This window comes from Streptomyces sp. NPDC096323, from assembly GCF_040302845.1.
In the GTDB taxonomy this organism is placed as follows: Bacteria; Actinomycetota; Actinomycetes; order Streptomycetales; family Streptomycetaceae; genus Streptomyces.
Window position 1 is genome coordinate 229,167 of sequence record NZ_JBEOSI010000006.1, and the last position, 56,493, is coordinate 285,659.

Below are 56,493 nucleotides of genomic sequence, written 5' to 3' on the forward strand. Positions count from 1 at the left end.
GGTGGCGTCGCGGAGCGCGGCGTCGAGCGCGGGGGCGGCGACGTCGGCGTCGGTGGTGAGGACGACGAGCATCGTGGCCAGGCCGGGGGCGAGCATGCCCGCGCCCTTGGCCATGCCGCCGACGGTCCAGCCCTCGCCGCCGGCCACGGCCGTCTTGTGAACGGTGTCGGTGGTCTTGATGGCGATGGCGGCCTTCTCGCCGCCGTGCTCGCTCAGGGCCGCCGCGGCCTTCTCGATGCCGGGCAGCAGCTTGTCCATGGGAAGCAGCAGACCGATGAGTCCGGTCGAGGCGACGGCGATCTCGCCGGCGCCGTGGCCGTCGAGGACCTCGGCTGCCTTCTCGGCGGTGGCGTGGGTGTCCTGGAAGCCCTGTGGTCCCGTACAGGCGTTGGCACCACCGGAGTTGAGGACGACGGCGGTGACCTCGCCGCCCTTGAGGACCTGCTCGGACCAGAGGACGGGAGCGGCCTTGACACGGTTGGAGGTGAAGACGCCCGCGGCGGCGCGACGCGGACCGTTGTTGACCACGAGGGCCAGGTCCGGGTTGCCGTTCTCCTTGATTCCCGCGGCGATGCCCGCCGCGGAGAATCCCTGTGCTGCCGTGACGCTCACGGTGCCACTCCGATCGTGGAAAGTCCGGTGTCCTCGGGAAGTCCGAGGGCGATGTTCATGCTCTGCAGGGCCCCGCCCGCGGTGCCCTTGGTGAGGTTGTCGATGGCGCTGATCACGATGATCCGGCCGGCCGCCTCGTCGTACGCGACCTGGATCTGCACGGCGTTGGAGCCGTAGACAGCGGCGGTCGAGGGCCACTGCCCCTCAGGGAGCAGGTCGACGAACGGCTCGCCGGCGAAGGCCTTCTCGTACGCGGCACGCAGCGACTCGGCACTCACGCCCGGCTTCGCCTTCGCGCTGCACGTGGCGAGGATGCCGCGGGGCATCGGCGCGAGGGTCGGGGTGAAGGACACGGTGACCGGTTCGCCGGCGGCGGCGCCGAGGTTCTGGATCATCTCGGGCGTGTGCCGGTGGACACCGCCGACGCCGTACGGCGACATGTTGCCCATCACCTCGGAGCCGAGCAGATGCGGCTTGGCCGCCTTGCCCGCGCCCGAGGTCCCGGAGGCGGCGACGATCACGGCCTCGGGCTCGGCGAGCCGGGCCTCGTACGCCGGGAAGAGCGCGAGCGACACGGCGGTGGGGTAGCAGCCGGGCACCGCGATGCGCTTGCTCCCGGCGAGGGCTGCGCGCCCGCCGGGCAGTTCGGGCAGGCCGTAGGGCCAGGTCCCGGCGTGCGGCGAGCCGTAGAACCTCTCCCAGTCCGCGGCGTCCGCGAGCCGGAAGTCGGCCCCCATGTCCACCACGAGCACCTCGTCCCCAAGCTGCTCCGCGACGGCGGCGGACTGCCCGTGGGGCAGGGCGAGGAAGACCACGTCGTGCCCGGCGAGCACCTCGGGGGTCGTCGGCTGGAGCACCCGCCCGGCCAGCGGCCGCAGGTGCGGCTGCAGGCCGCCGAGCGCCTGACCCGCGTTGGAGTTCGCCGTGAGGGCCCCGATCTCGACCCCGGGGTGGACCAGCAGAAGGCGGAGCAGTTCCCCGCCGGCGTATCCGCTCGCCCCTGCCACCGCTGCACGTACCACCATCGAAATCCTCCTCGTCGATGGCATGACTATACGCATCGCTGCACTTTTATGCAAAGACTTGTGATCATCCGGTGGCCGCCTCCGGGGGCTCGGCTTTCCCCCCGTTGGCCGTTCCGCGGTCCTGGCCTGCCCCCATCACTCCCGAGGCGCGACGGCACACGGCCTTCTCTCTGGGCCGTTCGGAGGAGGAGCCGACGGGCGCGGGTGATCACGAAGCGTGGCCCCCGGGGCATGCGGACGGTGTCGGTCAGGGTGGGCGGCATGGCCGAGGTGAGCGGGGACGTACCGGCCGAGCCCGGTGAGGGCGCCGACACGGCGGCGGGCCCGGAGCGGCTCGTGGGGCTGTCGGACGCGGTTTATGCGATCGCGATGACTCTGCTCGTGCTGGATGTCACCATCCCTCCGTCGCTGGACGAAGCGGGCTTCGAGGCCGCCCTGGCCGGGGTGTGGCCGAGCCTGGGCGCGTACGCCCTCAGTTTTGCCGTACTCGCCGGCTTCTGGCGTGACCAGCGCTCGATCCTGCACCAGGTCCGGCGGTGCGACACCCTGATGGTCCGGGTCGCCCTGGCGGGGCTGGGTCTGGTGGCGCTGCTGCCCTTCCCGACGACGTTGCTCTCGGAGTACGGGGGAAGCTACCCGGCAGCCGTAGCCGTATACGCGGTGACCGTCGCCGGGATCGGGCTGCTGCACCTGACGCTGTTCCTCCTCGCGCGGCGCCGCCCGGGCCGGACGGCGGCGCGGCTGAGCGACCGCGCCACCTGGGACGGTGCCATCGATCTGGCCGCCGTCGTCCCGGTCGCCGCGGCGTCCGTGGCCTTGGCCTATGCGGTGTCGCCCCCGGCAGGACTGTGGACCTGGCTCGCGGTGCTCCCCCTGAAGTACTTCCTGCGTCTGTTCACCTCGGCCCGCTACCGCATCTGACCTGTGGGAGCGCCTCTCTCCCGGAACGCGGCGTGTGCGGCGCGCGCGGAGCGCCCGCCCGGTCCCGGCGCGGGGCCGCGACCGCTCGCGAACACCGGTGAATTCGCCGATGCCGCCCGTGCCGCGCGCCCCGACTCTGAGCTGAGCAGGCATCCGCATCCCCGCATCCCCACGCCCTTGTCAGGAGTGCCCCATGCGTCGTCGTTCACCCCGCCGGCTTCTCGGCGTTCTCGCCGCCGTCACGGTCGCGTTCACCTTGTTCGGCTCGACGTCCGCGGCCGGCGCCGCCGACCGTGCGCCCGCGGCGAAGTCCGCCACCGTCGCGGCCGTGACTCCGCTGTCGACCAGCACCCCGGTCGTCTTCGTCCACGGGTACACCGGCAACGCCTCCAACTGGGTCACCGCCATGAGCGTCTTCCAGCTCAACGGCTGGTCCAGCTCCAAGCTGTTCGCCTACGAGTACAACTCGTACGGGAACAACGTCACCAACGCCCAGGGCCTGGCCACCTTCGTCAACAACGTGAAGGCCCGCACCGGCGCGAGCAAGGTCGCGATCGTCAACCACTCCATGGGCGGCCTCGTCAGCCAGTACTACCTCAAGGTCCTGGGCGGCAACACCAGCGTCAGCCACCTCGCCTCCATCGCGGGGGCGAACCACGGAACCACGTTCGCCGGCGCCTGTCTCATCTACACGACCTGTCAGCAGATGTACCCGGGCTCCTCCTTCATCTCCCAGATCAGCGCGGGCGACGAGACGCCCGGCACCACCAAGTACGCCACCTGGTACTCGGCGTGCGACGGCATCATCCTGCCGTACACCAGCACCAGGCTGAGCGGCGCGACGAACAACAACGTGCTCTGCCAGACCCACATCGGGTACCTGGCGGACGCGGTCGTGCTCGGCCAGATCGCACGGTTCGTCGCCTCCTGACCCGCGGCACCGACCGGGCACGTCCCGTCCCCCGCCCCCGTCGGGCGCCGGGGGGGGCGGGACTCCGGTCGTGGAGGGCCGGGCTCAGTGGGCGGCGGCGCCGAACCACCGGGGCATCCGCCCGAGCAGCTCCTGCTGGTCCTCGCCCACCCACGCCACGTGGCCGTCGGGCCGCAGCAGTACCGCCGGCGCGTCCGGTCCGGCGTCCGGCCCGCTCACGTCGACGACGTGGTCGACCCGGTCCTGCCAGCCCGCCACCGAGAGCCGGCCCGTCCGGTCGAGGAGCAGACCACGCCCCTCGTGCATCAGCGAGTAGAGGCGCCGCCCGCCCCTCAGCTCCACGTCCGGCATCCGTCGGCCGAGCAGTTCAGGGCCCTCGCCGAAGTCGTAGCGGATGTCGAGCGCGGTGATCATTCCGGTCATGTACCGGTTCACCTCCTCGAAACCCATCAGCTTCGTGTACAGCGCCCGCAACGCGGTCGCACCCGGGTCGGTCCCCAGCAGCGTGATCTGCGCACGGGTGTTGTCGAGCACGGCGGCGCCGACCGGGTGCCGTTCGGTGTGGTAGCTGTCCAGGAGGCCCTCCGGCGCCCAGCCGCGGACCGCCGCGGCCAGTTTCCAGCCGAGGTTGAAGGCGTCCTGCACGCCGAGGTTGAGGCCCTGCCCGCCGGTCGGCGGATGGATGTGCGCCGCGTCGCCCGCAAGCAGCACCCGGCCGGCTCGGTACCGCTCGGCCTGCCGGGTGGCGTCGCCGAACCGGGACATCCAGCGCGGCGAGTGCACGCCGAAGTCGGTGCCCGCGACCGCGCGCAGCCGCTGCTTGAAGTCGTCCAGTACCGGCGGGGCCGTACGGTCCTCGGACACTCCGTCGGCGGGCACGACCACGCGGCAGACGCCGTCGTTCGCGGGGCTGATGCCGAAGCGCAGCTGGGTCCTGCGGACCTCCGCGACAATCGCGGCGGTCTTCTCCGGATCCTCGGCCACCTCCATTTCCCCCAGCAGCGTCTCGACCGTGGCGGGCTCGCCGGGGAAACCGACACCGAGCAGCTTGCGCACCGTGCTGCGGCCGCCGTCGCACCCGACGAGGTAGCGCGAGCGCAGCTGCGTGCCGTCCGTCAGCCCGACGGTCACACCGGGCCCGCCCGCGTCCTGGTCCTCGTCCTCCGACTGGCTCAGCGCGACCACTTCGCAGCCGCGCCGGATCTCGGCACCGAGCTCCAGGGCCCGCCGCTCGAGGATCCGCTCGGTGACCGGCTGCGGGGTGGCGACACCGAAGGGATGAGCCGTGTCCAGCCCGTCCGGCCACGCCGTGGCGATTCCACCGAACAGGCCGCCCACCTGGAATTTCTCGCTCACCGCCAGGAACCGGTCCAGCAGGCCGCGCTGGTCCATCACCTCGACGCTCCGCGCGTGGAGACCCTGCCCGCGGGACTCCCCGGTGGGTCCGGTCAGCTTCTCCAGTACGACCACATGCACGTCGTGCAGGCGCAGCTCGGCGGCCAGCATCAGACCGGTCGGACCGCCGCCGACCACGATTACGTCAATCATCGGAACACCCATTCAAGATCTGCAGACTCCGGCCGTGGCCGGTCATTCTGCGGCGTACAGGGGGCCTTGCCGCAAGGCCCCCTGTGCGCTATACCTTGGGAGTGGCAGGGAGCCGGTTCGCTCCTTGCCTTTCGTGTTTCCGTCCCGTTCCGGTGACGGCACCCTCCCTCAGCTCCATCCGGGTACCGCTGAACCGTGCCCGCATGCGGCGGTCGTGCGTGACCAGCACCAGCGCACCCGCGTAGCCGGTCAGCGCGGCCTCCAGTTCCTCGACCAGCGCGGGTGAGAGGTGGTTGGTCGGCTCGTCCAGCAGGAGCAGGTCCACCGGTTCGCTGACCAGCCGGGCGAGTTCGATGCGACGCCGCTGGCCGTACGAGAGATCTCCGACGCGCAGTCGCAGGGCGTCCGGTTCGAACAGGCCGAGCGACAGCAGCCGGTCGGCGTGCTCGTCCCGGTCGCCGGGACGGCCGTGGGCGAACGCCCCCAGCAGGGTCAGGGCCGGCGGCCACGGCGTCTCCTCCTGCCGCAGGTGTCCTACCCGTCCGGCGACCCTCACCGCGCCCGTGTCCGGCCGGTGTTCCCCGGCCAGGACCCGCAGCAGGGTGCTCTTCCCGGCGCCGTTGGGGCCGGTGACCAGGAGCCGTTCGGCCGGTCCGATGCGCAGCCGCGGCACGTTCAGCCGGCCCTCGACGACCACCTCGTCCAGAGCAGCGGCCGGCGCCTCGCCGGGGGTGGCCGCCGTGGTGATGCGGGCCTTGAAGGACAGCGGGTCGGGCGGCGGGGGCACCGGGTTCGCGGTGAGCCGTTCGGCCCGCTCCTTCGCGTTGCGGATACGGCTCATCGCACCGTGGGCGCGACCGCGTGCCCGGAACGCCCCGGAACCGAAGGCGGCCTTCGACATCTTGCGCGGGATTGCTTCCAGGCGGACGGCGTTGGACTCGGCCAGCCGACGGCTGCGGTCGAGCTCGGCCCGCCACTCCTCGTACCGCTCCTGTCGCCGCCTGCGCTCGGTGGCCTTGGCCGTGAGATATCCCCCGTAGCCGTTGCCGTGGCGGGAGAGGCGGCCGCCGTCGATCTCCAGGACCGTGTCGGTGATCCGCTCCAGGAACACCCGGTCGTGGGTGACCGCGACCACCGTTCCGCGGTGGGCCCGCAGATGGTCCTCGAGCCAGCCGACCGCCCGGTCGTCGAGATCGTTGGTCGGCTCGTCCAGGAGCAGCAGTTCCGGGCGGGACGCCAGCGTCGCGGCCAGCGCCAGCCGTGAGCGCTCGCCGCCGGAGAGGGTGCCCAGCGGCCGGTCGCGGGAGAGCCGCGGCAGGCCGAGTCCGTGCATCGCGGTGTCCACCCGGGTGCCGGCGCCGTAACCGTCGCGCGACTCGTACTGCTCGGTCAGGCGTGCGTACGCGGCCAGGGCCGCCTCCAGTTCCGGTCCAGGGCGTGCTGCCGCCAGCGCGAACTCGGTGCGGCGCAGGCGGGATTCGAGGGCGCGGAGCTCCCTCAGTGCGAGGTCGACGGCGTCCTGGACGGTGGCCCGCGGGGGCAGCCCGATGGTCTGGGCGAGATACCCCGTGCCACCGGGTGCGATGACGGACATCTCGCCGGCGTCGGGCCGTTCCTCGCCCGCGAGGAGGCGGAGCAGTGTGGACTTGCCCGCCCCGTTGTCGCCGACGACGCCGGCCTTCTCGCCGGGCGCGAGGCTGAACGAGATCTGTTGGAGCACGGTGCGGTCGCCGTAACGCTTGGTGACGCCGTGCAGGGAGAGTTGTGCGGAGTGTGCTGGGTGCATGAGGAAGCCCCTGTTCCCGGCCATGCCGGCAGAACGGATTCGAGGACGAATCGGCGCCACGGCAGCGGAGCTGAGCTCTACGCGGTCGTGGGCGGGGCGATCACAGTGTTCCCATGCGGACCAGGCTACGCGGGGCCCGGCCGGCCGTCACCCGCTTTTCCGGGCCGCCGGCTGCGGTGCCTTCGGTTGAACGACGTGTGGGTGGTCTCCGTACCCCGCGGATCCTCGCGGGAACGGAGACCACCCACCCGGTGGTTCTCGGGGGCGGACAGGCCCTAGGAAGCGTCCTTGCGCTCCGCGTTCCGCTCCTTGATGCGGACGGTTTCCTTGCGGACCTCCGCCTGCGTGGCCCGCTCCTTCTGCAGCCACTCGGGGTTGTCCTGCTTCAGCGCCTCGATCTGCTCCGTGGTGAGGGCGTCGGTGACTCCGCCGCGGGCGAGACCGGAGATGGAGACGCCCAGCTTGGAGGCGACCACCGGCCGCGGGTGCGGGCCGTTGTGCCGCAGGTCCTGCAGCCACTGGGGCGGATCGGCCTGGAGGGCCGCCAGCTCGGCGCGCGAGACGACACCCTCCTGGAACTCGGTGGGGGTGGCCTCGAGGTACACACCCAGTTTCTTCGCCGCGGTCGCGGGCTTCATGGTCTGGGTGGTCTGGTGCGACGTCATGGTGTCAAGAGTATCGAGCGTGTGCGCCCCCTCTGACCACGACCGGTAACCTGGCGGGGTGACAGGCTCGGAAGCATCCCCTTCATTCCGGCTCGCGTACGTCCCCGGAGTGACACCCACCAAGTGGGTGCGGATCTGGAACGAGCGCCTTCCCGGTGTCCCGCTGACTCTCGTCGCGGTGCCGTCCGCCGAGGCGACGGCGTTGCTGCGCGCCGGGGGCGCCGATGCCGGGTTCGTCCGGTTGCCCGTCGACGGGACGGACCTCAGCGCGATCCCGCTCTACACCGAGCAGACCGTCGTCGTGATCCCCAAGGACCATGTGGCCGCGGCGGTCGACGAGGTCTCCCTCGCGGAGCTGGCCGACGACATCGTGCTGCATCCGCTCGACGACACCCTCGGCTGGGACCGGCTCCCCGGCAGGCCCGCGATCGAGCGCCCGGCCACGACGGCGGACGCCGTCGAGCTGGTGGCCGCTGGGGTGGGGGTCCTCGTCGTCCCGCAGTCTCTCGCCCGCCTGCACCACCGCAAGGACCTCACCTACCGTCCGCTGTCGGACGCGCCCGAGTCGCGCATCGCCCTGTCGTGGCCGGAGGACCGGACCACCGACCTGGTGGAGGACTTCATCGGGATCGTCCGCGGGCGGACCGTGAACAGTTCCCGGGGCCGCGGCACGACGCCAGCGGAACAGCCGAAGGCGAAGGCGAAACGCCCCGGGAGCAGCGGTACGCGCGGCAAGCCGGCGGCGGGTGCGTCGGCCGGGAGGAACGCGCGGGGCGGCTCCGGCGGGGCGAAGGGCGGGGCGCGCGGCGCCAAGGGTGCTTCGGGCGCGAAGGGCGCTTCCGGCGCCAAGCGCGGCAAGCCCCGCCGCCGGCCGTAGCACCGCAGGGCGTCCGCCTCGGGACTGTCAGACCCCGGTGGCAGCATCGGGATCATGACGCGACCCGAACGCCCGATGCCGCCCCTGAACGCCGACGAGCCCACCAACCTGGCCGCCTGGCTCGAGTTCTACCGGGCGACCGTGGCCGGGAAATGTGAGGGCCTGACCGACGAGCAGGTGCGCCACACCTCCGTACCGCCGTCCTCGCTGACCTTGATGGGCCTCGTCCAGCACCTGACGGAGGTCGAGAGGAACTGGTTCCGCCGGGTGCTGACCGGCGAGGACGTTGGCTCCGTGTACGACGAACCGGCCGGCCCCGAAGATCACGACGGAGGGTTCCGGCTCTCCGGCGACGAGACCTTCGCCGGGGCCTGCGCGCGCTGGCAGGAGGAGATCGCCGTGTCCCGGGCCAACTGTGCCGCGCGGGAGCTGGAGGACACCGCGCCCTTCATGGGGGGCGAGGTGAATCTGCGGTGGATCTACACCCACATGATCGGTGAGTACGCGCGCCACAGCGGCCACGCCGACCTGCTGCGGGAGCGGATCGACGGCAGCACCGGGGTGTGACGGTGCGGGGGCACGACAGGCCCACGGTTCCGGAGGCGTGTCCACCACATGCCCCTGGCCGGTCACCCGTGAGCGGTGTTTGGACGCGCCCGCCCGTCGGCGCCGGGCAGGCGGATGTCAGGATGGTTCCATGACGAGCAAGGTTTACTTCGACATCACCATCAACGACGAGGCCGCCGGGCGGATCGTCTTCAACCTGTACGACGACGTGGTTCCCGAGACCGCGAGGAACTTCCGCGAGCTGGCCACCGGCGAGCACGGCTACGGCTACAAGGGTTCGTCCTTCCACCGCGTCATCCCCGAGTTCATGCTGCAGGGCGGCGACTTCACCCGCGGTGACGGCACCGGCGGCAAGAGCATCTACGGCGCGAAGTTCAACGACGAGAACTTCAAGCTGGCGCACACGAAGCCCGGCCTCCTCTCCATGGCGAACAGCGGCCCGAACTCCAACGGCTCGCAGTTCTTCATCACGACCATCGTGACGTCGTGGCTGGACGGCAAGCACGTGGTCTTCGGCGAGGTCGCCGACGAGCAGAGCATGGCCCTGGTCAAGAAGATCGAGAGCCTGGGCTCGCAGAGCGGCCGCACCAAGGCGAAGGTCACGATCTCCGAGTCCGGGACGCTCTGACCCCGGTCCCTCGCGGAACCACTCGCCGGAACGCGCCGGCCGACGCTCACCGTCGGCCGGCGCGTTCTGCCGTTCGGGAGCTGGTCCGTTACGTGCACGCGCACGGGTGTCAACCGGAGGTTGACACGGCGCCACTGTCAACCTACCGTTGACACATGACCAACCCCGTAGGCATGACCCAGCCCGTCCGTCTGGACGACCTCATCGCAGCCATCAAGAAGGTCCACCCCGACGCCCTCGACCAGCTCCAGGACGCCGTCATCGCGGCGGACCACCTCGGCGACGTCGCCGACCACCTGATCGGCCACTTCGTGGACCAGGCGCGGCGCTCCGGCGCCTCGTGGACGGAGATCGGCAAGAGCATGGGGGTCACCCGGCAAGCCGCCCAGAAGCGGTTCGTCGCCAAGGACCCCGGTGAGCTCTCCGCCCTCGATCCGAGCCAGGGCTTCAGCCGCTTCACCCCGCGTGCGAAGAACGTCGTGATGGCCGCGCAGAACGAGGCCCGCGCCGCGGGCAACGCCGAGATCGGCACCGAGCACCTCGTGCTGGGGCTGCTCATCGAGCCGGAGGCGCTCGCCGGCGCGTTCATCAAGGCGCAGGGCGTCGCCCTGGACTCTGTCCGCCAGGCCGCCGAGCAGGCGCTCCCGCCGGCCTCCGAGGAGCAGCTGCCCGAACTCATCCCGTACAACGCGGATGCCCGCAAGGCCCTGGAGCTCACGTTCCGGGAGGCCCTGCGCATGGGGCACAACTACATCGGCACCGAACACATCCTGCTGGCCCTGCTGGAGCACGAGGACGGCGAGGGGCTGCTGACCGGCCTCGGCCTCGACAAGGCGACGGCGGAGACGGCGATCGCCGAGGCGCTCACGCTGATCGTCGACGCGCAGAAGGACTGACCGACCGCCACTCGCCCGCCCGGCCCCGCCTGCTACGAGCGGGGCCCGTCGTTCCCGCCCGCGCGAGGGGGCCCGCTCACAGCGACGCGTACACCGCCTCGACCAGTGCCGTCTTGCGCGGGTCGTTCGCGATGTGCGGGCCCATCCGGTTCATGACGTAGCCCAGGGCGACCCCGTTCTCCGGGTCCGCGAGACCGCAGGAGCCGCCCGCGCCGTCGTGACCGAAGGCCCGCGGGTTGGGTCCGTAACTGGCGTCGGGGCCGCTCAGCCACAGGCCCAGCCCGATCTCCGTCTCATGGGTGAAGCCCGCGCCGAGGACCAGGTCGCGGCAGCTGCCCTGGCCCTCACGGACGCGTTCGGCGGCCTCCTCGGACAGAATCCGCCGTCCGCCAAAGGTGCCGCCTCCCGCGAGGATGCCGTACAGCGCGGCGACCGCACGGGCGGTGCCGTGGCAGTTGGCGGCGGGGATCTCCGCCTCCCGCCACTCGGCGGTGTTGGCGGCGGCCGCTCCCGTCGGCGGGTTGAGCAGCGAGGCGAGGGCGACCGGCTCCAGCTGTGCGAAGAGGGCCGCCTGCCGGGTCCGGTCCGCCTTCGGCACGACGAGTTCGGCGGCGCGCCCGGACTCCTTCTCCGGGAGGCCGACGGTGAAGTCGATGGCGAGCGGGCCGGTCACCTCCTGCCGCAGGAACTCCCCCGGCAGCAGTCCGCTGATCCGACGGATCACCTCGCCGACCAGGAAGCCGTAGGTCAGGGCGTGGTAACCGGAGCGGGTGCCGGGCTCCCACCACGGTGCGGTCGCCGCGAGCCGTGCGGTCGTCAGTTCCCAGTCGTAGAGCTCCGCCAGGGTGTGCGGCTCACGGAGGCCCGCGAGACCGGCGCGGTGGGAAAGCAGATGCCGTACGAGAACGGCCTCCTTGCCCGCCGCGGCGAATTCCGGCCAGTACGTGGCGACCGGGGCGTCGAGGTCGAGCAGACCGCGGTCGGCGAGGATGTGCGCGCAGAGCGCGACCGGTCCCTTGCCGGTGGACCAGACGTTGACCAGGGTGTCCTTTTCCCAGGGGCGGGTACGGGCGCCGTCCGCCCAGCCTCCCCAGAGGTCGGCGACGGGCCTGCCGTCGACCAGGACGGTGACGGCCGCGCCCAGCTCGTCGCGCTCGCGGAAATTCGCCTCGAACGCGCGGCGCACCGCGGAGAACCGTTCGTCGCAGTGGCCGTGGATCTGGGGCACGGGGCCTCCCTCGCCTGGGACATGCCTGGTCGGGCTCGGTCCCGGTCAACATACCGACTGGTCGGACCGACGGGAAGAGGTGGCACGCCCTCACCCTTTCGCAGGCGGGCGGTTCAGGTCAGCACGCCCCGGTTTCCAGGCGGAGGCTCCAGCGGCGCGGCAGCCCGGTGAGCGTGATGGTGGAGAGCGGGCGGACGTCGACGTTCCAGTACGCCGACGGCGGGGCCTTCAGCGCGTAGACGAGGGCCGCCCGGACGACGGCGGGCTCGGCGACGGCGACGATGGAGCCGTCGCAGGGGGGCCGGGTGTCCAGCCAGTTGCCGATCCGGGAGATGAACGCGAGCAGCGACTCGCCGCCGTGCGGGGCGGAGCGCGGGTCCGCCAGCCAGGCGTCCACGGCGGCCGGTTCGCGCGCGGTGACGTCGGAGAGCGTGCGGCCCCGCCAGCGCCCCATGTCGCAGTCGCGCAAGGCGGGCTGGACCATTGGCGCGAAGCCGAGCGCCTCCCCGGTGGCGCGGCTGCGGGCGGTCGGCGAGCAGTAGCGCAGTTCGGCCGCGCCCAGGGGCACGAGGGCCGGGGCGGCGAACCGCACCTCGTGCCAGCCGGCCTCGTCGAGCGGCCGGTCGTCGTCGAAGCGTTCGCCGAGCAGGGAGGAACTGCGCGCCGCGGCGACGAGCGAGATTCGGACACTCATGGCCGTGATCGTGGAGCCGATCGCCACGCGGGTCAAGAGCACCGCAGGAAGTGCCGCAGCGAGTGGTTCCGGTTCAGGCGAACCGGAGGCACATCCACTGGTCCGTGGGGTCGAGCGGCCGGAAGCCTGCCTTCGCGTACACGCCGTGAGCATCGGCTGTAACGCCCCCAGGCGCTTCGGTCATGGCCGGACCCGGTCCGCCGGGGTGTCGAGCACGCCTTCCCAGGCGGTGGACAGCCGGCGCACCCCTTCGGTGATCTCGGCCGGTCCAGCGGCGGCGACAAAGCTCAGCCTGACGTTCGGGGACGGGGGTTCGGCGCTGAAGTAGGGCCGTCCGGGCGCGATCGCGACACCGGCGCGCAGGGCCGCGGCGACCATGGCCGCCTCGTCCGCACCGGCGCCGGAGTCGGGCAGCCGCAGCCAGAGGTAGCCACCGCCCGCCGGAATGTGCGGCAGGGCGAGGCCGGGCAGCTCCCGGCGCAGCGCGGCGACCATGGCGGTGCGGCGGCTGCGCAGTTCCGCCGAGACGGAGCGCAGATGGCGCCCCCAGGCGGGAGAGCCCACGAGTTCCAGCGCGGCCTCCTGGAGCGGCCGGGGGACGAAGAAGCTGTCGACGACCTGGATGGCCCGCAGGCGTTCCAGGACCGGCCCCCGTGCCGCGAGGGCGCCCACCCGGAAGCTGGGCGAGGTCGCCTTGGTCAGCGAGCAGACATGGACGACGACCCCGTCGGGATCGTCGGCTGCCAGGGCCGCGGGGAGCGGGCCGGCGTCGTCGTGGACGAGGTTGCGGGCGAAGTCGTCTTCGACGACGAACGCTCCCGCCTCCCGGGCGATCCGGACGACTTCGGCACGTCGGCCGTCGGCGAGGACCGTGCCCGTCGGGTTCTGGAAGAGCGGCTGGCACACCAGGACCCGGGCGCCGGTGGCACGGAAGGCCGCGGCCAGCAGTTCGGGCCGCACGCCGTCGGTGTCCATGGGCACGGGCACGGGGCGCAGACCGGCCGCCCGCGCGGCCGCCAGCATTCCGGGGTAGGTGGGTGACTCGACGAGGACGGGCGCCCCGGGCTGGGCCAGTGCGCGCAGCGCGGTGGCCAGGGCGCTCTGGCCACCCGCGGTGATCAGCACATCGGCGGCGGTGAGGGCGGGGCCGATCTGCTGGGCGAACCAGGCGCGCAGTTCGGTGAGCCCGTCGGTGGGCGGCCGGCTCCAGGCGCCGGGCCGGCGGCCGGCCCGGGCAAGGGCTGCCGCCAGGGCCCGTTCCGGCTGCAGCGCGCTGTGCAGATAGCCGCCGTTGAACTCGACGACTCCGGTGGGCGGGGGCGTCAGGGTGACCAGCAGGCCGGACGCGTCGACCGTACGGGGCACTACTTCGGGGCCGCCGTCGCCGTTGAGCGACACCTCCTGCCAGGACGTGTCGGCGGGCGGCCGTGCCTGCGTACGGGGCTGCGCCCGGAACGCGCCGGATCCGGGGCGGGTGACGACGAGACCCTCCGCCGCGAGCTGTGCGACGGCCCGCGAGACGGTCACGGGACTGGCTCTGAACCGCTCGACGAGGGCGCGGCTGGACGGGAGCTTCTCACCTGGTGAGTAGCGGTTCACCTCAGCCCGGAGGACTTCTGCCAGCTCGGCGACACTGCTACGCTCTTGCATGACAGCAAAGGATAGCGCTACTGCCGGGCTCAGGATAGCGGTCAGCCCGACGAAGGACCTCTCCGCGGCAGCCTCGACGACGGACGGCCCTGCGGCGGCCCCGGCGCCCGTCCCCGTCCCGGCAGGGCGGAACGGCACGCTGCTCGCCCTGCTCGGCGTGACCGCCTTCTCTCTCACCTTCCCCTCCACCGCCTGGGGCCTGGAGAGCTTCGGCCCCTGGTCCCTGGTCGCCCTGCGCAGCCTGCTGGCCGCAGCCGTCGCCGGTGCCGTCTTCGTGGCGGCCCGGGTGCGGCTGCCCGAGCGGCAGCACTGGGCCGGTCTCGCCGTGGTGGCCGGCGGGGTGGTGGTGGGGTTCCCCCTGCTGACCACGCTGGCGCTGCAGACCTCGACGACCTCGCACGCGGCCGTGGTGGTGGGGCTGCTCCCGCTGACGACCGCGGTGTTCTCCTGCCTGCGCACGGGATCGCGGCCCCCTCGCACCTTCTGGGCCGCCGCACTCGCCGGGGCGGCGGTGGTGATCGCCTTCACCGTGCTCCAGAGCGGCGGCGGCCTCTCGACCGGCGACCTCTACCTCTTCTGCGCGCTCCTGGTCTGCGCGGCGGGATACACGGAGGGCGGCAGGCTGGCGAAGGTGATGCCGGGATGGCAGGTGATCGGGTGGGCGCTGCTCCTCACCGTGCCGCTCGCGGTGGCGGGTGCGGCGGTCGCATTGCCCTACGAACCGGCGCGGCTGACCGCGCACGGCGTCGTCGGACTGGTCTGGGTGTCGGTGGCGTCGACCTTCCTCGGCCTGTACGTCTGGTACCGCGGCATGGCGGACATCGGTGTCGCGCGGGCCAGCCAGCTGCAGCTCGCCCAGCCCCTGCTGACCCTCGTCTGGTCGTTCCTGCTCCTCGGCGAGGACATCACGCCCGCGGCCCCGGTAGCGGCGGTCGCCGTACTCGTCTGCATCGCCGCCACCCAGCGCGCCGGAGCCCGCCGGTCATAGACTTGTCGACATGGAACGCCACCCGTGAGGAGGTCACTCCCGATGGAGGCACACACGGGCGACCGGCTGCTGACGCACGGCAGGACCGTGGGACAGCACGACCGGGTCGCCGAGATCCTCGAAGTGCTCGGGGACGGGGGCGCTCCCCCGTACCGCGTCCGCTTCCAGGACGGACATGAACACGTGATCGCGCCCGGCCCCGACAGCGTCGTCCAGCACACGACCGCCCGGAGCCCGGACGCCGGAATCTAGTACCGTCCGCCGCCCCGCGGAGCGGCGGACGGGGCCGGCCGGTCAGCGCGGCGGGCGCGCCCGCGTCCGGTAGTGGTCGGCCACCACGCGGTCCATCGCACCGATCCGGTCCGTGACCACGTTCTTCCCCGAGAAGTAGACGTGGCCGCGGACCTGGTCGTGCCCGGCGGCGAAGTCGACGTGCCGGGACAGCTCCGCCGGATCCTGCCAGGCGGCGGGCTGGGCTGTGTCGCCCGCCTTGTACAGGGCCTCGCCGATGAACAGGTCCACGCCGGTGCCCCGGACCACATCGGCCCACCAGGGCACCAGCGACGCGTAGTCGGCGGGCGCGTAGCCCATGCTCCAGTACAGCTGCGGGGTGACGTGGTCGATCCACCCCTTCTTGATCCAGCCGCGGGTGTCGGCGTACAGATCGTCGTACGTCTGCACCCCGGCATCGGTCCGCGAGCCCAGCGGATCGGTGGAGGCGTTGCGCCACACGCCGAACGGGCTGACGCCGAACTGGACGGCGGGCTTGAGCGCCTTGATGCGCCCGGACATCTCCTGCACCAGTTTGTCGGTGTTGGAGCGCCGCCAGGCCGCCCGGTCGGGGAAGCCCGCGCCGTACTTCGCGTACGCGGCGCCGTCCGCGAAGGTCTGGCCCGCCACCGGGTACGGATAGAAGTAGTCGTCCCAGTGGACGGCGTCGATGTCGTAACGGCGGACGGCGTCGAGCATCGCGTCCTGGACGAAGGCGCGGACCTCGGGCAGTCCCGGGTTGTAGTAGAGCTTGCCGCCGTACGGCAGGACCCACTCGGGGTGCAGCCGTGCGGGGTGACCGGCGGACAGCCGGCCGGGGTCGGTGTGGTTGGCGACCCGGTACGGGTTGAACCAGGCGTGCAGCTCGAGGCCGCGACTGTGGGCCTCCTTGACGGCCGTGCCCAGCGGGTCCCAGCCGGGGTCCTTGCCCTGGACGCCGGTGAGGCAGGCGGCCCACGGCTCGTACGGTGACGGCCACAGCGCGTCCGCACTGGGGCGGACCTGGAGGATCACCGCGTTCAGCCGCCGGGCGACGGCCTCGTCGAGGTACGCGATCAGCCCGGCCCGCTGCGCCGCGGCCGTCAGACCCGGCTTCGACGGCCAGTCGACGTTCGCGATCGTGGCCACCCACATGCCCCGGAGCTCGCGCCGGAGCACATCCCGGGGGCCTCCTGGCAGGCCCGGACCGCCACCGCCCCGGGGAGCCGCGGTGGCATCACCTGCCACGGCGGCCGAAGCCACCACCCCGGCGACCGTACCGGCCGCACCCGTCACGAACTTCCGTCGGCCCATTTCTCGCATTTCGCCACACCTGCCGTTCCCTTACGTGTCCGCAGCCCCGGAATCCGGGCGTGGGACCGAGCATGCCCGCCTCGGCCCCCGATCCCCGGTAAGGGCGTGGCCGGCCCGCGACGACGCCCCCATTTGCCGGTCGCTCCGGGGCGCGGAGTAACGTCGTGGAGTCGTGGTGGAGCCCGGAATCAGACGGAAGCCGCCGAACGGAGAACAGCGAAAGGCACGAGGTGACGGACTCTATGGCCGACATTGCACGCGTCGGAGTGGTGGGCTGTGGCCAGATGGGCGCAGGCATCGCGGAGGTGTGCGCCCGCAGCGGCCTCGACGTCAAGGTGGCCGAGACCACCGGCGAGGCGCTGGAGATCGGCCGCACCCGGCTTCACAACTCCCTCTCGAAGGCCGCCGAACGCGGCAAGATCACCGAGGAGGAGCGCGACGAGACCCTCGGCCGCCTGAGCTTCACCACCGACCTCGGCGAGTTCGCCGACCGCGATCTCGTCATCGAGGCCGTCGTGGAGAACGAGCAGGTCAAGACGGAGATCTTCCAGGTGCTCGACCAGGTGGTGACCCGGCAGGACGCGATCCTCGCCTCCAACACCTCATCGATCCCGCTGGTGAAGCTGGCCGTCGCGACCTCCCGTCCGGACCAGGTCATCGGCATCCACTTCTTCAACCCGGCGCCGGTGCAGAAGCTCGTCGAGCTGATCCCGGCACTGACCACCTCGGACGACACGATCAAGCGTGCCGAGGCCATGGTGCAGGACATACTGGGCAAGCACCCGATCCGCGCCCAGGACCGTTCCGGTTTCGTCGTCAACGCGCTGCTGATCCCGTATCTGCTGTCCGCGATCCGGATGTTCGAGTCGGGCATCGCCAGCCGCGAGGACATCGACAACGGCATGGAGATGGGCTGCGCCCACCCCATGGGCCCGCTCAAGCTCGCCGATCTGATCGGCCTGGACACCGTGGCCTCGGTCGCCGACTCGATGTACGCCGAGTACAAGGAGCCCCTGTACGCCGCTCCCCCGCTGCTCCAGCGCATGGTGGACGCGGGGCGGCTGGGCCGCAAGACGGGGTCGGGGTTCTACCCGTACGCCTGAGCACCCGTACGCGGGCCCGGCGCTCACGCCGCCGGGCCCACCGGGCACGTTCCCCGAGGTCAGGACCGTGTGCGGCCCCGAAGAGCCTCGTCTGCCGCTGCCGACCCAACGCCGTGCCGGAGCGCTGTGGAGCGACGGCGCGGATGCGGGGGCCCGGAGCCCTGAGCTTTTCAGCGTTGTCGCAGCCTTCCCTGCTTGTACTGCGAAAACTCCTTCGGATCTCCCGCCGACAGGGCTGAAAGCCCCTGGTGACCCGGACCCCGGACCCCGGACCCCGGCATCACGAGACCGTGAGCGATCGTGTTGCGTGGTGCTCGACCGTACTGCCGAGTGACGCTTCAGAGCTCCGCGTCTCAGCTCGCATACGCGACACCCCAACATGCGAGCCCACGCGTCCCAGGGCCGCAGTCAGGGCTCAGGACATGTCCCTGCCGGCCCAGCGGTCGCGGAACCAGGTCAGGGTCTCGGCCAGCGCGTCGCGGTTCCCGTCCTTCTCCAGCACGGCCAACCGGAAGTTGGGACGCAGGTCCAGCTTCCCCTCCGGGATGTCGACGCCGTCCAAACCGTTGACGCGGCCGAGGAGCTCCGCACGCAGTGGGCGGTCGGTAAAGGGCTCGCGGGTGGCGAGGTGCTGGAACACCACCTCCACCGAACCGCCGCGTCCACCGCCGGGGTAGAGCACCAGCGGCCAGATCCCGGCGCCGGGGAGACCTGCCGCACCCAGCATCAGGAAGGCGCTGGTGGTGACCTGGCCGGCCCCATAGCCGACCCAGCCGCCCAGCTCCTCCCATCGGGAGAGGAGAGTACGCACCGCGCCCACCGTCTCGGGGGTGTCGTCCGCGGCAAGCTGGCGGAGGAACCGCTCGGCCCGAGTCTCCCCCTCCAGCTCCGCTCCGTCGCGCCCCGCCGCCACCGCGCCCTCCGAAGACTGCTCCTGGTCGGGATCGGCCAGCAGCAGTGCCAGGTCGGTGCTGGTCAAGCGCTGCGCGGGGTCTGCGGCCCCGGTCTGGGTGAAGTGGATGCCGTCGGCGTTCAGTCGCGCCCGTACGTCCTCGCCCTCCGGCTGCGGGCCGGCCCAGCGGAAGCCGTCGGCGATCCGGCCCTCCGCATTGAGGACGCGGTAGGCCTGCACGACGCCTGCGGTCTGGGCGAGGTGGTTGCCCACCGCCTGGGCGCCGGAGCCGATGTACGCGGCGAGGTCGCCGTACGAGGTCCAGGTGCCGTGCGGCAGGGCGGCGAGGACCTGGTGGACGAGCTGCCAGTCGCGGCTCCGCTCGGCTCGGCCCACCCCGCGCAGCGGGGACGGCCAGAGCGCGAGCGCCCGCTCGGCCAACTCGTCGGCGCGGGCGCCGATTTCGCGGGCGCCCCAGCGGTCGGTGGCGGCGATGCGGCGGTTCATCTCCAGGTGGCTGCTGTGCAGCAGGTCCTGCTTGCGGTCGAAGGGGTGGTTGGAGAGCTCGGAGTTCTGGGCGGTGAGGGTCAGGTTGCCCAGGGTGTGCTGCAGTCGGGCGTGCACGTCCTGTGGGGTCTCGCCGTCGGTGGCGTCCTCGGCGAGAACGTGGAGCCAGTCGTCGCCCGCCGACTGCGGCAGGACGTGCTCGATGGTGAGTTTCGCGGCGGCGAAGTCCACAGGCTCGGGGTGGTCGTAGCTCTCCTCCAGCCGCTGGAGGACGAGCTTGCGCTGCTCCGGCCGGCCGTACAGGTAGAAGGGCGCGGTCCTGAACTTCTCGCGCAGTTCGTCGTCGTCGGGCCAGTAGCGGTTGGTGGCGGAGAGGAGCTGGCGCAGGCCGTCGGCGACGGGGACGTCCAGCGGGAGCTGGGCGGGCACCGACTGGAAGATCCGGTTGAGGTTGTTCGGCGGTACGCGGCACACGGTGCGGCGTACCAGGAAGCTCTCGATGTAGGACAGGGCGCGGGCCGTCTCCGCCGAGTCGGTCTCTCCACGTTCGCGGCGGTCGAGCAGCAGCATCAGCGCCGGGTACGTGGCGGCGGCCTCCCAGGTGTCGAGTCGGCGAAGGTGGGCACGGACGGCCGGATCGCTCTCCTCGTCGGGGCGGACCACCTTGCGGAAGTGTATGGACCGCCGGTGCAGTTCCTTCACGTACGCCTCGATGTCCGCCTCTCTGACCTCGGTCTGCTCGAAGCGGTGCTGCTGAGCCGCGTACAGGTCCTGGCGGCGGACCCGGTCGTCGCCGTCAAGCACGAGCTGCAGCCACATGAGCTGTTCGAGCTCTTTGTTGCTCAGGCTGGCCTGGAGCGGCAGCCAGTACGTCTCGTATACCAGTTCGCCACGGGTCGGCAGCCGCATGAAGAGGTAGTTGCGCAGCAGGTCGGCCTGGCTGAGCTTGAGGCCGGTGTTGTTGAGGGACTCGAAGATGCGGTGGACGTTGTCACCGGCCTCGGCGGTCACCGCGACCAGGGTGAGCCGGGAGGTGATCGCCTGCTCGATCCGGAGGACGTCCTGCAGGTCGGTGGGGTCTTCCGCCTCGACGAGCTTGCGGCGGAAGAAGCGGTAGGCGACAGAAACGTTGTCCCCCGCCGCCTGCCCCTCGTGGGTGCCGCGGATGTGCGCGGCGTAGTGCGGCCGGTCGGCCTGGGTGGGCAGGAGGCGGAACCGGTCGTTCTCGTTCTTCCGCTTGTTGATCAGGTATTCCTCGTCGATCCGCTCGGCCTCATCCGGTTGGCTTTGGGCGAGGTGGTCCCGGATGGCGGCGAGTGCGAGGGAGATCGTGGTCAGCCGCTGCTGGCCGTCGACCACCAGCCAGCGAGGAAACGTCGCCTCGTTCTGCGGGGACGGGGCAAGCACCACGGAGCCGAGGAAGTGCGCGCTCGCTTTCTCCCCGGTCTCCAGCAGGTCCACCTGATCGAGGATGTCGCTCCACAGCTGAGCCAACTGCTTCTCCGTCCAGGAGTACGTCCGCTGGTAGAGCGGCACCTGGAACTGCTGAGCCCGCCCCTGCACGAGGTCGGCGAACAGCGTCTCTTTGGCCTGCACAGTGGTACCCGCTCCCCTTGGATTCCCTCGACCCCACACCCATACGCCCCGCACAGTGGTGCCTGGAAGACCGACAATAGGGCGTGCCACCAACGCTCTTCCGCAAAACGATCGAGATCGGGCGACGAGACGTGGGAGCGGCGACGAGCAGGCCGGCCGGCGCCGTGGTCCTCGCGGTCGTCTTCTTCTGCCTGTTGCCGATGGCGGACTCGGCGCCCTTGCTCATCGCCCTTCAGCTGCCGAACACCATGTGCATCGCAATGATCACGCGTGTCCCGATCTGATGGTGCAACAGGACGTTCCCGGCGGAACCGGTGCGGTGTCCGCGTCCGCGCCCTTCTCATCCACCTTCCCGTTTGCCCAGCTGCTGGCCAGATCCATCACCGGGGTGGTCGCCGCGCAGGCGGGTACGGCAGCGGGGTTGCGGTCCGGACGACCGGGCTCAGGTCGTCGTGAGGTCTGGTCAGAGATGTGCGGGCCCGTCGACGGTGTAGGTCTGGCCGCCTGCGTTCAAGTTGGCCCGTGCCTTGCGGTAGGCGCGGCGGCTGGGCGGATCGGTGCCTGCGTTCTGCTCGTCGCGGCGGGCGGTCAGCGCGGCGAGGGCCTCGCGGGCTTCCGCAGAGGTCCAGTCGGGCAGGTCGATCTCGCGGCGCTGCCGTGCCGCCGTTTGGATCGACAGGTAGACGTTGGCCGCAGCGACGGCCTGACTCGCCCGTTGGGATGCGTTCACGGTGGTGAGGACCGCGCCGAGGCCCGCCGACAGCAGCGCCAGGATGCCGGCGGCGGTTCCGCCGGTGGACTCCACGAGGGCGGTCGTCCCCGCCACGGCGGCCAGCAGAGTCGCGGGCAGGCCGAGCGCCCAGTGCGTCGCCCGCCAGCGCTTCCCCTCCTCGAACTGGCACTGGGCGCTCCACATCGCGCTCTCCTCCAGTCGGCGGAATTCGGCGTCGAAGGCTCGGAGGCGGCTCGCACCGCCGTCGGTGACGGGCTCGGACGCCCCGGCCCCAGGGGGGCCGGGGCTGGTGGCGGACGGGTTCGGTGCCGAATCTGTACCGGCTGCTGAGGTGTCCACCCGCCCACGGTAGCCCGGCCGGGCACGCCGACGAGGTGGAACGTCCGCTTCTACGTGGGGAGTTCCTGCTCGTACGCAGCCAGCGCGGCGTGCGCGGGATGGCGCGGCGGCAACCCGTCGACCAGCTCGTGCCAGCGGGCAGGACCGATCCGTTCGTTGGCCCGCAGCGAGGCGAGCAGTTCCTTGGGGAACACTCGGTCGAGGAAGAGCAACGGAACGGGCGGTCCGTCCAGGTCCACGTCGAACTGCCCCGCCGCGGCGGGCACGGCGATCCGTCCGTGGAGCACCGGACCGGCGTCTTCGAGCACCATCCAGTACCGCCCGCCCCCCGGCGCTCCGGTCGCCTCTCCCACCTGCCGGAGCAGCACGGGCTGACACGGCGGTCCTTCGGCGGCGTCCACGGCCCGGCCGCCGCCGTTGCCGGCCGCCTCCGCCGCGAAGACGTCGATCTCCATCTCGACGGTCACCCGTCCGCCGCGCGTGACGGTGACCTCCGCCTCGACCGGCCCCTGCCTCAACGCTGTGCCCACCCTCCCTTCGTCCTCCTCATCGGCGGCGCGGAGTACGAAGGTGGAGTCCAGCCGGGCCCTGAGCGCGAGGTCGTCGGCCTCGGCCCCGGGCTCCGGGGCACTCAGCCGGGCGGCGGCGAGCCACGCACTGTGGTGGAGGGCGGGCATCGCGCCGATCCGGAGGGCGAGCCCGGCCAGCGCGGCGCGCGCCGCCGGGGGCAGTCGTGCCGTATCCACCGTCAGCAACCCGGTGAGCAGGGCGGACGCCTCCCTTCCGAACCAAGGGCCGGGGCGTACGGTGCGGAGCCCGGCTTCGAGGACGGACAGCGGTCCGGCAAGCGATGTGGCGGCCGGAGTGAACCAATGGCGCAACTCCCCGTACGGGGCGGGGCGCGGCTCCCGTCCGGAGCCGGTCCCGGTTCCGGCCTCGGACTCGGCCTCAGGACCGGGCTCGTCGAGGAGGGCGGAGGCCGCGCGGGCGGCGGCCTCGACCCGGTGCCATGGCAGACAGTGGAAGAGGGCCGCCGGCGCGGTGGTCTCCACATCGAGCCGGTGCAGCAGGAAGTACCGCAGCTCCACGCTCTCGTCGGCGAGCCGGTTGACGGTCGCCGGGTCCGCGGGGGCGTCGGCCCACCGTTCCTCAAGCCCTGCGACCAGGTCCACGCCGCCCGCCGAGACCTCCACGGGGGCGCCCCGGTCGTCCAGCTCGACCAGGAGGGAGCCGTCCGGCGCGCGCAGGCTGAGCGCCCGCACGGGAACACCGCTCTGTCCCCGCACGACCGCGTCCGCGCGGGTCCACCCGTGCGTGTGAAAGCGCGCCGCAGTCCGGGCGTCGGCGCGCTCGTCACCGTCGTTGATGGGGCCGAGCAGCCCGGGCGCACCGGGGGTGTCACCTGGCTCGAACCGGGCGACCCAGCCGCTGAGGGGCCGGTGCGTGGGGACGGCGCCGAAGTCGGCTCCGGGCATCACAGGCCCCTTCTTTCGTCGTGGTCGGACCCGAAGGACCTGTCCATCCGTCCCCGTAGGTCAGGCTCTTCCCGTACGTCGAGCCGGTCACGCTCGTCCGGCCGCTCGCGTTCGGCCGGGTGGGCGGGTACGGCCTTTGGGGGCGGCGCGACCAGTCGGTCGAGGAGGCCGCACATGGCCGGTCCGTATCCGCGGAGCATGTGGGTCTGCGCGGCTGTCGGTCCGCCCGGTACGCACTCTCCCCACAGGGCAGCGAGCCGCGACGAACCAGCAGGGCCGGTGTCGAGCCGCGCGGCGAGGTCCGAAGGCAGGTGGGCGGCCCAGGACCGTAGTGCGGTGGTGTCCAGGCCGGGCCGTGTCTCCCAGCGGATCAGGAATTTCGCAGCCCGCAGGAGGAGTTCGGCGCACACGTCGGGGCGCGCGGGGCTGTCCGGCAGGACGAGCCGCAGCAGGGGCGGTGTGGCTTCGCCGCCGTGTCCGAGGTCGGCGAGGGCCCGCCCGAGCGGGTCGAGTACCAGCCGTCGTACGGGGTCGTACAGCAATGTGTTGATGGTGAGGTCGCGCTGCCGGGCGTCCTGGAGCAGGTCGGTCCCTGTCGCCGGATACGGCATGCCGGTGAGTCCCAGGCCCCGGTAGTCCAGGGTCCGCCGGTCGCGGCGGACTGTGAGGACGGAGCAGACGAGGGAATGCCGGCTGAACCGCACGGAGAGCTCCGCGCTCTCGCCGTCGACGGTGGTGAGCACCTCGTCGACGAGGGTGTGGAAGGCGCCTGCGGGCGCGGTCCCCGTGGCGTCGAGGTCGTACGCCCTGGCGTCGGCGGCCGGGGTGCGCGTCGTGCCCGCTACGGCTCCCTTCACCAGGTCGCGCGGAACCCCGCCGACCAGCCAGAAGCCGTGACCGTCGGCAGCGAGCCGGTCGACGAGGGCGCCGAGGTATCCGGGGGCGTCCGGCCCGTACAGCAGTCCTTCGAAGGCGGTGACGAGGCTGGTGCCGACGACGTCCGCGTGGTGCACTCGCCCGTCGTCGAGCTGCTGGTACGGGAGAGGGCCCGTCCGCTCCAGGGTGGGATGGTGGGCGGGGTCGGCGCTCCGCGCGGGCGGCCCGCCCGCGCGCTCGTCGCCGTCGAGGAGCAACCGGTCTCCAAGGTGGGCAGCGCCGGTCCCGGCGTCACGCGCCGCGGCGTCATTCGCGTCGGACGCGGCGCCGTCGACATAGCCGAAACCGAGCACGCGACGGCCGCCGACGAGGTCGCCGGTCAGGATCGGCCCGGCACCCGGCCGGTCGTTCATCCCGCCGCCACGCCGGTCCACAGCGCCTTCCCCTTCCCGTCGGTCCGTACGAGGAGCGGGACCACGGTGGGGCTGCCGCCCCAGCTGATGTAGACGATGCCGCCGTAGTCGACATCGTCCTCGTCGGGCCGCAGACCGAGCACAGCAACGTCCCGGAGTTGCTGCGGTGTGCAGGTGATGTCCTGTTCGGGTTCATCCACGCAACTGCGCAGCCCTGGATACATCAGCCCGTCGTCACCGTTGCGCCCGGGGTGCGCGCGGACGGCGCGCAAGACAGCCGCCGCACCGCCCTCGCCGCGGATCCACTCATGCACCTGCGGCCGGCAGGTGCCGCACAGGGCGACGAGGCGCGCGGTGTCCCGCCTCACGGCCGCCTCCTCCATCTGCCGCACCAGTCGGACCACGGCCTCGGGCAGCTTCCTACCGTGGTCGTCCACGGCCGTCACGGCTGCGTCCGGCGGCTGAGGGGCGGCGGCGGGCGCCCCGGCCGCAACGGTCTCGGCCGGGGTGAAGGTGAAGGCGGACACCCTCTTGCCCAGCGGCTGCTGCCGGCCGCTCGTGGTCAGGGTCAGCGTCCCGGTGTAACCGTCGGCGCCGGACGGCGCCTGCATCAGGCCGTCGGACGAGTAGTCCGCGGCGAGCCTGGCGACGCGTCCGTCCGCACCGAGCGCGATCCCGATCATGCCGGTGCCGAGAAAGGTCCGGACCCCGTCCCTCAGGTAGTAGGAGACGAACCTTTCCGGGCCGAGGACTTGGCAGCCCCCCAATGGGCCGTAGGTGACAGTGAGTCCGTCGCCGGCCCAGGCGAATGAGGTGAGAGAGCGTTGCCGGTCGCCGATGAGAGCCCGCCGGAAGGCGGCGTCCTGCGGCAGGTGTCGCACGGGCTCGTCGGCGGTGCCGCCGGAATGGGTGAGCAGCGTCGACCTCGTCCAGCACGCGCCGCCGCTGTCGGAGGTACCCCACGCGAGAGCCTTGCCGTCGGGGGCCCGCAGAGCGTCGGTGAACGTGGAGGGCTTCTTCTCCGGCAGCAGCCCACGTACGGTGCCGCGCCGGTCGACGGCCGACACGACACCCTGGCCCCGGGTGACGCCCGGGGCCTCGGGCAGTACGCCGAAGACGACCACGTCGTCGGGTCCGCCATCGGCAAGCTGGGAGTATGCCCCCTGGCCCTTGGAGAGCGGGACGCGGCGCGTGCGTTCGGTCGGGTGGCCCGGCGGAAAGAGGGCGAGCGAGGTGCCGTCGGCGGCCAGGGTCGCCAGGTCCCTGCCGAGGAAGCCGACACCGTGGCAGGGGCAGGGCTGCGAGTGCAGCCTGCCCTTGGCCACGTCGTAGATGTGGAGCTCGCCCGTGCCGTCCGAGCCCTCCCCGTCGAGCCAGGCCAGGCGGTCCGCGTCGGGCGACCAGACGACCTCGGCGGGTGGGTGGGCGCCGGTCCGGGCGGCGAGCCAAGTACGGCCGGCCGCGTCGGCCAGCATCACCGCCCGCTTCTCCGGCTGCACGAAGGCGATGACTGGCCGGGTGCGCTCCGGCCCGGCCCCGGTGGCGCCGGCGGGCGGGCGGGTCCCGGCAGGGGCGGCGCCGTCGTCGGTCGCCGTACAGCCCAATGCGGCGAACAGTGCGGCCACCAGGAGGGCCGCGATCCGAGGGCCCGGCGGACGCCCGGTCCGACGCGTGCGCCGACCCGGAAACGGTCGTGCCCGCCGTGGGCACGCCCTCCCGCCCCCCAACGGCCCGGCCGAAAACAACGCGTTCACGGACGGGGGCGCAGCCACGGGCAGGAACGCGCGTCCGGGCACCGGTCCGTCCGGCCGAATCGGGGGCACTCGGCCCGGCAGTCGTAACCCGAGCAGCCGCCCCGGAAGAGGAGGGCGGGAAGGACGGACACGTGGCATGGCGGCGGCCTCACTTCTTGTCTGAGCACAGATCGATGTACGGCTCGGTCGGGCCGACGTGGTCGAGCCATTCCTCCTTCGTGAGCCCCGAGCCGGCCCAGCGGCACAGCACCTCGCCCCAGTCGATGGCGCCCACTCTCCAGAGCTCGACCGGCCCGGCGGGCCGGTCGCCCTCCCGGCCGAGCGGTGACCGAGTGATTCCGGCCAGTACCTCGCCGTTCGGCGACCACCGCAGGTGGAGGATCTCGTCCGTGCCGGAGACTCGCAGCTCCGGCAGGGCGAGGTCGCCCGTGGCCGCGTCCCGGACGGTGACCCGGTCCGCGTACCCGACCGCGACCTGGCCGCCGTCGGGCGACAGCGCGATCGAGGACGGCGCCGTCACGGCGCCCGTGAGTCGCAGTGGCGGGGCCGTCTCGCGCAGGTCGGCGTCGAGAAACCGCACGGTGTTGCCCGGGCCGAGCAGTGCCACCCGCGAGCCGTCCCGGCTCCAGGCGAACCGGTGGACTCCCGGGGCATCGACCGCCTTGGTGGTGCGGTTCACGAGGTCCACGAGAACGAGGCGGGCGTCGTCGGCACCGGCCCGCTCCAGAGCGAGGGCAAGCGGCCGGCTCTCATGCAGGGTCAGGCCGAGCCCTTCGCTCGGGCCGAGCGGGACGGTGCCCACCGGTTTCCAGGTACGCGTGGACCACAGATACAGGGGCCCGTCGACGTGCCGGGCCACGAGCAGGTCCTCGCCCGGGACGAAGCCCACGCCGACGACGATTCGGTGGGCACTGGAGGTGGTGCCGCGGTCGGCGCCGGGCGGCTGCAGGTCCCGCAGCCAGGTCCCGTCCCGACGCCACACCACGATCCTGGCGGCTCCTTGAAACTGTCCGGCGGTGGCAACGTACCTGGGGGAGGAAGCCGCGTCGTTGATGAATTGGCCCCTCGACTTGTACTCCGCGAGGGTCGGGTACTCGGCCATGGCGGGGTTCTGCCGATACGGGAGAGGTTCCGGGCGCACCCTGAGCAGACCGTAGGAGAGTCTTCCCATGACGTCGGACAGCAGCAGCGAACCGTCCGTGTCGAAGGTCGCGGTGCTCGACGCTTCGCCGGGGAGCATTCCGAGCGGCCCGGGGCGGCGGTCCAGCACGCCTACCCAGCCGTCGTGACCGGCAGCGACAACGGTGAACAACTCGCCGACGGCGGCGGCGCTCGCCGCTCCGCCGCGGGGCCGTTCCAGCCCTCGGCTCGACGCCGCGTCGCCGCCGGTGCCCAGGGGGACCAGTGCGGTGCCTCCGTCGCCCGCGATGACGACGCTTCCGCTGTGCTCGATCATCACCCTCGGCTGGTCGGCCAGTGCGCCGACGGGATAGTCAAGCGGTCGCTTCCGCTGCCGGTCCCAGGCGAACACGCCGCGCGGGGTGGCGACGACCACGACTTCGTCGTTGGCCCCGACGGCGGTGGCCCGGCCCGGCAGGTCCTCGTCCGATATCTCCGACTCGACCTTGTGGGTGTCCAGGCCGACCGAGACCACCTTGTTGTCGTCGAGGAGGAGGACCGCCCGCTCCTCGCCCGGCAGTTGGCCGGAAGCCGGCCCGCTCGGAGCTACCGCCGCATCGACGACCCGCCAGCGGCCCTGTGAGGCACCGTCCGGCCCCGACCTGCGGCAGCGGGTCTCCTCGCGCGTGAGTACATCGAACTCGGCGATCGTGCCGTCGTTGCGCACCTCGACCAGCCGGTTCCCGAGCTCGGTGAACGCGGTCGCCACCCGGTACGTGTCCGGGCCCGCGCAGCTCGCCTCCGGCAAGGTTGCGAGCGGCTCGGGCACGGGTCCCTGAGCCGAGTACAGACGGATCCCGTCCCTGGCCTCGCCGGCAAGGAGTCCGGCCTTCGCGTTGAACAGCAGCTTGCCGACCTCGGCCGGGACCTTGCCCAGCGCCTTGCCGGTCCGCAGGTCCCACGACTTGAGGTAGGGATCGTCCCCCGTGGTGTACACCCGGTTCCGTTCGTCGTCGACAGCGACGCCGTCCACGCTGCCTGGGCTCGCCTTCCAGGCCAGGCGCAGACCGGAGTTGGTCTCCAGGACGTCCCGCATGGCCTGCTCGGCCCTCGGGGTGCCAGGGTCGATCCGCTCCCCGGCCAGCGCAAGCAGCCCCGCCAGCCTGGGCTCCGTGCCGCGCCGCGTCAGGGCCTCGGTGACGAGGTCGGCGGCGAGCGCCTCCCGCGCGCGCTCTTCACCGCGGTCCCAGAACAAGTACGCCATCACACCGACGATCAGAACCAGCGTGGTCAGGATTCCGACGGCCGGCACCCCGACTCGCATGAAGGCGTGCGTGTCCAAGGTACGGGCGGCCTTCGCGGCCTCGGCAACGGTCCCGACAGCCTTCAGCCGGGCCGCCCGGTCGCCCTTCCATATCTCTTGAGCCTTCAGCAGATCGCCCTTCGGCAGGACCACGGTCTGGCCATTACCGGCCACGCGAAGCTTCCTGTCGTAGCCGCCGACGCCGCGCAGTCGGCCTTCGGCAGTTCCATCGAGCGCGCCGACCAACGCGGTCCGCGGATTGATCCGCCGGACGGTCACGACGCGTCGGACGTGTCCTGTGTTCTGTCGTCGCGCTTCGTCCAGGAGGACGGCGCAGGCGCAGCCGAGGGAGGAGTCGGTGACCATCGCGGTGACGCCCTCGTTGTCGGTGATCGACCAGAGGACGGTTCCGCCGACCCCGCTGCCCGCCGCCTTCCAGGCGTTCCGTAGGGAACCGTGGAACGCCGCGTTGGCGCGGAAGCCCGCCATGGTACGGGGGTCGGGGACGAGCGCGGGCGGCCCGTTCGGCAGCACCGCCATGCTGAGGGTGCCGCGCACCCCGGTGTCGCCCCCGTCGAAGAGCACGCTTGCCGACGCCACCGACCGGGGGTCGGGCAGAGCTCTGTCGAGCGTCAGCAGCCAGAGCAGGACGGGCAGTGCCAGGTCCCGGTCCTCCGCGCCGAGCCCCTCGACCAGCCGCCGGATCCGCGCCGGGTGTCCGGCGGCCTTCGTCAGCGGGGCGAGGCCGGACAGGAAGCCGTGGAGATCGGACGTCTGGCCGTCGGCGGGCGGCAATTGCGCCCAGGAGTGACGCAGCCAGCGCATACCGACGGCCAGCTCGTCCAGGGCCCGCTGGGCGTCGTCCACCAGAGCCAGCCCCATCGCGGCGGAGGCCCGCAGCGCCTGGGAGAGGCCCGGCTCCGACTCCCTCGCCGGGCGGTACGGCGAATGGCCCGCCAGGGCGACGACGCTGGTCTGCGCCGTTGCCCTGGGCGTCAGGAGAGCGTGCACCTGGGTCCGTTGGTCCCGCAGCACGCGGAGGGCGGCCACGTCCTCGGCGGCCACCTGCGCGCACAGGTACTCGAGCGTGGGTTGGGCGGCCGAGAGCAGCGCCTGCTGTGCCAGGGTCCGGTCGCTGCCGAGCGGCAGCCTCGGCCCGTCGAGTAACGCGCCGACGTCCAAAGGCGCGGACGGCTCATCAGCCATCGTCATTCCCCCTCGCACGGGCACAACCGGCGGAATGGCGCCACCCCCGGTACAGGAGGACATAGTGGCACTTGGAACACCCGCACGCAGGGGAGTTGGGGTGTCCTGTGGCGTAGAACCGGATCGCCTTCTCGTAGTCCCACGAGTGGGTTCCCCGACCCGCCCGCGCGGGTGAGGGGGCCGTGGGCGCCCCACCCGCGCGGACGGGTCGGTTTTCACCCCAGCCGTAAGTGGTGGAGCAGCATCAGCCCGGCGGCCATCCCCGCAGCCGGGACCTCGCCGCGGGCGATCATGTCGGGCACCAGCTTCAGCGGTATCCACTCACGGCGCGAGGACTCGAAGCCGTCGACGGGGTCGCCGGTCCAGCCGGCCTCCTCGCCCCAGTAGAAGTGGTGCCGGGCGTCGGTGAGCCCGTTCGACGGTTCCACGGTCAGCAGCGGGCGCAGGGGGCCGGGGCGCCAGCCGGTCTCCTCCTCCATCTCCCGGGCCGCCGCGGCCGCCGGCTGTTCTCCCTCCTCGACCACTCCCGCGGCGAGCTCCCAGCCCCAGCTGTCGGTGATGAACCGGTGCCGCCACAGCAGCAGGACCTCGTTCGCCTCGTTGACGACGGTGGCCGCCGCGACGGCGCGGAGCCGGATCACGAAGTGGTCGAGGTGGTGGCCGTCGGGGAGGACGACATCCGCCAGATTGACCCGGAACCAGCGATTCTCGTACACAGTCTGTTCGTTCAGGCTCGTCCACTGCACAGTTCTGCCACCTTCTGACTAGTAGGTGGCCATATCGCAGCAGAACCCGACTCACAGCGGCACCCTCAGCGCCCCGTCGACGAGATCCGCGGCCCGCTCCGCCTCCGCGCTGCCGCTCGCGACCAGGTGCTCCCGTACGGCCCGCAACCGGTCACGCAGCCGCTGCGACTCCATGCCGCGAGCGTGCTCCGCCATTTCCGCCGCCGTGACCGCCGCCCGGTCTGCCTCGCCCTGCCGCAGGTCGATCGTGGTGAGCATCGCGAGGCGGTGGACACGGCCCCGGTCGTGCGCGGGCGCCCGCACCGCCGCCGCGGCGTGCTCCCTGGCCGCCGGGAGGTCCCCCAGACGCAGCAGAGCCTCCGCCACCTGCACGTCGACCAGTCCCGGCTGGACGTACCCCGTCTCGTCCGGCTCCTGACCGGGCAGGATCCTCGCGGCCTCGGACTCGGCGCGGCGGATGCACCGCATGGCGCCGGTCCGGTCGCCGAGATGGGCGTACGCCTTCGCCTGCATGGCGTGGAGGTCGGCCGCGAGCGCGGGGGTGATGTCGCGTCCCGCGGCCCGCAGAGCCGCCTCGGCGAAGGCGACGGACTGCCGGAAGTCGGCGAGGAAGAGGGACTGGTTCACCAGCAGGGCGATGACATAGCCGCCGAGGCCCCGGTCCCCGCTCGCCTTGGCCAGCCGCAGCGCCTGGTGGAAGTAGCGCTGGGCGAGACCGTGCGCGTCGGAGTCGTACGCGCAGATGCCCGCCACGGCCACCAGAGCGCCCGTGGCGCGGTGCAGTTGACGCCCCATCGCGTCGCTGTAGCCGCCGCGCAGCAGCGGGGCCGTCTCCGCGTTGAGAAAGCCGACGATGCGCGAACGCGTCGCGATTCCGCCTGCCTTGCGGTACATCAGTTCGTAGTGGGCACGGGCGGCACGCAGGGTCGCTATGTCCGCCGGGCCGACCCGTTGCGGGCCGGTACGGGAGACGTCGGCGTCCTCCGGCGGGTTCTCCCATTCCCAGACGGGCATCACCGCGGGGGTTCCGGTGACGGCGGGCGCGGCGACGACATGGGGGCGCTGCTGTTCGTCGGAGCGCCACAGCGCGGTGGCCCGCTCCACGAATCCGGTGAGCGAGGAACTCTGGACGGGCCGGTGGCCGCCGTGGGCCGCCATACCGATGTCGTCGAGCGAGACGGCCCTGCTCAGGCGGTTCCCCAGCACTTCGCAGATCAGGTCGGGCACTTGGCCGCGCGGGCGCTGGCCCTTCAGCCAGCGGGCGACGGCCGTGTGCTCGTAGCGCAGGCAGAGCCCCCGGGTGCGGCCGGCCTGGTTCACATGTGCGGCGAGTCCGGCCCGGGAGACCCCCGCCTCGTCGATCAGGGCCTCGAGCAGAGTGTTGGGCTCCATTGCCCCCATTGCCCCCTCCGATGGGTCGGCACGCCAGGACGTGTCGCCCAAGTGGAGCACGATTCACACGGGGTGTGAACGGAATGCCCGAACCGTCCCGCCGCGCACCCTGTCGCACCGGTCCGAGGATCGCTTGACTGAGTCCCTCGCAAGAGGCGGCCGGGTCGTCTGCTCCCCCTCGTACAGCACGACGACCCACCTCCGCGCCGTCCGCTCTGCCGACCTGCCCGACACTCCGTGGCAGCGCGGACGGCGCCGGATCGCACGACCCACTGCCCATGGATCGGAGGGTTGTTGCGGGGCCGGCCGGGAACCGGGTCCTCCCCGGGCCGGGCCGTAGCCCGCGTGCGGTCCCCCGCCTCCGGGCGAGCGCACAGGAGGGGCGTATCCGGTGGCCGGATACGCCCCTCCTCAGTGTGCGGGTGCGCCGTTACGCGCCGCGCAGCACCGCGCCCGTACGTTCGGCGGCCAGGGCCACCGCCGTGTCACGGGCGGCGCTCGCCTCGTCGACGGTCAGCGTGCGGTCGGCGGCACGGAACCGCAGGGCGTACGCCAGGGACTTGCGGCCCTCGCCGATCTGCTCGCCGGTGAACACGTCGAACAGCCGCAGCGACTCCAGGAGTTCACCCGCTCCGTCGCGCAGCGCCCGCTCCACGTCGGCGGCGGGCACGTCCTGGCCGACGACCAGGGCGACGTCCTGGGTCGCCACCGGGAAGGCGGAGATCCGCGGCGCCTGGAGGGCGCCGTCGACGGCCCGCTCCAGGACGTCGAGCTCGACCTCCATCGCGCAGGTGCGCTCGGGGAGGTGGAGCTCCTTGATGACGCGCGGGTGCAGCTCGCCGGCGTGACCGAAGAGGGTCTCCTCGCCGTCGACCGTCACATACAGCGCGGCGCAGCGGCCCGGGTGCCAGGGCGCGTGCCGGTCGGCGCGGACCGTGAGGTCCACACCGGCCTCACGGGCGATGGTCCGGGCGGCCTCGACGGAGTCAGCCCAGTCGGCCGGGCGGCCCTTGCCCCACCAGCCGGCCTGCTCGCGGGCGCCCGCGAGGACGACGGCGGCGCGGCGCGGCTGACGCGGCAGCGCGGCGTCGAGGGCGGCGATCTCCTCGTCGGAGGGACGCCGGTCGACGGGCAGCCGGACGGGCTTCGTCTCCTGGCCGGTGGGCCGGAAGACGAGACCGGTCTCGAAGAGCGCGAGGTCGTGGCTGCCCCGGCCGTCGTTGCGCCGCAGTGCGCCGAGGAGGCCCGGCAGCAGCGTGGTACGCAGCGACGGCTCCTCGTCGGAGAGCGGGTTGACGAGCTTGACCGTGCGGCGGCGGGCGTCGTCCGCCTCCAGGCCCAGCTGGTCCAGGACCGCCTCGCCGGTGAACGGGTAGTTCAGCGCCTCGACGTAGCCCGCGCCCGCGAGGGCCCGGCCGATGCGGCGGTGCAGCCGCTGGCGGTCGGTGAGCCCGCGGCCGGACGGCGGCGTCGGGAGCGTGGACGGGAGGTTCTCGTAACCCTCCAGCCGGATGACCTCTTCGGCCAGGTCGTTCGGCTCGCCCAGGTCGGGCCGCCACGACGGGGCCGTGACGAGGAGCTCGTCCTGCCCGTAGACGTCGCAGCCGACCTCCTGGAGGCGGCGCACGACGGTCTCGCGGCCGTACGCCACACCGGCCACCTTGTCCGGGTGGTCGGCCGCCATCGTGATGGTGCGGGGGCCGGACGGGGCGGTGACCTCGGTGACGCCGGCCTCGGCGGTGCCGCCGGCGAGCAGCACCAGGAGGTCGACGGTGCGCTGCGCCGCCGCTGCGGCGGCCTGCGGGTCGACACCCCGCTCGAAGCGCTTGGACGCCTCGGAGGCCAGCTTGTGGCGGCGCGCGGTCCGGGCGATCGAGATCGCGTCGAAGTGCGCGGCCTCGATGACGACCTCGGTGGTGTGCGCGCCCTCGGCGGCGTCCGCGATCTCGGTGTTGGCCCCGCCCATGACGCCCGCGAGACCGATCGGTCCCCGGTTGTCGGTGATGACGAGGTCGGCGGCGTCCAGGACGCGGACCGTGCCGTCGAGCGTGGTGAGCTTCTCGCCCTGCTCGGCGCGGCGCACCCCGATCGGACCGTCGATCCGGGTCCGGTCGTAGGCGTGCAGCGGCTGGCCCAGTTCGAGCATGACGTAGTTGGTCACGTCGACGGCGAGCGAGATCGGCCGCATGCCGGCCTTCTGCAGCCGGCGCTGCATCCAGATCGGGGACCGGGCCTCGGGCTGGAGACCGACGACGGTGCGCGCGGTGAAGCGGTCGCAGCCGATCGGGTCGGCGACCTTGACCGGGTAGCCGTACGCGTTGGGCGCGGGCACGTCCAGGAGGGCCGGGTCGCGCAGCGGCAGGCCGTACGCGATGGCGGTCTCACGGGCGACGCCGCGCATCGACAGGCAGTAACCCCGGTCGGGCGTGACGGCGATGTCGAGGACCTCGTCGACGAGCTGGAGCAGCTCGATCGCGTCGGTGCCGACCTCGTGCTCCGGCGGCAGCACGATGATGCCGTGCGTGCCGTCGTCACCCATGCCGAGCTCGTCGGTGGAGCAGATCATGCCGTGCGAGGTGTGGCCGTACGTCTCGCGCGCGGCGATCGCGAAGTCGCCGGGCAGCACGGCGCCGGGCAGGACCACGACGACCTTGTCGCCGACGGCGAAGTTACGGGCTCCGCAGACGATCTCCTGCGGCTCACCGGTGCCGTTGGCGGTGCCGACGTCCACCGTGCAGAAGCGGATGGGCTTCTTGAAGCCCTCCAGCTCCTCGATGGTCAGCACCTGTCCGACGACCAGGGGGCCCTTGAGGCCGGCGCCGATCTGCTCGACGGTCTCGACCTCCAGGCCGACGGCGACGAGCTTGGCCTGTACGTCACGGCCGGTCTCGGTGACCGGCAGGTCGACGTACTCCCGCAGCCAGGAAAGCGGGACGCGCATCAGATCTCCATCCCGAAGGGCCGGGTGAACCGGACGTCGCCTTCGACCATGTCTCGCATGTCTTCTACGTTGTGGCGGAACATCAGCATGCGCTCGATGCCGAACCCGAAGGCGAATCCGCTGTACTTCCGGGGGTCGACGCCGCAGGCGATGAGCACCTTGGGGTTGACCATGCCGCAGCCGCCCAGCTCGATCCAGCCCTCGCTGCCGCAGGTGCGGCAGGGGCGGTCCGGGTTGCCGACGGACTCGCCGCGGCAGACGTAGCAGACCATGTCCATCTCGGCGGACGGCTCGGTGAACGGGAAGAAGTTCGGCCGCAGCCGGGTCTTCATGTCCGGGCCGAAGAGCGCCTGGACCATGTGGTCGAGGGTGCCCTTGAGGTCCGCCATGGTGAGGCCCTCGTCGACGGCGAGCAGCTCGATCTGGTGGAAGACCGGGGTGTGCGTGGCGTCGAGCTCGTCCGTCCGGTAGACCCGACCGGGGCAGACGACGTAGACCGGGGGCTCGCGGTCGAGCAGGGTGCGGGCCTGGACCGGCGAGGTGTGGGTGCGCAGGACGACACCGGACTCGTCGTTCTTCGCGCCGTCGGCACCCTCGACGAAGAAGGTGTCCTGCATCTGCCGGGCCGGGTGGTCGGGCACGAAGTTCAGGGCGTCGAAGTTGAACCACTCGGCCTCGGCCTCGGGGCCCTCGGCGACCTCGTAGCCCATGGCCACGAAGACGTCGGCGACGCGCTCCATGATGGTCGTCAGCGGGTGGCGCGCGCCTGCCGGGGTGCGGTCGTACGGCAGCGTGACGTCCACCGCCTCCTCGACCAGGACCCGGGCGTCACGCTCGGCCTCCAGCTCCGTCTGGCGGGCCGCGAGGGCCCTGCCCACGGCGGCGCGGGCCTGGCCCACGCGTTTGCCGGCCTCGGCCTTCGCCTGGGGCGGCAGGGCGCCGATCTCGCGGTTGGCGAGGGACAGGGGCGAGGTGCCACCGGTGTGCGCGGTCTTCGCCTGGGCGAGCGCGTCGAGGTCGCCCGCGGCGGCGAAGGCGGCGAACGCCTCGTCCCGGATGCGCTCGATCTCTTCCGGTTTCAGTGCCTCGACCTCGACTGGGTCGTACGACTTGTTCGGTGCCGACATCTCTTCCCGTACTTCCGATTGGCTGGTGGCGCGGCCCCGCTCGACGACTGGAGGACGCAAAGGTGCCAAAGGTCGAGTCTAAGGGTCACAGGATGCGGGGGCCGCCCGTGGGCCGCTCCGGCTCTCTACTTCATGTAGGCCGGGGTGCTCACGGGCAGAATAAATCGGAACTCGGCGCCGCCCCCGGGGCCGCGGCCGACCGTGATCGTGCCGCCGTGCGCCTCGACGATGCCCTTGACGATGTAGAGGCCCAGGCCGGTGCCGCCGCGCTTGCTGCCCCGCCAGAAGCGGGTGAAGACGCGGCCCATCGACTCCTCGGGGATGCCGGGGCCTTCGTCGCTCACGGTGACCGCCGTTCCCTTCTCGTCGCTCTTGGCCGGTGCGGGTGCCACCTCGATGGTGACGGTTCCCTCGCCGTGGCGCACCGCGTTTTCCAGCAGGTTGCCGAGCACCTGGTCGACCTTGTCCGGGTCGGCCCACACGGCGGGCAGCGGCTGGCAGGTGCGGACGAGGAACCGGCCGGGTTCCTGGCCGGACGCGGTGAGCGCCTGTACGTGCCGTTCGACGGCGGCGGAGAGGTCCACGGGCTGGCGGCGCAGCTCCAGGCGCCCCGAGTCGATCCGGGAGATGTCCAGGAGCTCGGTGATCAGCCGGGTGACCCGGTTGGCGTCGGCGTCGACGGTCTCCAGCATCAGCCGCTTCTGGTCGTCGGTGAACCGCTCCCACTTGGCCAGCAGCGTGGCCGTGAAGCCCTTCACGGACGTCAGCGGCGAGCGCAGCTCGTGGGCGACGGTCGCGATGAGTTCGGCATGGCTGCGTTCGTTGCGGCGGCGGGCCTCGGTGCCGCGCAGGCTGACCACGAGCCGCCGTACGGGGCCTTTCGGGCTCTCGCGTACGTAGCGGGCGGAGACGAGCACCTCGCGGCCGCCGGGCAGCAGGAGGTTGCGTTCGGGCTGGCCGACGCGGATGGCGAGGCCGTTGTAGGGGTCGGTCAGCTCCCACCAGCGGCGGCCCTTGAGGTCCTCCAGCGGCAGTACGTGTTCCAGTGGGCGGCCGAGGGCGGCGGCCCGGGGCACGGCGGTGATCCGTGCGGCGGCGGAGTTGAAGCCGATGACCCTGCCGGTCTCGTCCGCGACGACGAGCCCGTCGGGCAGGTCGTCCGGGTCCAGTGCGTGGCCGCCGGATCCGATGCCCGCGGCGGCGGTCTCCGGGTCCTCGGCGGCGCGCACGACGGCCGCATGTGCCGCTCGCGGTCCGCTCATGCCGACAGCCATTCCCGTACCCCACCTCTCGAACCGGTGCAGTGGGCCCCCGAGTTCGTCACCCTACTAGTCACCGGTGACGGAGCGACACCCTGCGGGGCCGTGCGCCCGGGGCGGGGGGTGCGGGGTGGTTCAGCCGTCGCTGCGGCGGGGGCGCTGGGCGCGTGCGGAGGCGTACAGGCAGACGGCGGCGGCGGTGGCGAGGTTGAGGCTCTCCGCCTTGCCGTGGATCGGTACGCGCACGACGGCGTCGGCCAGCGCGCGGGTCTCCTCGGGCAGGCCCCAGGCCTCGTTGCCGAAGACCCAGGCGGTGGGCCCGCCCATGGTGCCGGCGTCGAGCTCGTCGTCGAGGTCGTCCTCGCCCGCGCCGTCGGCGGCGAGGATACGTACGCCCGCGTCCCGCAGCCCCTGCACCGCCTGCTCGACGGGCACGCCGACGGCGACCGGCAGGTGGAAGAGCGACCCGACGGAAGCCCGCACGGACTTGGGGTTGTACAGGTCCACGGAGGCGTCGGTGAGGACGACCGCGTCGGCGCCCGCGGCGTCGGCGCAGCGCAGCACCGTACCGGCGTTCCCAGGGTCGCGGACGTTCGCCAGGACGGCGACGAGCTTGGGCCGTGCGGCGACGACCGACGCGAAGGGCGTGTCCAGGAAGCGGCAGACACCGATCAGGCCCTGCGGGGTGACGGTCTGCGACACGTCGGCCAGGACCTCGCTGTCGGCCAGGTGCACCCGGGCGCCCGCCGCGTGGGCGGCGTCGATGATCGCCTCGTAGCGCTCGGCGGCCTCGACGGTGGCGAACAGTTCGACGAGGGTCGGCCCGCCGTCGCTGCCGCGATGCTCCGCGGCCTCGCGCACGGCCTGAGGCCCCTCGGCGATGAACATGCGCTCCTTGCCGCGGAAGTTCCGCCGGGCCAGCCGCCGGGCGGCGGCGACGCGTGGCGATCGCGGGGAGATCAGTTCGGGGGTGCCCATGTCGGCGGCGAGCCTCTCTGGTGACGAAGGTGCGGGGTCTGCAACGCACCGGACCCGCAGACGGCGTGCGCCTGCGGGTCCGGCTCAAAAGCCAAGAAGTACAGCCTGGATCAGGCGGCCTTCGGGGCGTTGACGTCGCTCGGGAGGGCCTTCTGGGCAACCTCGACGAGGGCGGCGAACGCGTTGGCGTCGTTGACCGCGAGCTCGGCCAGGATCTTGCGGTCCACCTCGATGTTGGCGGCGTTCAGACCCTGGATGAGGCGGTTGTACGTCATGCCGTTCTGGCGGGCAGCGGCGTTGATGCGCTGGATCCACAGCCGACGGAAGTCGCCCTTGCGCTTCTTGCGGTCGTTGTAGTTGTAGACCAGGGAGTGGGTGACCTGCTCCTTGGCCTTGCGGTACAGGCGCGAGCGCTGACCGCGGTAGCCGCTGGCGGCCTCGAGGATCGCCCGGCGCTTCTTGTGGGCGTTGACTGCCCGCTTGACGCGTGCCACTTGTTAACTCCTTGTAGCGGGGCCGTGGTCGTACTCACACGGCCCGGAAACGAATTGGTCCCGGTCGGATCGAGGGCGCGTCCCCGGTGACACCGGGGACGACGGCCTCACTTGCCGAGAAGCTTCTTGATCTTCTTGGCGTCGGCCGGAGCCACGACGACCGTGCCGGTCAGCGAGCGGGTCTTCTTGGACGACTTGTGCTCGAGCAGGTGGCGCTTGCCGGCCCTCTCGCGGAGCACCTTGCCGGAGCCGGTGATCTTGAAGCGCTTGCTGGCACCGCTGTGCGTCTTGTTCTTCGGCATCGCGCCGTTCTCTCCTCGTCAGTGGCGCCCCTCTCGGTGCGGGCACCGGACTGCAGGGGCGTCAGATCTTGATGGGATTCCGGGGGGACCCGGGGGGCGCCTGGATGGCACCCCCTGAGGTCACGCCTCGGAAGGTGTGTCGGTCGGAGCCGGAGCCTCGGGGCTCGTCTCGGCCGGAGCCTCGACAGCCTCGTCCGCAACCTCGGCGTCGTCGTCGTGGGCGTACCCCTGACGCTCCGCCTTGCGGGCGGCCTGGGCCTCGCGGGCCTCGGCCATGGCTTCGGTCTTCTTCTTGTGCGGGCCCAGAACCATGATCATGTTCCGGCCGTCCTGCTTCGGGTTGGACTCGATGAAGCCGAGTTCCTCCACGTCCGAAGCGAGACGCTGGAGCAGTCGGAAGCCCAGCTCGGGGCGGGACTGCTCACGACCACGGAACATGATCGTGATCTTGACCTTGTCGCCCTGCTTGAGGAACCGGACGACGTGACCCTTCTTGGTGTCATAGTCGTGCGGGTCGATCTTCGGCCGGAGCTTCATCTCCTTGATGACCGTGTGCGCCTGGTTCTTGCGCGCCTCACGGGCCTTCATGGCCGACTCGTACTTGAACTTCCCGTAGTCCATGAGCTTGCACACGGGCGGACGGGCGGTAGCCGCCACCTCGACCAGGTCGAGGTCGTACTCCTGTGCGAGTTCCAGGGCCTTGGCAAGCGGGACAATCCCGACCTGCTCGCCGCTGGGACCGACAAGTCGCACCTCGGGTACGCGAATCCGGTCGTTGATGCGGGGCTCGGCGCTGATGGATCCTCCTCGGTAGCACCACGCGGCCGTCTGGCGGACAGCCACGTAACGTCTGTTTCGACAGACCAACCGCGCGGGACCATGAAAAATGCCCCGACGGGACACAGGCGGGGCTCCTGAACAACCGGAACACCGCCGCGGTCAACCGCGGGGCGCATCGGGCGGCTCCATCGTCCGTACGGAACGATGGGCGCCACCTGACCGGATGACCCGCCGTCCTGAGGACGGCAAGGTGGGAGATCGGAGCCTCCACTTGTGGGCCGGGCACATAGATGCCCAGCCGGTCGTTACACAAGGTTAGCAGCTCGCCCGGGCGGGCGCTAACCGGCGGCCGCACGCACTCCCGCAGGCGGAGGCGGGTCTGCCGTGGGCCTATCGTATGGCGCATGAGTGACGCGACCCCCACCAGTGATTCCCCCGGCTTCGACGAGATGGCCCGCGACATCGCGGAGGTGCCCGCCGTCGAGGTGATCGTGACGGTCGCCGTCAACCTGATGAGCGCCGCCGCCGTGAAGCTCGGACTGACCGAGGACGGCGACGAGCACAAGGACCTCGACGAGGCCCGCAAGCTGGTCCACGCGCTGGCCGGCCTGCTGGACGCGAGCACCACGGAGATCAGCTCCTTCCACGCGGCTCCGCTGCGTGACGGCCTGAAGTCCCTGCAGCTCGCGTTCCGCGAGGCCTCGCTCGTACCGGACGAGCCGGGCCAGGGCCCCGGCGAGAAGTACACCGGCCCCGTCTTCGGCTGAGTCCCAGCCCTTCTCCCCTCCGCCCCGTGATCAGTGAGCCCCCTGCCGACCGGCAGGGGGCTCACGGCGTGTACGAGGGCGCGCCCGTCAGCGTGTGAACAGGGCCTCACCGGGCGCCCGCGCGTCGGCCGGCAGCAGCGCGAGGTCCAGGCCGCGGACCAGGCGGGCGCGCAGCACCTCGTCCGCCGCCAGGGCCCGCGCGAGACGGCCGGCCGTCTGCGCGGGGTCCGCGTCCGCCGCCAGCACCAGGGCGAGCGTGCCGTCGGCGCGGCCCGGGCCCAGGTGGGCGCGGAGGACGGCGGGCTCGGCGGCGACGGCGTCACGTACCGCCCTCGTGACGGCGGGGTCCTCCAGCGGGTCGGCGCTGGTGCGGCCCTCGGCGAGGGCGAGCAGGGCGGACCCGGTCAGCTCGAAGGCCACCGGTCCCGCGAGGTCGAGCACCACGGTGTCGGCCTTCTCGTGCGCGGCGGCCTGGAGGGCCTGGTGCAGGGGTACGGCGACGGGGCGGGCCTGCGGGTCCCAGCGCGCCAGGGAGGCGGTGGAGGTGAAGGCGGGCAGGGCGCGGCGGTCACCGGCCTGGAGGGTGGGGACCGCCATGTCGCTGGTCTTCTCGCGGCGCAGTCCCTTCTCGTCCTCCTCCACCTCACCGAGGACGGCCACCACGGGCACGAGGAGACGGGCCCCCTTGAGGGCTTCGAGGACCGGGCCGACGGCCTTGCGGTCCTCGGCCCAGGCGGCGAGTGCCGCGGTGAGGGCGGGGTCGGCCGTGCCGTCGTCGTCGGAGTATCCGGAGTCCGGAATGTTCTTCTGCGCCACAGGGCGAGCGTAGTGCCTGGGCTTTCTCATCCCGTCGAGAGGTCGGACTCAGGCTGCTCTCAGCTGCGGTTCCTAGCGTCCGGGCCATGCCCCGAGACAGAATCCGCAGATCCGCGCTGTCCGCGTCCGTGGCGGCCGCGGTCGTGCTGGCCGGCTCGGCCGCCTCAGGCGCGTACCTGACCGGCCGGTCGCCGGATCACGCGCCCGCCGCCGCGGCTTCCGTATCGTCCGTCGCACCTGCCGCGACCGCTCCGGCCGCGGCGGCGACGAGCGAGGAGCCGGTGGTGGATCTCGACAAGGAACTGGCGGCGGCCGTCGAGCCGCTGCTGTCCGGTTCGGGCACGGCGGCCGTGTCGGTGGCCGTGCTGGACGGCGCGAGCGGGACGCGGGCGGTGTACGGGGGCGCGGACGCGACGTACGACACCGCGAGCATCGTCAAGGTCGACATCCTCGCGGCGCTGCTGCTCCGGACCCAGGACGAGGGCCGTGCGCTGACCGCCGGTGAGCGTGCGCACGCGGTCGCGATGATCGAGCGGAGCGACAACGAATCCGCCACCGCGCTGCTGACGGCCGTGGGCGGCGCCTCCGGCCTCGACGCCGCGAACGAACGGCTCGGTCTCACCGCGACGACAGCCGCGACGGCGTGGGGGCTGACGCGGACGACGGCGGCCGATCAACTGACGCTGCTGGAGGCGGTGTTCGGCACGGACGCGGACGCGGAGCTGAGCCAGGAGTCACGGAAGTATCTGCGCGGGCTGATGGCGCAGGTCGAGGCCGACCAGCGGTGGGGGGTGTCGGCGGCGGGCAGTGACGGGGCGCTCAAGAACGGCTGGATGCCGCGCACCGCCACCGGGCTGTGGAACATCAACAGCATCGGGCGCGTGACGGCGGACGGGCGGACCTGCCTGGTCGCGGTGCTGTCCGCCGGCCAGCCGGCCAAGGAGGCGGGCATCGCGCTCGTCGAGTCGGTGGCGAAGGCGGCCGTGGGGGTGGTGCGGGCCGGCCCCGGGGGGTGAGGGCTGTTCAGCGGCGGGTACGGGGCGGCCCGGTGACCGCCGTTCAGCGGCGGGGCGGGGCCCCGGTGACCGCCGTTCAGCGGCGAGAGGTGGCCGGGCGGGCGCCCCGGCCGTGCCACAGGGCGACGGCCAGGGCCAGCAGGAGCGCGCCGAGGCCGCCCGCGGTGGGGGCGAGCCAGCCGGCGGGGGCGTCGTCCGCGCGGGGCGGGGTGGGGCCGGAGCCGAAGTACCGCTTGCGGTAGCCGGCCGTGGCGGACTCGGTGCGCAGCCCGGCGGGGCTCAGTGAGCGGCCCGCCTCGATGGCCGCGGCCGGGTCGACGATGCCGTGGCCCCGGGCGTCGTCGCGGCCGGCGGACGGGGAGTCGCGGGCGGTGTCCGCGAGGAGCTTCTTGATCTGGGCGGGTGTCAGCCCCGGGTGCGCCGCCCGCACCAGGGCGACCGCGCCGGAGACGAACGCGGACGCCGCCGAGGTGCCCCACTCCACGTAGTACTTGCGGTCGGGTGCGGGGACGACGATGTCGACCCCGGGCGCGCTCACGGTGGCGTACCAGCGGCGGGTGGAGAACGAGGCGTGGGTGCCGTACCGGTCGACCGCGGCGACCGCGATGACGCCCGGGTAGGCGGCGGGGTACGAGATGTGGTCGCCCTTCTCGCCCCCGTTGCCGGACGAGGCGACGACGACCGCGCCCTTCTTCAGCGCGTACTGGACGGCGGCGTCCTCACCCGGTTCGGGGTGCGCGGACTCGCTGTCGTCGCCGAGGGAGAGGTTGATGACGTCGGCGCCGTGATCGGCGGCCCAGCGGATGCCGTCGGCGAGGGCGGTGCCGCGGGTCTTGCGGGCCTTGGCGCGCGCCGGGTCGCTCGCTTCGAGGATGACCCGGACGGGGAGGATCCTCGCCTCGGGCGCGATGCCGATGACCCCCTCGTCGCCCGCGCCGCCGTGGCCCCGGCCGGCGATGATCCCGGCCATCGCGGTGCCGTGCCTGGCCCAGGCCCGGTCGCCACGTCCGGCGCCGAACCCGATCATGTCCTTGCCCGGGAGCACCTGGCCGGTCAGGTCGGGGAGGCTGCCGTCGACCCCGGTGTCGACGACGGCGACGGTGATCCCCTTGCCGCGGGTGGTCTGCCAGGCCCGGTCCGTGTGGAGGGCGTCCAGGCCCCACTGCTGGGCCCGGATGGTGTCCGCACCGGCCGGCGACGCAGGCAGCAGCGCGAGGGCGGTGGCGGCGCAGACCGCGCCGAGGAGCCTGCGGGGGCGGACGCGGCGGGTCATTCGGGCTTCTCCGTGAGATCGGCGACGGTTCTGCGCAGTCCCCGCTCGACCCGGTCGGCGACGCCCTTGGCCTCGTGCCCGAGCCCGGCCTGGGCGGGCGCGGTCGTCGCGTTCACCTCCATGGCCTTCTCGGCGGGCTGCGGGTCGGTGACCTTGCGCCCGTCGGCGAAACCGGAGACGGCGAACACGACGACGGGCACCTCCGTCAGTACGTGCACGGTCCAGCTGGCACGCTGCCGGTCGCCGAACCCGGCGGCGGGGCTGCCCTTCACCGGGTAGGTGCGGGGCATCAGGTCGGCGCGCGCGCCGAGGCCCTCCCGGGTGTACCTCGAGCCGAGGGCCCGCATCGCCTCGGTGCCGGCCTCCGTGAAGACCAGCCCGACCGTGGTGACGCTGCTGCTCGTCGCGTCGGTGTACGTGGCGCGGAGCAGGCGGGCGCAGCCGACCGGCCGCAGCGTCTTCAGCAGCAACGGATCGAGCGCGCCGGTGCAGCCGCTGTCCGGGGCCACGGCGATCCTGGTCCAGACGCGGTCGGCGCCGCCGGGGCCCGCGCCATCGCCCTTGAGCGTCCGGGGGAAGAGCGTGTCGACCGGGATGCTGTGCCAGGCGTCGTGGCCCACGGTGTAGGCACTGTGGGCCGCGGGGTCGGCGGACGAGTCGCTGATGAGCCAGCTGCCGGTGGCGGCCCCGCCGATCAGCCCGAGGCCGAGCACGACACAGACCGCGGCGGCCGCGGTCCTGAAGGGGTGCCGGGTCCGCACGGGCCGCAGCCGGGTGGTGGTCTCGGCCGGCGTCTCGGCCGGGGGGTGGGAGTGCGGGGGGCGGTAGGCGTACGGGGCGGCTGCCCCGGCCCCGACCGGCGGGCCGCCGAGCTCCACGGCGCCCACGGGCCGCCGCCGGGTGACGGCTGGGGGCGTGGCGGTCGGCCGGGGCGGGGATGCCGGAGCCCCGGCGGAACTCGGCGGGGGCACGGGGCGCAGGCGGGCGGTCGTCTCCACGGGGGGCGGCGCCGTGTCGCTCGCAGCGGGCGCCGGCTCGCGGTCGTCCCGCGGCGCAATGACCGGGCGGGGCGGGACCGCGGGGCCCGTGGCCCGGGCGGCGGGCTCCGCGGGAAGCGGCGGCGGGGCGGCGGGGCGGGGCGGAACCGTGGGCTCGGGGCGCGGCGTGATCGCGGGGTCCGCGGGCCCGTCGGCGGGCTCCGCGGGAAGCGGAGGAGTGGTCGGGCGGGGCGGAACCGTGGACTCCGGACGGGGCGGGACGGGAGCGCGCTGCGCCTCGGTACTCATCCGCCCCCCTGGTCCGTTCCGTACCGTACGCGGATCGGCTGCCCGGGCAGGCCCGTTGCTCGCCGCGTGTCCGTCACTCTACGGGTTGGGGTGGCCGTCGTGGCAGCGGGCCGTCACGCTCGGGACGATCTGCGCAGAACGTCCCCCTACCCAGCGGTACAGCCGTCTGGCAAGCTGCGGCCATGACTGCCCGCGCCGCTGACCGGACCCGCTACAACCGGGCCACCGCCCATCTCGACGCCCCGATCGCCGTCGTCGATCTGGAGGCGTTCGACGCCAACGCCGACGACCTCGTCCGGCGGGCGGGCGGGAAGCCCGTGCGGGTGGCGAGCAAGTCGGTGCGCTGCCGGGCCCTGCTGGAGCGGGTGCTGGCACGTCCCGGGTTCGCCGGGATCATGTCGTTCACCCTCGCCGAGTCGCTGTGGCTGGCGCGGGCCGGTTTCGAGGACGTCCTGCTGGCCTATCCGTCGGCCGACCGCTCGGCCTTCGCGGAGCTGGCCGCCGACCCGAAGCTCGCCGCCGCCGTGACCGTGATGGTGGACGACCACGCGCAGCTGGAGCTCATCGACGCGGCGCGGGCGGGTGGTACGGAGGAGATCCGGGTCTGTCTCGAGCTGGACACCTCCCTGCGGATGCTCGGCGGCCGGGTCAGGATCGGGGCCCTGCGCTCGCCGCTGCGCTCCCCCGCGCAACTGGCTGAGCTGGCCAGGTCCGTCGCCCGCCGGCCCGGTTTCCGGCTGGTGGGGCTGATGGCGTACGAGGGGCACATCGCCGGGGTCGGCGACTCGCTGGCGGGACGGCCGCTGCGCTCCCGGGCGATCCGGCTGATGCAGGCCACGGGCCGCAGGGAGCTGGCGGCGCGCAGGGCCGAGGTGGTGCGGGCGGTGCGGGCCGTGGCGCCGGATCTGGAGTTCGTGAACGGCGGCGGCACCGGCAGTGTGCAGCACACCGCCGCGGAGGCCGCGGTCACCGAGATCGCGGCCGGTTCCGGCCTCTACGTGCCGCGGCTGTTCGACAACTACACCTCGTTCACGGCACGCCCGGCGGCGCTGTTCGCCCAGCCCGTGGTGCGCCGGCCCGGGGTGGGCGTGGTGACGGTGCTCGGTGGCGGCTACCCGGCGTCCGGGGCGGCCGGTGCGGACCGGCTGCCGGTCCCGTACCTGCCGGAGGGACTGCGCTACGACCCGCAGGAGGGCCCCGGCGAGGTGCAGACTCCGCTGCTCGGCGCCCCGGCCGACGATCTCCTGATCGGCGACAAGGTGTGGTTCCGGCATGCGAAGGCCGGGGAGCTGTGCGAGCGGTTCGACGAGCTTCAGCTGATCGAGGGTGACCGGGTGACGGCGACCGTGCCGACGTACCGGGGCGAGGGCCGCACGTTCCTCTGAGAGGCGGTCAGGGTGCGAGAGAGCTGCCGACGCCCCCGCCGGTCTCGCTGTCGCCGATGGGCCGGATGCCCCGGGTGAGCGTGTCCATGAGCGCGAGCGGCGGTCCGTCGGGGCCGGCGTCGAAGGCGTAACGGACGACGACGGGCGACTCGCTGCCGACGGCCGAGGGGAAGACGAGCGACTGCACATAACCGCCCGGGCCCTTGGCGGTGACCACGCGCCGGCGCACTCGGTATCCGGTGCGTCCGGCCACGGTGACCGGGCCGGCGGCGATCTGCCGGTGGGAGACGATGCCGCCGTGGATCCGCCGGCCGACGACGTCCTCCTCGTACGCCCGGTCCGCGGCGGCGCCGGTGTCCTCCTTGGCGAGCGCCTCGGGCTCGGTGGCATCGGTTCCGCTCGGCGTGCGAGTCGTCACCGTCCCGTGGTGGCAGAACGACCAGGAGGCCCCGGGGCAGTCGTAGGAGTCCTTGGTGCGCAGGGTGAGCAGTTCCTCGACGGTGCTCTCGGGCCGCTCCCAGCCGTCGGGGACCAGCAGGGTGATGCCGTTGAGCTGGTCGACGAGCACCGTGGGGTCCGTGCCGGACGGTGAGGGGTCCGGGGACGGGCCGGCGTCGCCGGGGGCCGTGCCGGTGGCGGGGCCAGGCGCGGACGTGCCCGGCCGGGTCGCGGTGGGTGCGGCGTCGTCGCCCCGGTTGAGCAGCACCGCGCCGGTCAGGACGGCGCCGACGACCACCGCACCGGCGGCCACGAGCGCGAAGGTCCTGGCTCCGGCGCCTGCCGTGCCTCCCCGGCCGGCCACGGGCTGCTGGATCACGGTGGCGTACGGGCGGGTGTGGGCGGTCCAGGCCGTCCCGTCCCACCACCGCTCGTTGCCGGGGGCGGCCGTGTCCGGGTACCAGCCGGGCGGTGTCGCGTTGCTCATCGCCCCACCCTGGGTTCCCCGCGCCGCCTACAGCGGTGTCACGTACGCCCCCGAGATCCCGCCGTCGACGAGGAAGTCGGTGGCGTTGACGAACGAGGAGTCGTCACTCGCCAGGAACGCCACAGCGGCCGCGATCTCGGTCGCCTCGGCGAACCGGCCGAGCGGGATGTGCACGAGCCTGCGGGCCGCGCGCTCCGGGTCCTTGGCGAAGAGTTCCCGCAGCAGCGGGGTGTCGACCGGGCCCGGGCACAGGGCGTTGACCCGGATGCCCTCGCGGGCGAACTGGACACCCAGTTCACGGGACATGGCCAGCACGCCGCCCTTGGAGGCGGTGTACGAGATCTGGGAGGTCGCCGCCCCCATCCTGGCGACGAAGGAGGCGGTGTTGATGATCGAGCCCCTGCCCTGGCGCCGCATGTAGGGCAGGGCCGCCTTGCAGCAGAGGTAGACGGAGGTGAGGTTGACGTCCTGGACCCGCTTCCAGGCCTCCAGCCCGGTGGTGAGGATGGAGTCGTCGTCGGGTGGCGAGATGCCGGCGTTGTTGAAGGCGACGTCCACGGAGCCGTAGGTGTCGTACGCCGCCTTGAACAGGGCCTCGACCTGTTCGGGGTCGGTGACGTCGACGCCTACGAAGGTCCCGCCGACCGCTTCGGCGGCGGCCTTGCCCGCCGTCTCGTCGATGTCGCCGCAGACGACGTGCGCGCCCTCGGAGGCGAGCCGGTGGGCGGTGGCCAGGCCGATGCCGCTGCCGGCGCCGGTGATGACGGCGGTGCGGCCGACGAGGCGGCGGCAGATGATTCCGTTGTCCGTGCTCATACCGGTTCAGGCCTCCGTGCTGAGGAAGACGTTCTTGGTTTCGGTGAAGGCGGTGAGGGCGTCGGGGCCCAGCTCCCGGCCGAGTCCGGACTGTTTGAACCCGCCGAACGGGGTCCAGTAACGGACCGCCGAGTGGGAGTTGACGGAGAGGTTGCCCGCCCGGACCGCCTGGGCGACGCGCAGCGCGCGTCCCACGTCGCGCGTCCAGAGCGATCCGGCGAGGCCGTACTCGGTGGCGTTGGCGAGCCGGACGGCGTCCGCCTCGTCGTCGAAGGGCAGGACGACCGCGACCGGTCCGAAGACCTCCTCGGTGGCGACGGGCGTGTCCGGGCCGGCGTCTGTGAGGACGGTCGGCGGGAACCAGAAGCCGGGGCCCTCGGGCGCGCTGCCGCGGATCGCGGGGGCGTCCTCGGGGACGTAACGACGCACCCGGTCCAGTTGGGTCCGCGAGATGAGCGGGCCCATCTGTGTCTTCTCGTCGGCCGGGTCACCGACCACGACGGCGGCGAGGGCCGGGGCGAGGAGTTCCAGGAAGCGGTCGTACACGGAGCGCTGGACGAGGATCCGGGTGCGGGCGCAGCAGTCCTGGCCCGCGTTGTCGAGGAAGGACAGGGGCGCGGCGGCCGCGGCGGCTTCGATGTCGGCGTCGGCGAAGACGATGTTGGGGCTCTTGCCGCCCAGTTCGAGGGTGATCCGCTTCACGCGTGCGGCGCACTCGGCCATGATCTGCTTGCCGACCCGGGTGGAGCCCGTGAAGACGATCTTCGCGACCCCCGGGTGCTCGACGAGAGCGTGGCCCGCCTCGTCGCCCGCGCCCGGCAGCACCTGGAAGAGGTGCTCGGGAAGGCCCGCCTCCAGGGCGAGTTCGGCGAGCCGGAGTGCGGTCAGCGGGGTGGTCTCGGCGGGTTTCAGGAGGACGGCGTTACCCGCGGCGAGGGCGGGGGCGGTTCCCCAGGCGGCGATCGGCATGGGGAAGTTCCAGGGCGCGATGACCCCGATGACGCCGAGGGGTTCGAGCAGGGTCAGATCGATGCCGCCGGGTACGGGGATCTGCCGGCCGCTGAGCCGCTCCACTCCCCCGGCGGCGAAGTCGAGGAGATCGCGGACGTTGCCCGCCTCCCAGCGGGCGTTGCCGATCGTGTGCCCGGCCTCCAGGACCTCCAGCCGGGCCAGCTCCTCGATGTGGGTGTCGACGGCGACGGCGAAGCGGCGCAGCAGCCGGGCCCGGTCGGCGGGTGCGAGCGCCGCCCAGACCAGTTGTGCGGCGGCGGCGCGGGTGACGGCGGTGTGCACCCCGGCCGCCGTGGTGGCGGGGACGGTGGCGAGGAGTTCCTCCGTCGCCGGGTTCAGTACCTGGTGCTCGCGGGTCAAGGGGTCCTCACAGGCGTTCGAAGGAGCGTCGGAGCTCCCAGTCGGTCACCGCTGCGTCGAAGGCGTCGAGTTCGACGCGTGCCATGTTGCGGTAGTGCGCGACGACTTCGTCGCCGAAGGCCTCGTGGGCGATCTCGCTGTGCTCCCAGAGTCCGGCCGCCTCGCGGAGGGTGGTGGGGACGTGGTCGTACGCGGCGGCGTAGGCGTTGCCCTCGCACGGCTCGGGGAGTTCGAGCGCGTGCTCGATGCCGTACAGGCCCGCGGCGATGAGCCCGGCGACGGCGAGGTAGGGGTTGACGTCGCCGCCGGGGAGGCGGTTCTCCAGGCGCAGGGACGGGCCGTGGCCGACGACGCGGAGTGCGCAGGTGCGGTTGTCGTGGCCCCAGGCGACGGCGGTCGGGGCGAAGGAGCCCGGCTGGAAGCGTTTGTACGAGTTGATGTTCGGCGCGTACAGGAGGGAGAAGTCGCGCAGGGCGGCGAGCTGGCCGGCCAGGAAGTGGCGCATCACCGGGGCCATGGCGCCGTCGGCGTCCGCCATGACGCTGCGGCCGGGATCGTCCGTGGAGCGGAGCGAGAGGTGGATGTGGCAGGAGTTGCCCTCGCGCTCGTTGAACTTGGCCATGAAGGTGAGCGCGACGCCCTCCTGAGCGGCGATCTCCTTGGCGCCCGTCTTGTAGACGGCGTGCTGGTCGCAGGTGACCAGGGCCTCGTCGTACCGGAACACGATCTCGTGCTGGCCGGGGTTGCACTCCCCCTTGGCGGACTCGACGGTGAGGCCCGCGCCCGCCATCTCGTTGCGGATGCGGCGCAGCAGGGGCTCGACGCGGCCGGTGCCGAGGACGGAGTAGTCGACGTTGTACTGGTTGACCGGGGTCAGGTCGCGGTAGCCGCGGTCCCAGGCCTGTTCGTAGGTGTCCTTGAAGACGATGAACTCGAGCTCGGTGCCGGTGTGGGCCGTGTAGCCGTGTTCCGCGAGGCGCTCCAGCTGGCGGCGCAGGATCTGGCGGGGCGCGGCGGTGACGGGTGAGCCGTCGGCCCAGGTGAGGTCGGCGGTGACCAGGGCGGTCGCCTCGTGCCAGGGCACCCGGCGCAGGGTGGTGAGGTCGGGGCGCATGGCGAAGTCGCCGTAGCCGCGGTCCCAGGAGGACATGGCGAACCCGTCGACGGTGTTCATGTCCGTGTCGACGGCGAGGAGGTAGTTGCAGCCCTCGGTGCCGTGCGCGACGACCTCGTCGAGGAAGAAGCCGGCGGCGAAGCGCTTTCCCTGGAGGCGTCCCTGCATGTCGGGGAAGGCCAGGACCACGGTGTCGATCTCACCGCTGCCGACGAGGAGGCGGAGTTCCTCCAGGGGCAGCGGGGCTGTTCGGTCGGACACGGACGGATCCTCTCCTCGCGGGCCGACAATGATCCAAATCTACGGGCGGGGCAAGGGATTTGGATACGGTGCCGGTACCTTCCGCGTGCCGTGCGAGTGAAGTGAGGCGTTGGATGAACCGTCCGCTGATCGGGATCAGTACGTATCTGGAGGCTTCGGCGCGCTGGGGTGTCTGGGACCTGCCGGCCACGCTGCTGCCCGCCGGTTACGCCCGGCTGGTGCGGGAGGCGGGCGGGCTGGCCGTGCTGCTGCCGCCGGACGCGCCCGGGCTCGCTGCGGAGGTGGTGGCCCGGCTCGACGCGGTGGTGGTGGCGGGCGGGCCGGATGTGGATCCCGCGCGGTACGGGGCGGAGCGCGACCCGCGGACCGGGCCGCCCGCGCCGGAGCGGGACGGCTGGGAGGCGGCGCTGATCGCGGCGGCCCTGGAGTCGGGCACGCCGCTGCTGGGGATCTGCCGGGGGATGCAGCTGCTGAACGTGGCGCTGGGCGGCACGCTGACCCAGCACCTGGACGGGCACACAGGGCCCGGCGGGGCGAAGGGGGTGTTCGGCACGCACGCGGTGACGCCGGTCGCCGGGACGCTGTACGGCTCCGTGGTGCCCGGCCCCTGCGACGTACCGGCGTACCACCACCAGGCGGTGGACCGGCTCGGCGCGGGTCTGGTGGCTTCGGCGCACGCGGCGGACGGCACCGTGGAGGCGGTCGAGCTGCCGGGGCCGGGGTGGGTGCTCGGGGTGCAGTGGCATCCGGAGATGGGTGAGGACGTGCGGGTGATGGGGGCGCTGGTGGCGGCGGCCGGGTGAGGGCCCCGGGCGCCGCCACCGGGCGGCCGGTGCAGGGCCCGGGCGGCCGTCGGGGCCGGGGCGGCGTAGCGTGGCGGACAGGAGAGAATCCGGCGCCGTCCCGTCGGGCCGCCCGCCGTGAGCGCGGCCGGCCGCCTTCCCCGCCTCCCCTCGTGGCCCGGTGACGAGAGGAGGAGCGATGACCATCACAGCACCCGACACGGTGAAGCAGGGGGCTTTCGCGGGCCGCATGGTGCAGGTGGTGAACGACACCTGCCTGGGTCTGATGGCAGGCCTCGGCCACCAGAGCGGTCTGTTCGACACGATGGCCGGTATGCCGCCGGCCACGAGCGAGGAGATCGCGCGGGCCGCGGGTCTGAACGAGCGTTACGTACGGGAGTGGCTGGGCGCGATGGTCGTCGGCGGCATCGTCGACTACGAGCCCGGACGGCGCACCTACGCGCTGCCGCCCGAGCACGCGGCCTCGCTGACCCGGGCGGCCGGGCCCGACAACCTGGCCCGGATCGCGCAGGACTTCGGCATGATGGGCGAGGTGGAGCAGCAGGTGCTGGAGGCCTTCCGCACCGGGCGGGGGCTGCCGTATTCGGCGTATCCGCGGTTCCAGAGCCTTCAGGCGGAGGAGTCCGGGGAGGTCTTCGACCTGGCCCTCGTCAACGGGATCGTGCCGCTGGTGCCCGGCCTCACGGAGCGTCTGCGCGCGGGGATCGCGGTGCTGGACATCGGTACCGGCCACGGTCACGCGGTCAACGTCCTGGCCAGGGCCTTCCCCGCGAGCAGCTTCCAGGGAATGGACATGTCCGAGGAGGGCATCGCCGCCGCCCGCGCCGAAGCAGCCGGTCTGGGACTGGCCAACACCGCCTTCGACATCGGCGACTGCTCCGAGATCTCCGGTTCCTACGATCTGATCACGGCGTTCGACGTCATCCACGACCTGGCCCGGCCGGCGCGCGCGCTGGCCGCCGTCGCCGCCGCACTGGCCGAGGACGGCGTGTTCCTGATGGGGGACATCGCCGCGTCGAGCCGTCTGGAGGAGAACATCGACCACCCGCTGGGCCCGGCCCTGTACACGTTCTCGGTGTTCTACTGCATGAGCGTGTCGCTGGGCGAGGGCGGTGAGGGGCTGGGCACCGTCTGGGGTGAGCAGACGGCCCGCGCCATGCTCGCCGAGGCCGGGTTCGGCCGGATCGAGACCCAGCGGGTCGAGGGCGACATCCTGAACGTGTACTACGTGGCACGGCGCTGAGAGGTTCCGCCGGGTCAGCCGGTGAGCCCGTGGCCGAGGCGGTGCCGTAGCCAGTCCAGGGCGGCTGCGCCCTGGGCGGCCTGGAACGCCCTGAGCGTGGGCAGCCCCGGCGGGTTGGGGCGCAGCGAGTGCGCGACGAAGTATCCGGCCAGCGCGGCGAGTACGGCGGTGACCCCGGTGGGGTCGGCGTCCCGGCCGAGCGGGTGGGCGGTGAAGAGGGCCTCCGGGTGGGGGCCGCCCTGGGCGGCGACGCACGGCAGCATGGCCAGCAGGTCGAACCAGGGTGCCGCACGCACCGCGTGGGGCCAGTCGACGAAGACGACCCGGTCCGCGGTGAGCAGGATGTTGTCGGCCCGCAGGTCGCCGTGGACGAGGCTGTCCCCGGCGGCGTGCTCCGCCCAGCCGGATTCCAGTTCCGCGAGTGCGCCGAGGCGGCGGGCCGCCCAGGGATCCAGCTGTGGGCTGCCCCCTGCCGCGTACAGGGTCCGCCAGCCGGTGAACATCGTGGTCTTGCCCACGGCCGCATCGGGCGCGTCGACGGGGGCCGGGGTGAGGGTGCGGGACAGGTCGCCGACGGCCGCCAGGACGCGCTCCAGCTCCGCCGGGTCCCAGGGGACGCGGGGCTGGCGGCCCTCGATGTCCTCCAGGACGAGGGCGACACAGGTGCCGTCGTCGTACACACCGAGCAGCTTCGGTACGGGGGCGTGCGGCGGGAGCACCGCGGTGTTCCGGGCCTCGGCGCGGTGATGGTCCGGGCTGTCGCGGTTGACCTCGGCGCTCACGGCCTTCACGAAGGCGCGCCGCCCGTCCGCGAGCCGGATCCGGGCGGCGACCCCGGGCGAGAAGCCGCCGCTCTGGCTGCGGGCCTCGACGACCGGCGCGCCGAGGATGTCCTGGACGGCGTTGCGTACGGCGTGGGGCAGGTCGGCCCAGTCGTGGCGGACGCCGGTGGCGGGCGGTGCGGTCACGGTCATCCGCCTATCCTTGCCGTCCGGCGGACAGGCGGGCCAGCGGATTTCCGGGCGGCCGCTCAGTCGCCCGGCGGGCCCGACCGCGTCAGGGAGAGCAGGTCGCGGGCCGGCCCCGTGGGGCGGTGGCCCGAGGGCCAGACGGCGCGGAGCTGGCGGCGCAGGCGGACTCCGGCGATCGGCACCTTGACCAGGCGCCGGGCGGAGAGCTCCTCGCCGAGGGCCAGTTCGCTCAGGACGCAGGGTCCGGCGCCGCTCTCCGCGGCCCCCTTCACCGCCGTGGTGGAGGAGAGCTCCAGGAGCGGCTGGGCCAGTCCCCCGTGCACGGCGAGGGCGGCGTCCAGGACCTGGCGGGTGCCGGAGCCGTGCTCGCGCAGGATCAGCGGCGTCCGGGCCAGTTCCTGCGGGGTCAGCGGGGTGCGGCGGCGGGCCCAGGCGTGCGAGGGGGCGACCACGACGACCAGGCGGTCGTGCGCGATGACGGTCCCGTCGAGCCCTTCGGGCACGGACAGGCCCTCGACGAAGCCGAGGTCCGCCTCACCGGTCAGCAGGCGCTGCGCGACCACCGCGGAGTTTCCGGCGAGCAGCGATACCGCGGTGTCCGGCCGGTCCCCGCGCAGGGCGATCAGCCAGCCCGGGAGCAGATATTCGGCGATGGTCATGGACGCGGCGACGCGCAGCCGCGAGTCGCGGCGGTCCCGCAACGCCTGGGCGCCGGCGTCGAACGCCTCGCCGGCCTCGACGACCCGGCGCGCCCAGTCGGTGACCAGCGCTCCCGCGTCGGTGAGGCGGGAGCCGCGAGGTGAGCGGTCGAGGAGGGTGAGGCCGAGCTGCCGTTCCATCGAGCGGACGCGGCTGCTGGCGGCGGGCTGGGTGATACCGAGGTCCCGGGCGGCCCGTCCGAGGCTGCCGTGCCGGGCGACGGCGAGGAGCAGCTCCAGGGCGCCGAGATCGGGTACCCGGTGGGACAGGAGTGCGGGTGCGTCGCTGGACATAAGTCCACCTTATGACCTCATAGGGCGGAACTCCCTGGTGGGGGACGCCCCGGGCGCCGAGAATCGTGGCATGGCCATCTATCCGCAGACCCGCACCGCTCCCCCGTGCTCCGCCGCCGTCCGACGGCCGGCCCTGCGGCACTTCGGCCCCAACTGGTACGCCACCGTCATGGGCACCGCGATCGTGGCGAGTGCGGGCGTCGCGCTGCCCGTGCACATCCCGGGGCTGCGGACGGCCTGCGCGCTGGTGTGGGTGCTCTCCGCGGTCCTGCTCGCCGCCGTGCTCACGGCCCGCGCCGGGCACTGGGCCGCGCATCGCGACCAGGCCCGCGCCCATCTCCTGGATCCGGCGGTCGCGCCGTTCTACGGCTGTCTGTCGATGGCCCTGCTGGCGGTCGGCGGTTCCGCGATGGTCGTGGGCCGCGACGTGATCGGTCATGAGGCGGCCCTGGCATTGGACGTGGTGCTGTTCACCGCGGGCACCCTGACCGGACTGGCCGCTGCCGTCGCGGTCCCGTACCTGATGATCGTGCGCCACCGGCCGGAGCCGGGCACCGCGTCCCCGGTGTGGCTGCTGCCGGTGGTGGCGCCCATGGTGTCGGCCGCGCTCGGCCCGCTGCTGGTGCCGGAGCTGCCCGAGGGACAGGGACGTCAGGCGCTGCTGCTCGCCTGCTACGCGATGTTCGGGCTGAGCCTGCTGGCGACGCTGGTGATGCTGCCGCTGATCTTCGCCCGGCTGGTCCACCGGGGTCCGCTGCCGCTCGTGCTGACGCCCACGCTGTTCCTGGTACTCGGCCCGCTGGGTCAGTCGACGACCGCGGTGAACGCGCTGGCCGATGCGGTGCCGGGGGCGGTCGGGGCTCCGTACGCCTCCGCGTTCGGTGCGTTCGCGGTGCTGTACGGGGTGCCGGTCATGGGCTTCGCCCTGCTGTGGCTGGCGCTGTCCGTGGCCCTGGTGGGGCGGGCGGTGCGGGGCGGGATGACGTTCGCCATGACGTGGTGGGGTTTCACCTTCCCCGTCGGTACGTGCGTGACGGGTGCCGCCGGTCTGGCCCGGCACACCGGTCTGGCGGCGTTCACCTGGCTGGCCGTCGCCCTCTACGTGGCTCTGGTGGCGGCCTGGGCGGTGGCCGCGGCTCGCACGGCCCGCGGGCTGCTCGGCGGGGCGCTGCTCGCCGCGCCGCGGGGACCCGCGCCGGCGCCGGCCCGGGCCGCCTGAGCGAAGCCCAGGGCCTCGTCAGCGCCGCGGGTCGGACGTGGCGTCGATGTGCTCGGCGACCGCGACGACCAGCAGCCGGGTGCCGGGCATGGTCGCCCGCCAGCGGTGGCGCACCCCGCCCGAGAGGAACAGGGTGTCGCCGCGCTCCAGCCGGTAGGCCTGTCCCTCGGCCTCCACCTCGGCGGCGCCCTCCGCGACGTACATCACCTCGTCGTTGCGGTGCTGGAACTCGCGCCCGAGGTCGAGCTCGCCGGTGAATTCGAGGGCGCTGAGCTGGTGGCGGCCGAGCACCACCCGGCGTACGCCGTCCTCGTGCCCGCC

General features: G+C 72.8%; 50 protein-coding genes (2 of these 50 running past the window's edge). 16 read left to right on the top strand and 34 right to left on the bottom strand.

Going from position 1 to position 56,493, the window contains the following annotated elements; translation table 11 throughout:
- Positions 1-612, bottom strand: partial view of a bifunctional glutamate N-acetyltransferase/amino-acid acetyltransferase ArgJ gene (argJ, locus tag ABTX18_RS18665; protein WP_352123790.1) — the 5' portion only. The gene continues 543 nt to the left of window position 1, outside the view; the window shows 612 of its 1,155 coding nt (coding positions 1-612); the start codon lies at positions 610-612; its stop codon lies off the left edge, out of view.
- A complete protein-coding gene (gene argC, locus ABTX18_RS18670) occupies positions 609-1,637 on the bottom strand; it encodes an N-acetyl-gamma-glutamyl-phosphate reductase (RefSeq protein WP_352123791.1) in 1,029 nt (342 codons plus the stop codon). Before argC ends, argJ begins: the two co-directional genes overlap by 4 nt.
- A gap of 204 nt (positions 1,638-1,841) precedes the next feature.
- On the opposite strand from argC, the gene ABTX18_RS18675 reads away from it, so the two are divergent.
- Positions 1,842-2,558, top strand: a complete 717-nt coding sequence (locus tag ABTX18_RS18675; protein WP_352123792.1) for a TMEM175 family protein — start codon at positions 1,842-1,844, stop codon at positions 2,556-2,558.
- A gap of 193 nt (positions 2,559-2,751) precedes the next feature.
- Positions 2,752-3,489 carry an esterase/lipase family protein gene (locus ABTX18_RS18680; RefSeq protein WP_352123793.1) on the top strand — a complete coding sequence of 246 codons (738 nt, stop codon included), beginning with the start codon at positions 2,752-2,754 and terminating at the stop codon, positions 3,487-3,489.
- An 84-nt stretch (positions 3,490-3,573) separates the two neighbouring features.
- On the opposite strand, the gene rox is transcribed toward ABTX18_RS18680, so the two are convergent.
- The 3 genes from rox to ABTX18_RS18695 form a co-directional block, all read right to left on the bottom strand.
- Positions 3,574-5,037: a rifampin monooxygenase gene (rox, locus tag ABTX18_RS18685; protein ID WP_352123794.1), complete on the bottom strand. Its 1,464-nt coding sequence runs from the start codon at positions 5,035-5,037 to the stop codon at positions 3,574-3,576.
- Between the two features lie 88 nt (positions 5,038-5,125).
- Positions 5,126-6,823: a TlrC/CarA/OleB/SrmB family ABC-F type ribosomal protection protein gene (locus ABTX18_RS18690; protein ID WP_352123795.1), complete on the bottom strand. Its 1,698-nt coding sequence runs from the start codon at positions 6,821-6,823 to the stop codon at positions 5,126-5,128.
- Positions 6,824-7,098: 275 nt separating this feature from the next.
- Positions 7,099-7,488, bottom strand: coding sequence for a DUF5997 family protein (locus tag ABTX18_RS18695; RefSeq protein WP_352123796.1), 390 nt, complete (start codon positions 7,486-7,488; stop codon positions 7,099-7,101).
- A 58-nt stretch (positions 7,489-7,546) separates the two neighbouring features.
- Here ABTX18_RS18695 and ABTX18_RS18700 point away from each other — a divergent pair, with 58 nt between their 5' ends.
- The 4 genes from ABTX18_RS18700 to ABTX18_RS18715 all read left to right on the top strand — a co-directional run bounded on the left by ABTX18_RS18700 (position 7,547) and on the right by ABTX18_RS18715 (position 10,456).
- The gene (locus tag ABTX18_RS18700; protein ID WP_352123797.1) at positions 7,547-8,365 is read left to right on the top strand and encodes a LysR substrate-binding domain-containing protein; all 819 of its coding nucleotides are present in this window, start codon (positions 7,547-7,549) and stop codon (positions 8,363-8,365) included.
- A 54-nt stretch (positions 8,366-8,419) separates the two neighbouring features.
- A complete protein-coding gene (locus tag ABTX18_RS18705) occupies positions 8,420-8,932 on the top strand; it encodes a DinB family protein (RefSeq protein WP_352123798.1) in 513 nt (170 codons plus the stop codon).
- Positions 8,933-9,062: 130 nt separating this feature from the next.
- Entirely contained in the window at positions 9,063-9,560 is a 498-nt protein-coding gene (locus ABTX18_RS18710; protein ID WP_352123799.1) for a peptidylprolyl isomerase, read from the top strand.
- Positions 9,561-9,715: 155 nt separating this feature from the next.
- Positions 9,716-10,456 carry a Clp protease N-terminal domain-containing protein gene (locus ABTX18_RS18715; protein WP_352123800.1) on the top strand — a complete coding sequence of 247 codons (741 nt, stop codon included), beginning with the start codon at positions 9,716-9,718 and terminating at the stop codon, positions 10,454-10,456.
- Positions 10,457-10,532: 76 nt separating this feature from the next.
- On the opposite strand, the gene ABTX18_RS18720 is transcribed toward ABTX18_RS18715, so the two are convergent.
- The 3 genes from ABTX18_RS18720 to ABTX18_RS18730 form a co-directional block, all read right to left on the bottom strand.
- Positions 10,533-11,684 (bottom strand): serine hydrolase domain-containing protein, encoded by a 1,152-nt coding sequence (locus ABTX18_RS18720; RefSeq protein WP_352123801.1) that lies wholly within the window; start codon positions 11,682-11,684, stop codon positions 10,533-10,535.
- A 118-nt stretch (positions 11,685-11,802) separates the two neighbouring features.
- Positions 11,803-12,378, bottom strand: a complete 576-nt coding sequence (locus ABTX18_RS18725) for a histidine phosphatase family protein (protein WP_352123802.1) — start codon at positions 12,376-12,378, stop codon at positions 11,803-11,805.
- A gap of 180 nt (positions 12,379-12,558) precedes the next feature.
- Positions 12,559-14,028: an aminotransferase-like domain-containing protein gene (locus tag ABTX18_RS18730; RefSeq protein WP_352123803.1), complete on the bottom strand. Its 1,470-nt coding sequence runs from the start codon at positions 14,026-14,028 to the stop codon at positions 12,559-12,561.
- On the opposite strand from ABTX18_RS18730, the gene ABTX18_RS18735 reads away from it, so the two are divergent.
- Both ABTX18_RS18735 and ABTX18_RS18740 read left to right on the top strand, forming a co-directional pair.
- Positions 14,027-15,016, top strand: a complete 990-nt coding sequence (locus tag ABTX18_RS18735; protein ID WP_352123804.1) for a DMT family transporter — start codon at positions 14,027-14,029, stop codon at positions 15,014-15,016. The two genes, ABTX18_RS18730 and ABTX18_RS18735, sit on opposite strands and share 2 nt — an antisense overlap.
- A 42-nt stretch (positions 15,017-15,058) precedes the next feature.
- Positions 15,059-15,268, top strand: coding sequence for a DUF1918 domain-containing protein (locus ABTX18_RS18740; RefSeq protein ID WP_352123805.1), 210 nt, complete (start codon positions 15,059-15,061; stop codon positions 15,266-15,268).
- A gap of 42 nt (positions 15,269-15,310) precedes the next feature.
- On the opposite strand, the gene ABTX18_RS18745 is transcribed toward ABTX18_RS18740, so the two are convergent.
- Entirely contained in the window at positions 15,311-16,588 is a 1,278-nt protein-coding gene (locus ABTX18_RS18745; protein WP_503061167.1) for a glycoside hydrolase family 10-like protein, read from the bottom strand.
- A gap of 233 nt (positions 16,589-16,821) precedes the next feature.
- On the opposite strand from ABTX18_RS18745, the gene ABTX18_RS18750 reads away from it, so the two are divergent.
- Entirely contained in the window at positions 16,822-17,682 is an 861-nt protein-coding gene (locus ABTX18_RS18750) for a 3-hydroxybutyryl-CoA dehydrogenase (protein WP_352123806.1), read from the top strand.
- A 415-nt stretch (positions 17,683-18,097) separates the two neighbouring features.
- On the opposite strand, the gene ABTX18_RS18755 is transcribed toward ABTX18_RS18750, so the two are convergent.
- A complete protein-coding gene (locus ABTX18_RS18755) occupies positions 18,098-20,677 on the bottom strand; it encodes a GmrSD restriction endonuclease domain-containing protein (protein ID WP_352123807.1) in 2,580 nt (859 codons plus the stop codon).
- An 83-nt stretch (positions 20,678-20,760) separates the two neighbouring features.
- Between ABTX18_RS18755 and ABTX18_RS18760 the strand changes: the two genes are divergently transcribed.
- Positions 20,761-20,961 carry a hypothetical protein gene (locus tag ABTX18_RS18760; RefSeq protein WP_352123808.1) on the top strand — a complete coding sequence of 67 codons (201 nt, stop codon included), beginning with the start codon at positions 20,761-20,763 and terminating at the stop codon, positions 20,959-20,961.
- Between the two features lie 179 nt (positions 20,962-21,140).
- Here ABTX18_RS18760 and ABTX18_RS18765 read toward each other — a convergent pair whose 3' ends face one another.
- The 14 genes from ABTX18_RS18765 to infC all read right to left on the bottom strand — a co-directional run bounded on the left by ABTX18_RS18765 (position 21,141) and on the right by infC (position 39,977).
- Positions 21,141-21,749 (bottom strand): SLATT domain-containing protein, encoded by a 609-nt coding sequence (locus ABTX18_RS18765; protein ID WP_352123809.1) that lies wholly within the window; start codon positions 21,747-21,749, stop codon positions 21,141-21,143.
- A gap of 50 nt (positions 21,750-21,799) precedes the next feature.
- The gene (locus ABTX18_RS18770; protein ID WP_352123810.1) at positions 21,800-23,224 is read right to left on the bottom strand and encodes a hypothetical protein; all 1,425 of its coding nucleotides are present in this window, start codon (positions 23,222-23,224) and stop codon (positions 21,800-21,802) included.
- Entirely contained in the window at positions 23,224-24,534 is a 1,311-nt protein-coding gene (locus ABTX18_RS18775) for a nucleotidyltransferase family protein (protein ID WP_352123811.1), read from the bottom strand. The genes ABTX18_RS18770 and ABTX18_RS18775 overlap by 1 nt, the downstream gene beginning before the upstream one ends.
- Entirely contained in the window at positions 24,510-26,138 is a 1,629-nt protein-coding gene (locus ABTX18_RS18780) for a hypothetical protein (protein ID WP_352123812.1), read from the bottom strand. The genes ABTX18_RS18775 and ABTX18_RS18780 overlap by 25 nt, the downstream gene beginning before the upstream one ends.
- 277 nt (positions 26,139-26,415) lie before the next feature.
- Entirely contained in the window at positions 26,416-29,895 is a 3,480-nt protein-coding gene (locus ABTX18_RS18785) for a WD40 repeat domain-containing protein (protein WP_352123813.1), read from the bottom strand.
- 215 nt (positions 29,896-30,110) lie between these two features.
- Positions 30,111-30,641 carry an NUDIX domain-containing protein gene (locus tag ABTX18_RS18790; RefSeq protein ID WP_352123814.1) on the bottom strand — a complete coding sequence of 177 codons (531 nt, stop codon included), beginning with the start codon at positions 30,639-30,641 and terminating at the stop codon, positions 30,111-30,113.
- Positions 30,642-30,692: 51 nt separating this feature from the next.
- The gene (locus ABTX18_RS18795; RefSeq protein WP_352123815.1) at positions 30,693-32,033 is read right to left on the bottom strand and encodes an NsdA family TPR-like regulatory protein; all 1,341 of its coding nucleotides are present in this window, start codon (positions 32,031-32,033) and stop codon (positions 30,693-30,695) included.
- 430 nt (positions 32,034-32,463) lie between these two features.
- On the bottom strand, positions 32,464-34,974 hold the full coding sequence (pheT, locus tag ABTX18_RS18800) for a phenylalanine--tRNA ligase subunit beta (protein WP_352123816.1): 2,511 nt from the start codon (positions 34,972-34,974) through the stop codon (positions 32,464-32,466).
- Entirely contained in the window at positions 34,974-36,101 is a 1,128-nt protein-coding gene (gene pheS, locus ABTX18_RS18805; RefSeq protein ID WP_352123817.1) for a phenylalanine--tRNA ligase subunit alpha, read from the bottom strand. Before pheS ends, pheT begins: the two co-directional genes overlap by 1 nt.
- A gap of 125 nt (positions 36,102-36,226) precedes the next feature.
- Complete coding sequence (locus ABTX18_RS18810; protein WP_352123818.1) at positions 36,227-37,375, bottom strand: sensor histidine kinase; 1,149 nt, start codon at positions 37,373-37,375, stop codon at positions 36,227-36,229.
- Positions 37,376-37,495: 120 nt separating this feature from the next.
- Positions 37,496-38,338, bottom strand: coding sequence for a TrmH family RNA methyltransferase (locus tag ABTX18_RS18815; protein WP_352123819.1), 843 nt, complete (start codon positions 38,336-38,338; stop codon positions 37,496-37,498).
- 110 nt (positions 38,339-38,448) lie between these two features.
- On the bottom strand, positions 38,449-38,832 hold the full coding sequence (gene rplT, locus ABTX18_RS18820) for a 50S ribosomal protein L20 (RefSeq protein ID WP_024494113.1): 384 nt from the start codon (positions 38,830-38,832) through the stop codon (positions 38,449-38,451).
- 107 nt (positions 38,833-38,939) lie between these two features.
- Positions 38,940-39,134, bottom strand: a complete 195-nt coding sequence (gene rpmI, locus ABTX18_RS18825) for a 50S ribosomal protein L35 (protein ID WP_003970213.1) — start codon at positions 39,132-39,134, stop codon at positions 38,940-38,942.
- A 120-nt stretch (positions 39,135-39,254) separates the two neighbouring features.
- A complete protein-coding gene (infC, locus tag ABTX18_RS18830) occupies positions 39,255-39,977 on the bottom strand; it encodes a translation initiation factor IF-3 (protein ID WP_352123820.1) in 723 nt (240 codons plus the stop codon).
- A 341-nt stretch (positions 39,978-40,318) separates the two neighbouring features.
- Here infC and ABTX18_RS18835 point away from each other — a divergent pair, with 341 nt between their 5' ends.
- Positions 40,319-40,681, top strand: a complete 363-nt coding sequence (locus tag ABTX18_RS18835; RefSeq protein ID WP_136327541.1) for a DUF1844 domain-containing protein — start codon at positions 40,319-40,321, stop codon at positions 40,679-40,681.
- A gap of 87 nt (positions 40,682-40,768) precedes the next feature.
- Here the strand turns inward: ABTX18_RS18835 and ABTX18_RS18840 are convergent, their stop codons facing one another.
- On the bottom strand, positions 40,769-41,497 hold the full coding sequence (locus tag ABTX18_RS18840) for an SseB family protein (protein WP_352123821.1): 729 nt from the start codon (positions 41,495-41,497) through the stop codon (positions 40,769-40,771).
- 86 nt (positions 41,498-41,583) lie between these two features.
- Here ABTX18_RS18840 and ABTX18_RS18845 point away from each other — a divergent pair, with 86 nt between their 5' ends.
- Positions 41,584-42,513: a serine hydrolase gene (locus ABTX18_RS18845; RefSeq protein WP_352123822.1), complete on the top strand. Its 930-nt coding sequence runs from the start codon at positions 41,584-41,586 to the stop codon at positions 42,511-42,513.
- 76 nt (positions 42,514-42,589) lie between these two features.
- Here the strand turns inward: ABTX18_RS18845 and mycP are convergent, their stop codons facing one another.
- Both mycP and ABTX18_RS18855 read right to left on the bottom strand, forming a co-directional pair.
- The gene (gene mycP, locus ABTX18_RS18850) at positions 42,590-43,786 is read right to left on the bottom strand and encodes a type VII secretion-associated serine protease mycosin (protein WP_352123823.1); all 1,197 of its coding nucleotides are present in this window, start codon (positions 43,784-43,786) and stop codon (positions 42,590-42,592) included.
- Complete coding sequence (locus ABTX18_RS18855; RefSeq protein ID WP_503061172.1) at positions 43,783-44,664, bottom strand: hypothetical protein; 882 nt, start codon at positions 44,662-44,664, stop codon at positions 43,783-43,785. Before ABTX18_RS18855 ends, mycP begins: the two co-directional genes overlap by 4 nt.
- A gap of 590 nt (positions 44,665-45,254) precedes the next feature.
- On the opposite strand from ABTX18_RS18855, the gene ABTX18_RS18860 reads away from it, so the two are divergent.
- Positions 45,255-46,457, top strand: coding sequence for an amino acid deaminase/aldolase (locus ABTX18_RS18860; RefSeq protein ID WP_352123824.1), 1,203 nt, complete (start codon positions 45,255-45,257; stop codon positions 46,455-46,457).
- A 7-nt stretch (positions 46,458-46,464) separates the two neighbouring features.
- Here the strand turns inward: ABTX18_RS18860 and ABTX18_RS18865 are convergent, their stop codons facing one another.
- The 4 genes from ABTX18_RS18865 to ABTX18_RS18880 are packed head-to-tail and all read right to left on the bottom strand — an operon-like array spanning position 46,465 to position 50,944.
- A complete protein-coding gene (locus tag ABTX18_RS18865) occupies positions 46,465-47,382 on the bottom strand; it encodes a DUF2510 domain-containing protein (RefSeq protein ID WP_352123825.1) in 918 nt (305 codons plus the stop codon).
- Positions 47,383-47,409: 27 nt separating this feature from the next.
- The gene (locus ABTX18_RS18870) at positions 47,410-48,198 is read right to left on the bottom strand and encodes a 3-oxoacyl-ACP reductase (RefSeq protein WP_352123826.1); all 789 of its coding nucleotides are present in this window, start codon (positions 48,196-48,198) and stop codon (positions 47,410-47,412) included.
- A 6-nt stretch (positions 48,199-48,204) separates the two neighbouring features.
- A complete protein-coding gene (locus tag ABTX18_RS18875; RefSeq protein ID WP_352123827.1) occupies positions 48,205-49,569 on the bottom strand; it encodes an aldehyde dehydrogenase family protein in 1,365 nt (454 codons plus the stop codon).
- 7 nt (positions 49,570-49,576) lie between these two features.
- Positions 49,577-50,944, bottom strand: coding sequence for a glutamine synthetase family protein (locus tag ABTX18_RS18880; RefSeq protein ID WP_352123828.1), 1,368 nt, complete (start codon positions 50,942-50,944; stop codon positions 49,577-49,579).
- Positions 50,945-51,057: 113 nt separating this feature from the next.
- On the opposite strand from ABTX18_RS18880, the gene ABTX18_RS18885 reads away from it, so the two are divergent.
- Both ABTX18_RS18885 and ABTX18_RS18890 read left to right on the top strand, forming a co-directional pair.
- Entirely contained in the window at positions 51,058-51,747 is a 690-nt protein-coding gene (locus ABTX18_RS18885) for a gamma-glutamyl-gamma-aminobutyrate hydrolase family protein (RefSeq protein WP_352123829.1), read from the top strand.
- Positions 51,748-51,925: 178 nt separating this feature from the next.
- Entirely contained in the window at positions 51,926-52,990 is a 1,065-nt protein-coding gene (locus ABTX18_RS18890) for a methyltransferase domain-containing protein (protein WP_352123830.1), read from the top strand.
- Positions 52,991-53,004: 14 nt separating this feature from the next.
- Here ABTX18_RS18890 and ABTX18_RS18895 read toward each other — a convergent pair whose 3' ends face one another.
- Both ABTX18_RS18895 and ABTX18_RS18900 read right to left on the bottom strand, forming a co-directional pair.
- A complete protein-coding gene (locus tag ABTX18_RS18895; protein ID WP_352123831.1) occupies positions 53,005-53,964 on the bottom strand; it encodes a phosphotransferase in 960 nt (319 codons plus the stop codon).
- A gap of 56 nt (positions 53,965-54,020) precedes the next feature.
- Complete coding sequence (locus ABTX18_RS18900; protein ID WP_352123832.1) at positions 54,021-54,953, bottom strand: LysR family transcriptional regulator; 933 nt, start codon at positions 54,951-54,953, stop codon at positions 54,021-54,023.
- A 70-nt stretch (positions 54,954-55,023) separates the two neighbouring features.
- On the opposite strand from ABTX18_RS18900, the gene ABTX18_RS18905 reads away from it, so the two are divergent.
- Positions 55,024-56,172, top strand: a complete 1,149-nt coding sequence (locus tag ABTX18_RS18905; protein WP_352123833.1) for a TDT family transporter — start codon at positions 55,024-55,026, stop codon at positions 56,170-56,172.
- Positions 56,173-56,190: 18 nt separating this feature from the next.
- On the opposite strand, the gene ABTX18_RS18910 is transcribed toward ABTX18_RS18905, so the two are convergent.
- Positions 56,191-56,493: the 3' portion of a helix-turn-helix domain-containing protein gene (locus ABTX18_RS18910; RefSeq protein WP_352123834.1), read on the bottom strand. Its footprint extends 243 nt past the window's final position; the window shows 303 of its 546 coding nt (coding positions 244-546); its start codon lies off the right edge, out of view; it ends in the stop codon at positions 56,191-56,193.

Excerpts from the sequence above, each read along its gene's own strand:
- argC (WP_352123791.1), bottom strand. The coding sequence starts at position 1,637 with ATGGTGGTACGTGCAGCGGTGGCAGGGGCGAGCGGATACGCCGGCGGG.
- ABTX18_RS18680 (WP_352123793.1), top strand. The coding sequence starts at position 2,752 with ATGCGTCGTCGTTCACCCCGCCGGCTTCTCGGCGTTCTCGCCGCCGTC.
- rox (WP_352123794.1), bottom strand. The coding sequence starts at position 5,037 with ATGATTGACGTAATCGTGGTCGGCGGCGGTCCGACCGGTCTGATGCTG.
- ABTX18_RS18690 (WP_352123795.1), bottom strand. The coding sequence starts at position 6,823 with ATGCACCCAGCACACTCCGCACAACTCTCCCTGCACGGCGTCACCAAG.
- ABTX18_RS18695 (WP_352123796.1), bottom strand. The coding sequence starts at position 7,488 with ATGACGTCGCACCAGACCACCCAGACCATGAAGCCCGCGACCGCGGCG.
- ABTX18_RS18705 (WP_352123798.1), top strand. The coding sequence starts at position 8,420 with ATGACGCGACCCGAACGCCCGATGCCGCCCCTGAACGCCGACGAGCCC.
- ABTX18_RS18710 (WP_352123799.1), top strand. The coding sequence starts at position 9,063 with ATGACGAGCAAGGTTTACTTCGACATCACCATCAACGACGAGGCCGCC.
- ABTX18_RS18715 (WP_352123800.1), top strand. The coding sequence starts at position 9,716 with ATGACCAACCCCGTAGGCATGACCCAGCCCGTCCGTCTGGACGACCTC.
- ABTX18_RS18725 (WP_352123802.1), bottom strand. The coding sequence starts at position 12,378 with ATGAGTGTCCGAATCTCGCTCGTCGCCGCGGCGCGCAGTTCCTCCCTG.
- ABTX18_RS18735 (WP_352123804.1), top strand. The coding sequence starts at position 14,027 with ATGACAGCAAAGGATAGCGCTACTGCCGGGCTCAGGATAGCGGTCAGC.
- ABTX18_RS18730 (WP_352123803.1), bottom strand. The coding sequence starts at position 14,028 with ATGCAAGAGCGTAGCAGTGTCGCCGAGCTGGCAGAAGTCCTCCGGGCT.
- ABTX18_RS18740 (WP_352123805.1), top strand. The coding sequence starts at position 15,059 with ATGGAGGCACACACGGGCGACCGGCTGCTGACGCACGGCAGGACCGTG.
- ABTX18_RS18745 (WP_503061167.1), bottom strand. The coding sequence starts at position 16,588 with ATGCGAGAAATGGGCCGACGGAAGTTCGTGACGGGTGCGGCCGGTACG.
- ABTX18_RS18750 (WP_352123806.1), top strand. The coding sequence starts at position 16,822 with ATGGCCGACATTGCACGCGTCGGAGTGGTGGGCTGTGGCCAGATGGGC.
- ABTX18_RS18770 (WP_352123810.1), bottom strand. The coding sequence starts at position 23,224 with ATGCCCGGAGCCGACTTCGGCGCCGTCCCCACGCACCGGCCCCTCAGC.
- ABTX18_RS18785 (WP_352123813.1), bottom strand. The coding sequence starts at position 29,895 with ATGGCTGATGAGCCGTCCGCGCCTTTGGACGTCGGCGCGTTACTCGAC.
- ABTX18_RS18795 (WP_352123815.1), bottom strand. The coding sequence starts at position 32,033 with ATGGAGCCCAACACTCTGCTCGAGGCCCTGATCGACGAGGCGGGGGTC.
- pheT (WP_352123816.1), bottom strand. The coding sequence starts at position 34,974 with ATGCGCGTCCCGCTTTCCTGGCTGCGGGAGTACGTCGACCTGCCGGTC.
- pheS (WP_352123817.1), bottom strand. The coding sequence starts at position 36,101 with ATGTCGGCACCGAACAAGTCGTACGACCCAGTCGAGGTCGAGGCACTG.
- ABTX18_RS18810 (WP_352123818.1), bottom strand. The coding sequence starts at position 37,375 with ATGGCTGTCGGCATGAGCGGACCGCGAGCGGCACATGCGGCCGTCGTG.
- ABTX18_RS18815 (WP_352123819.1), bottom strand. The coding sequence starts at position 38,338 with ATGGGCACCCCCGAACTGATCTCCCCGCGATCGCCACGCGTCGCCGCC.
- rpmI (WP_003970213.1), bottom strand. The coding sequence starts at position 39,134 with ATGCCGAAGAACAAGACGCACAGCGGTGCCAGCAAGCGCTTCAAGATC.
- ABTX18_RS18835 (WP_136327541.1), top strand. The coding sequence starts at position 40,319 with ATGAGTGACGCGACCCCCACCAGTGATTCCCCCGGCTTCGACGAGATG.
- ABTX18_RS18845 (WP_352123822.1), top strand. The coding sequence starts at position 41,584 with ATGCCCCGAGACAGAATCCGCAGATCCGCGCTGTCCGCGTCCGTGGCG.
- mycP (WP_352123823.1), bottom strand. The coding sequence starts at position 43,786 with ATGACCCGCCGCGTCCGCCCCCGCAGGCTCCTCGGCGCGGTCTGCGCC.
- ABTX18_RS18860 (WP_352123824.1), top strand. The coding sequence starts at position 45,255 with ATGACTGCCCGCGCCGCTGACCGGACCCGCTACAACCGGGCCACCGCC.
- ABTX18_RS18865 (WP_352123825.1), bottom strand. The coding sequence starts at position 47,382 with ATGAGCAACGCGACACCGCCCGGCTGGTACCCGGACACGGCCGCCCCC.
- ABTX18_RS18870 (WP_352123826.1), bottom strand. The coding sequence starts at position 48,198 with ATGAGCACGGACAACGGAATCATCTGCCGCCGCCTCGTCGGCCGCACC.
- ABTX18_RS18885 (WP_352123829.1), top strand. The coding sequence starts at position 51,058 with ATGAACCGTCCGCTGATCGGGATCAGTACGTATCTGGAGGCTTCGGCG.
- ABTX18_RS18890 (WP_352123830.1), top strand. The coding sequence starts at position 51,926 with ATGACCATCACAGCACCCGACACGGTGAAGCAGGGGGCTTTCGCGGGC.
- ABTX18_RS18895 (WP_352123831.1), bottom strand. The coding sequence starts at position 53,964 with ATGACCGTGACCGCACCGCCCGCCACCGGCGTCCGCCACGACTGGGCC.
- ABTX18_RS18900 (WP_352123832.1), bottom strand. The coding sequence starts at position 54,953 with ATGTCCAGCGACGCACCCGCACTCCTGTCCCACCGGGTACCCGATCTC.
- ABTX18_RS18905 (WP_352123833.1), top strand. The coding sequence starts at position 55,024 with ATGGCCATCTATCCGCAGACCCGCACCGCTCCCCCGTGCTCCGCCGCC.